Origin of the sequence: Pseudarthrobacter sp. NPDC059871 (assembly GCF_042731175.1) — a bacterium.
Taxonomy (GTDB): Bacteria; Actinomycetota; Actinomycetes; order Actinomycetales; family Micrococcaceae; genus Arthrobacter.
In genome coordinates this window covers 920-45,325 of record NZ_JBHWJV010000016.1, presented here as the reverse complement: position 1 = coordinate 45,325, position 44,406 = coordinate 920, and the positions used below count along the sequence as shown (strand labels likewise).

33 protein-coding genes are annotated in these 44,406 nt (G+C 63.5%); 15 read left to right on the top strand and 18 right to left on the bottom strand.

All coding sequences use genetic code 11. From position 1 onward, the window contains the following. The 4 genes from ACFV4R_RS19055 to ACFV4R_RS19040 form a co-directional block, all read right to left on the bottom strand. Window positions 1–2,841: S8 family peptidase (locus ACFV4R_RS19055; RefSeq protein WP_377203944.1), on the bottom strand; the 2,841-nt coding region annotated here is incomplete at its 3' end. 537 nt (window positions 2,842–3,378) lie between these two features. Further along, complete coding sequence (locus ACFV4R_RS19050) at window positions 3,379–4,857, bottom strand: dihydrolipoamide acetyltransferase family protein (protein WP_377203945.1); 1,479 nt, start codon at window positions 4,855–4,857, stop codon at window positions 3,379–3,381. A gap of 5 nt (window positions 4,858–4,862) precedes the next feature. Next, a complete protein-coding gene (locus ACFV4R_RS19045) occupies window positions 4,863–5,984 on the bottom strand; it encodes an alpha-ketoacid dehydrogenase subunit beta (RefSeq protein WP_377203946.1) in 1,122 nt (373 codons plus the stop codon). Then, entirely contained in the window at window positions 5,981–7,204 is a 1,224-nt protein-coding gene (locus ACFV4R_RS19040; RefSeq protein ID WP_377203947.1) for a thiamine pyrophosphate-dependent dehydrogenase E1 component subunit alpha, read from the bottom strand. The genes ACFV4R_RS19045 and ACFV4R_RS19040 overlap by 4 nt, the downstream gene beginning before the upstream one ends. 389 nt (window positions 7,205–7,593) lie before the next feature. On the opposite strand from ACFV4R_RS19040, the gene ACFV4R_RS19035 reads away from it, so the two are divergent. Next, window positions 7,594–7,800 (top strand): DUF4177 domain-containing protein, encoded by a 207-nt coding sequence (locus ACFV4R_RS19035; protein ID WP_377203948.1) that lies wholly within the window; start codon window positions 7,594–7,596, stop codon window positions 7,798–7,800. 25 nt (window positions 7,801–7,825) lie between these two features. On the opposite strand, the gene ACFV4R_RS19030 is transcribed toward ACFV4R_RS19035, so the two are convergent. Then, complete coding sequence (locus ACFV4R_RS19030; RefSeq protein WP_377203949.1) at window positions 7,826–8,647, bottom strand: response regulator transcription factor; 822 nt, start codon at window positions 8,645–8,647, stop codon at window positions 7,826–7,828. Between the two features lie 172 nt (window positions 8,648–8,819). After that, window positions 8,820–9,710: a UTP--glucose-1-phosphate uridylyltransferase GalU gene (gene galU, locus ACFV4R_RS19025; protein ID WP_377203950.1), complete on the bottom strand. Its 891-nt coding sequence runs from the start codon at window positions 9,708–9,710 to the stop codon at window positions 8,820–8,822. A gap of 829 nt (window positions 9,711–10,539) precedes the next feature. On the opposite strand from galU, the gene ACFV4R_RS19020 reads away from it, so the two are divergent. The 4 genes from ACFV4R_RS19020 (at window position 10,540) to galE (ending at window position 15,843) form a co-directional block, all read left to right on the top strand. Then, window positions 10,540–11,955, top strand: coding sequence for a hypothetical protein (locus ACFV4R_RS19020; RefSeq protein ID WP_377203951.1), 1,416 nt, complete (start codon window positions 10,540–10,542; stop codon window positions 11,953–11,955). A gap of 78 nt (window positions 11,956–12,033) precedes the next feature. Next, window positions 12,034–13,740, top strand: coding sequence for a GT4 family glycosyltransferase PelF (gene pelF / locus ACFV4R_RS19015; protein ID WP_377203952.1), 1,707 nt, complete (start codon window positions 12,034–12,036; stop codon window positions 13,738–13,740). Continuing rightward, the gene (locus tag ACFV4R_RS19010) at window positions 13,737–14,819 is read left to right on the top strand and encodes a putative glycoside hydrolase (RefSeq protein WP_377203953.1); all 1,083 of its coding nucleotides are present in this window, start codon (window positions 13,737–13,739) and stop codon (window positions 14,817–14,819) included. The genes pelF and ACFV4R_RS19010 overlap by 4 nt, the downstream gene beginning before the upstream one ends. Continuing rightward, on the top strand, window positions 14,815–15,843 hold the full coding sequence (galE, locus tag ACFV4R_RS19005; RefSeq protein WP_377203975.1) for a UDP-glucose 4-epimerase GalE: 1,029 nt from the start codon (window positions 14,815–14,817) through the stop codon (window positions 15,841–15,843). Before ACFV4R_RS19010 ends, galE begins: the two co-directional genes overlap by 5 nt. Window positions 15,844–15,882: 39 nt before the next feature. On the opposite strand, the gene ACFV4R_RS19000 is transcribed toward galE, so the two are convergent. Further along, a complete protein-coding gene (locus tag ACFV4R_RS19000; RefSeq protein WP_377203954.1) occupies window positions 15,883–17,103 on the bottom strand; it encodes a DUF4832 domain-containing protein in 1,221 nt (406 codons plus the stop codon). Between the two features lie 451 nt (window positions 17,104–17,554). Here ACFV4R_RS19000 and ACFV4R_RS18995 point away from each other — a divergent pair, with 451 nt between their 5' ends. Further along, window positions 17,555–18,022, top strand: coding sequence for an Hpt domain-containing protein (locus tag ACFV4R_RS18995; protein ID WP_377203955.1), 468 nt, complete (start codon window positions 17,555–17,557; stop codon window positions 18,020–18,022). 161 nt (window positions 18,023–18,183) lie between these two features. Continuing rightward, entirely contained in the window at window positions 18,184–18,648 is a 465-nt protein-coding gene (locus ACFV4R_RS18990) for an Lrp/AsnC family transcriptional regulator (protein WP_056075922.1), read from the top strand. Between the two features lie 117 nt (window positions 18,649–18,765). Here ACFV4R_RS18990 and ACFV4R_RS18985 read toward each other — a convergent pair whose 3' ends face one another. Together ACFV4R_RS18985 and ACFV4R_RS18980 are read right to left on the bottom strand one after the other, a co-directional pair. Continuing rightward, on the bottom strand, window positions 18,766–21,246 hold the full coding sequence (locus ACFV4R_RS18985; RefSeq protein ID WP_377203956.1) for a PT domain-containing protein: 2,481 nt from the start codon (window positions 21,244–21,246) through the stop codon (window positions 18,766–18,768). Window positions 21,247–21,252: 6 nt separating this feature from the next. After that, on the bottom strand, window positions 21,253–21,960 hold the full coding sequence (locus ACFV4R_RS18980) for a peptidoglycan-binding protein (RefSeq protein ID WP_377203957.1): 708 nt from the start codon (window positions 21,958–21,960) through the stop codon (window positions 21,253–21,255). Between the two features lie 422 nt (window positions 21,961–22,382). Here ACFV4R_RS18980 and ACFV4R_RS18975 point away from each other — a divergent pair, with 422 nt between their 5' ends. The 3 genes from ACFV4R_RS18975 to ACFV4R_RS18965 all read left to right on the top strand — a co-directional run bounded on the left by ACFV4R_RS18975 (window position 22,383) and on the right by ACFV4R_RS18965 (window position 24,151). Continuing rightward, window positions 22,383–23,003 carry a TasA family protein gene (locus ACFV4R_RS18975; protein WP_377203958.1) on the top strand — a complete coding sequence of 207 codons (621 nt, stop codon included), beginning with the start codon at window positions 22,383–22,385 and terminating at the stop codon, window positions 23,001–23,003. 99 nt (window positions 23,004–23,102) lie between these two features. Further along, a complete protein-coding gene (locus ACFV4R_RS18970) occupies window positions 23,103–23,759 on the top strand; it encodes a signal peptidase I (protein WP_377203959.1) in 657 nt (218 codons plus the stop codon). Continuing rightward, the gene (locus ACFV4R_RS18965; RefSeq protein ID WP_377203960.1) at window positions 23,756–24,151 is read left to right on the top strand and encodes an Hpt domain-containing protein; all 396 of its coding nucleotides are present in this window, start codon (window positions 23,756–23,758) and stop codon (window positions 24,149–24,151) included. Before ACFV4R_RS18970 ends, ACFV4R_RS18965 begins: the two co-directional genes overlap by 4 nt. 73 nt (window positions 24,152–24,224) lie before the next feature. On the opposite strand, the gene ACFV4R_RS18960 is transcribed toward ACFV4R_RS18965, so the two are convergent. Next, window positions 24,225–25,031 carry a response regulator transcription factor gene (locus ACFV4R_RS18960; protein WP_377203961.1) on the bottom strand — a complete coding sequence of 269 codons (807 nt, stop codon included), beginning with the start codon at window positions 25,029–25,031 and terminating at the stop codon, window positions 24,225–24,227. A 157-nt stretch (window positions 25,032–25,188) separates the two neighbouring features. On the opposite strand from ACFV4R_RS18960, the gene ACFV4R_RS18955 reads away from it, so the two are divergent. Then, window positions 25,189–25,623: a hypothetical protein gene (locus ACFV4R_RS18955; RefSeq protein WP_377203962.1), complete on the top strand. Its 435-nt coding sequence runs from the start codon at window positions 25,189–25,191 to the stop codon at window positions 25,621–25,623. Between the two features lie 43 nt (window positions 25,624–25,666). Here ACFV4R_RS18955 and ACFV4R_RS18950 read toward each other — a convergent pair whose 3' ends face one another. From ACFV4R_RS18950 to ACFV4R_RS18920, 7 genes are all read right to left on the bottom strand, one after another. After that, window positions 25,667–25,819 carry a hypothetical protein gene (locus ACFV4R_RS18950; protein ID WP_377227127.1) on the bottom strand — a complete coding sequence of 51 codons (153 nt, stop codon included), beginning with the start codon at window positions 25,817–25,819 and terminating at the stop codon, window positions 25,667–25,669. Between the two features lie 1,144 nt (window positions 25,820–26,963). After that, window positions 26,964–28,265 carry a hypothetical protein gene (locus ACFV4R_RS18945; RefSeq protein WP_377203963.1) on the bottom strand — a complete coding sequence of 434 codons (1,302 nt, stop codon included), beginning with the start codon at window positions 28,263–28,265 and terminating at the stop codon, window positions 26,964–26,966. A 249-nt stretch (window positions 28,266–28,514) separates the two neighbouring features. Next, window positions 28,515–28,652, bottom strand: coding sequence for a hypothetical protein (locus ACFV4R_RS18940; RefSeq protein WP_377203964.1), 138 nt, complete (start codon window positions 28,650–28,652; stop codon window positions 28,515–28,517). Window positions 28,653–29,197: 545 nt separating this feature from the next. Next, entirely contained in the window at window positions 29,198–30,442 is a 1,245-nt protein-coding gene (locus ACFV4R_RS18935) for a MinD/ParA family protein (protein WP_377203965.1), read from the bottom strand. 634 nt (window positions 30,443–31,076) lie between these two features. Then, a complete protein-coding gene (locus tag ACFV4R_RS18930) occupies window positions 31,077–33,077 on the bottom strand; it encodes a glycosyltransferase (protein WP_377203966.1) in 2,001 nt (666 codons plus the stop codon). Next, window positions 33,077–34,774, bottom strand: coding sequence for a glycosyltransferase family 39 protein (locus tag ACFV4R_RS18925; RefSeq protein ID WP_377203967.1), 1,698 nt, complete (start codon window positions 34,772–34,774; stop codon window positions 33,077–33,079). Before ACFV4R_RS18925 ends, ACFV4R_RS18930 begins: the two co-directional genes overlap by 1 nt. Continuing rightward, window positions 34,764–36,791 (bottom strand): hypothetical protein, encoded by a 2,028-nt coding sequence (locus ACFV4R_RS18920; RefSeq protein ID WP_377203968.1) that lies wholly within the window; start codon window positions 36,789–36,791, stop codon window positions 34,764–34,766. The genes ACFV4R_RS18925 and ACFV4R_RS18920 overlap by 11 nt, the downstream gene beginning before the upstream one ends. A 613-nt stretch (window positions 36,792–37,404) precedes the next feature. On the opposite strand from ACFV4R_RS18920, the gene ACFV4R_RS18915 reads away from it, so the two are divergent. The 3 genes from ACFV4R_RS18915 to ACFV4R_RS18905 all read left to right on the top strand — a co-directional run bounded on the left by ACFV4R_RS18915 (window position 37,405) and on the right by ACFV4R_RS18905 (window position 40,592). Continuing rightward, complete coding sequence (locus tag ACFV4R_RS18915; RefSeq protein ID WP_377203969.1) at window positions 37,405–38,352, top strand: hypothetical protein; 948 nt, start codon at window positions 37,405–37,407, stop codon at window positions 38,350–38,352. A 426-nt stretch (window positions 38,353–38,778) separates the two neighbouring features. Further along, window positions 38,779–39,732, top strand: coding sequence for a helix-turn-helix domain-containing protein (locus tag ACFV4R_RS18910; protein ID WP_377227126.1), 954 nt, complete (start codon window positions 38,779–38,781; stop codon window positions 39,730–39,732). A 347-nt stretch (window positions 39,733–40,079) separates the two neighbouring features. Next, complete coding sequence (locus tag ACFV4R_RS18905; protein ID WP_377203970.1) at window positions 40,080–40,592, top strand: hypothetical protein; 513 nt, start codon at window positions 40,080–40,082, stop codon at window positions 40,590–40,592. A 474-nt stretch (window positions 40,593–41,066) separates the two neighbouring features. Here ACFV4R_RS18905 and ACFV4R_RS18900 read toward each other — a convergent pair whose 3' ends face one another. Then, window positions 41,067–41,189, bottom strand: coding sequence for a transposase (locus tag ACFV4R_RS18900; protein ID WP_377227125.1), 123 nt, complete (start codon window positions 41,187–41,189; stop codon window positions 41,067–41,069). A 1,367-nt stretch (window positions 41,190–42,556) separates the two neighbouring features. Here ACFV4R_RS18900 and ACFV4R_RS18895 point away from each other — a divergent pair. Beyond that, window positions 42,557–43,939: a right-handed parallel beta-helix repeat-containing protein gene (locus tag ACFV4R_RS18895; RefSeq protein WP_377203972.1), complete on the top strand. Its 1,383-nt coding sequence runs from the start codon at window positions 42,557–42,559 to the stop codon at window positions 43,937–43,939. Window positions 43,940–44,406 lie beyond the last annotated feature (467 nt).

Genomic DNA, 44,406 nt, shown 5'->3' with positions numbered 1-44,406 from the left:
CTCCGCAAGCGCCCCATCGGCCAGCACGTAGTCTGCCGCAGCCCGCGCCTTCACAGTCACAGTCCCGGAGCCCGGGTAGGTTCCCGCCGCCTTCACAGCATCCCCCACCAGGTACTCAACACCCTCTGTGACTGGGACGGTGAAAGTGTCTTTCGCTGTGCCGTCCTCATCAACAAACGTCACCGCAGCCGGCGTCACATGATACGGGGTTGCCTTGAACACATGCGACCACTCCGCAAGCGCCCCATCGGCCAGCACGTAGTCTGCCGCAGCCCGCGCCTTCACAGTCACAGTCCCGGAGCCCGGGTAGGTTCCCGCCGCCTTCACGGTTTCCCCTACCAGGTACTCAACACCAACCGTCGAGGGAATGGTGAACGAATCCTTCGCTGTGCCATCCTCGTCAACGAACGCCACCGCGGCCGGAGTCACTTCATACGGCGTCGCTTTGAACTCATGCGACCACTCCGCAGTTGCTCCGGGAGCGAGGACATAGTCCGTCATCGCCCGAGCCTTTACGGTTACAGCCCCGGAACCCGGATAAGTACCGGCCGCTTTCACGGCATCGCCGACGAGGTACTCAACACCTTCCGTTGCAGGAATGGTGAATGCGTCTTTTGAGGTGCCGTCCTCATCGTTGAATTTGGCCGCAGCAGGCGAGACTTCGCCGGGTGCAACATCGAAGGTAGCGGACCACTCAGTAACTGACTCCGGTTTGAACACGTAGTCTTCCAACGCTGCCGCAGTCACACTTACAGTTCCGGAGCCGGGGTAGCTTCCCGGAGCAAGTGCCTTGCCATCCCGTGCGTACTGGACTCCGTCGACCTTCGGAATTGTGAACGAATCCCGGCCAGTTCCGGGAAGGTCGCTAAATTCGACCGATGCAGGAGTGATGTGAAAGGGGGAAGCCTTGAAGTTTGCAGACCAAGAGGTTGTGGTTCCCCAATACAAGGTGAAGCCCGGCTGCGTACGCGCAGTCACCCGGACTTCGCCCGTGCCGGGGTGCGTCCCGGCTTCGATAACTTTGTCGGCCACCAGGTAGTCCACGCCCTGAGTGCCGGGAATCGTGTATGTATCGTCGTCTGTTCCGTCAAGGTCCGAAAAAGTTACGGCTGCCGGAATGACTTTCTTACCCTGCCAATCAAATGTTACAGGGCCAACTCTCTCCGAAGTCCTTGTCTCGGTTACGAAGCCAGCTTTCGTTCCGGTCACGCTAACGCTGATGTAGCTGCCGATTTCCCAGAAAGACAGGTTGTAAGAGGAGCCCCTCGCGCCGTCGATCGGCCTGCCATCATCCAGCCATTGGTATGTGAAGGTAATGCCATCAGGACCCCAATCGCCGGTAGCAGCAGTGACCTGGTGATATTCGCTGAGAACACCTGATACGGATGGCGTGGCCGACGTAAATGGTTGCGGATCAGGGACTCCCAAGGCCTTGGCAGCATTCACAAGTCCCGCGCCGCATCCCTCGTAGCAGGACAGAATCGGCCGCGCAGTCCTTTTGAGCCGATCCTCAACCATTGCCGGGGAAAGGCCTTCTGCGCTGGAGAACATCAATGCAGCCAATCCAGCAACGTGGGGCGCTGCCATCGAGGTTCCTTGGGAATACACGTAATTTTCGGCGACAGGACCATAGGCGCCGTTGTTCAAGGTGGATGCAATACCGTTCTGAACGCTCTGGGACATGTCGCCGCCAGGGGCTGACACGTCAACGGTAGTTCCATAGTTGGAGTAGGGAGCCCTGTCTCCAAAACGTGTTGAGGCGGCTACTGCAATCACGTTGTTGCAATTTGCAGGTGCGGTATCCGCCGCTGGTCGGCTGGAATTGCCTGCGGCGACAACTACCGCCGCTCCCGCGTTGACGGCAAAGTCGATTGCGTCCTGATATGTGGAGGAGCAAAGATTGCTACCGCCGAGGCTCAGATTGATGACACGCGCGGGGTTTTTGTTGGCCGGAACGCCGGGAACTTCACCGCCGGCAGACCAAATGATGGAATCTGCAATGTCTGAGGTGTATCCGCCGCAGACCCCAAGTGCCCGGACAGGAAGGATCTTTGCTTGTGGCGCGACGCCAGAGACGCCCTGGCCGTTGTCCGCAATCGCCGCAACAGTGCCTGCAACATGCGTGCCGTGCCATGAAGAATAACCGCCAGCCAGACCGGAGCCGCACATCCCATCTGAAGTCCAGTCGCCTTCGTCCTGCGGATTTGAATCGCGCCCGTCTGCATCGCGAGCACGATATGCGTTTGAAATCATGTCATAGCCAGGCAAGACATTAGCGTTCAAGTCGCTATGGCTTGTAATTCCGGTGTCAATCACAGCAACGGTGACTCCAGCACCCTTGCTGACGCTCCAAGCTTCCGGCATGTGCATGCCGCCGGTTTCTTCCCACATGTCCCACTGAAGAGGGTAAAAGGGATCATTCGGCTCAGCCAAGGGTTGCATCAGACTGTCAGGCTCGGCGAAATCAACGTCCGGGTTGGAACGTAATTCGTTCAATACCTGCCATGAGCGGTCCGAAGCGATTTTTCCGTCAAGCCGTACTACATTTCCCCCTGTAGCTAGGTCCCGGACATCAGCGACCGTGGAGCCAGCCTTCGCTGCTGCCCGCTCTAGGGCTTTGCCCTCCTCAACCGAACTTATAGTCGCCGTTTCCTTGAATTTCACGATGAACTGATCAGTGGGAACGTCGATGCCCGCAGATTGACCTGTTTTTGGGCCAGCTGGGAGTAACAGCCCGTCATCAGCTATGGATGGTGTTGCCACCAAAGAAGACCCGACAAGGGCCAAAAGACCGGCGGCCACAAGGCGTTTGGTCAAGTAAGCGCGCAGCGCATTAGACATACGAGTTTCCTAAGCAGAACGCGTCGTCCCCCAAGAGACGGAACGCAGAAATTGAGACCGCAAAAGCGCGCGTCGAGCTTGATTGTAGCAACAACCATGTGGACGCTTGCGGGCATCCATCAATGAACTTCGACCACGTCTAGTGCGATGGAGGCATAATGCTCCATCGCCGTAATTTTGATTTTGGATTTCAGAGCGCTCGTTATAACGATGAGGGTTGGTGGTGGAGACAGAAATTAGCTCGGTTACCACAGGATGCGACGAAGCAAGTTGCCGAGGTGACCCGCCGTGAGGTGTCAAAGCGATGGCGCTACCCGGATAGGGGTAGCGCCATCGAAGGTGCGGGTTGGCAGCTGATTAGCGCGTCGGGAGTACCTCCACAGGTGAGCACGCGTTCCCAGGAAGACCACCACAAGTGAGCGCGCGTCGGTGAGAAGGCCACCACAAGTGAGCGCGCGTCGGTGGGAAGACCACCACAAGTGAGCGGGCGTTCCCGGGAAGACCACCACAAGTGAGCGCGCGTCGGTGGGTGTTGGGTTAGATGTCCGCGAGGAGGGTGGTGGGGTTTTCGATGGCGTCGGCCACGAAGCGGAGGAAGCCTGCTGCCGTGCCGCCGTCGCAGACCCGGTGGTCGAAGGTCAGCGTCAGCTCGGTGACCTTGCGGACCGCCAGCTCGCCGTTGATCACCCACGGCTTGTCGATGATCCGGCCCACGCCCAGGATCGCAACCTCGGGGTGGTTGATGATCGCCGCAGACCCGTCCACGCCGAACACGCCGTAGTTGTTCAGCGTGAAAGTCCCACTGCCCAGCTCGGTGGGGGTCGCCTTGCCTTCGCGTGCGACGTCGGTCAGCCGGCGGATCTCCGCGTCCAGCTCCCGGGCACTCAGCTTCTCCGCCGAGCGCACCGACGGGACAACCAATCCCCGGTCGGTCTGGGCGGCGATACCCAGGTTGACGCCGTCGAACCCGACGATCTCCTGCGACCCGTCGCCGGCAGACTCGATCCGCGTGTTCAGCTCCGGGTACTTTTTTAGCCCGGCTGTGACAAAACGCGCGATGAACGCGAGCAGCCCCGGAACTGCGGCGCCGGAGGCTTTCATGCCTTCGCGGAGCTCCAGCAGCCCGGTGGCATCCACGTCCACCCACACCGTGGCTTCGGGAATCTCCGACCGGCTGCGGGTCATGGTAGCGGCCACGGCCTTGCGGACTCCCCGCACCGGCGTGCGGGTGGAAATCGCGAGACCCGTGCGCGCATCGCGCCCTTGGGTTTCTTTGGTTTCGCTCCCCACCCGCTCAACCACCGGGGCGGGCTTGGCCTCGACAGGCTCAGCCACCGGTGCACTAATGGCCTTCTCCACATCGCGACGCATGATCAGGCCGCTCTCCCCCGAACCGTGCAGCTCCCCCAGGTCCACGCCGTGCTCGCGTGCCATCCGCCGGACCAGCGGGGAAATGACAGCCCCCAACTTGCCGGGCACGCGGGTGCGCAGGAGCGTGAGGTCGTCAGCAGCCTTGTCCGCAGGCCGGGTTTCAGACGGCTCCAGGACGGAGACGGAAGCCTTTGGCAGCCGCGTCCGCTTTGCAGCCGCGTGCCCGCCCGGGGTTCCATAGCCGATCAGGACATTCCCGGATCCCGCCTTCTCCTCCTCGCGGTATGCCTCGGCCTCCGCGTTGGCGGGTTTTGGTTCGGCAAGCTCAGTTTCCGCGGGTACGACGACGGGCTGCGCCGGCTCGGCAGCCACGGCATCATCCGCGGCGGGAACCGAGGCACCCAGAGGCGTCACCGAAATCAGCGGCTTCCCCACGTCCAGGGTCTCCCCCGGCTTCCCGTGCAGCTCGGCCACGATCCCGGCGTACGGAGACGGCACCTCAACGGCTGACTTGGCTGTCTCCACCTCGGCGATGGGCTGGTCCACCTCAATCGAATCGCCAACAGCAACATGCCAGGACACCAGTTCGGCCTCGGTCAGCCCTTCGCCCAGGTCCGGCAGCAGGAACACACGCGTCTCGCTCATATAAATCAGTCCTCCCACTGCAGGTCGTCAACGGCGTCGAGGATACGGTCCACGCCGGGCAGGTAGTACTTCTCAAGTTTCGGCGCCGGGTACGGTACGTCGAACCCGGTCACACGGCGGATGGGCGCGGCCAGGTGGTGGAAGCAGCGCTCCTGCACCCGCGCCACGATCTCGGACGCCACGGACGCGAACCCGTGCGCCTCGGCGATCACCACGGCCCGGCCAGTCTTCCGCACCGACTCACAAACAGTCGCATCGTCGAACGGCACGATGGTCCGCACGTCGATCACTTCCAGCGAGCGCCCCTCCAGCGCAGCAGCCTCGGCTGCGGCCAGGGCGGTGGGCACGGACGGGCCGTACGCAATCAGCGTCGCGTCGGTGCCGGGACGCGCGACGGCGGCCCGCCCCTCCGAGCCAAGTCCCGCCGTCGTGCCTTCCCCGCGAAGTTCGTGCTGGCGGCGCAGCTCGCCGAGGTCCACGGAGTCCTTGGTCCAGTACATCTTCTTGGGCTCCATGAAGACCACGGGATCGTCCGAGTCGATGGCCTCGCGGAGCATCCGGTAGCCGTCGGCCACCGTGGCGGGGGTGTAGACCTTCAGGCCGGCGGTGTGCGCGTAGTAGGCCTCGGAGGAATCGCAGTGGTGCTCAACTCCGCCGATGCCGCCGCCGTACGGGATGCGGATCACCAGGGGCAGTTTCACGGTGCCGCGGGTGCGGTTGTGCATCTTGGCCACGTGGCTGACGATCTGCTCGAACGCCGGATAAGCGAACGCGTCGAACTGCATCTCGATCACCGGGCGCATGCCGTTGATGGCCATGCCCACGGCCATGCCCACAATGCCGGATTCGGCCAGCGGGGTGTCGAAGCAGCGCTGCTCGCCGAACGTGGCGGTGAGGCCGTCGGTGATGCGGAAGACGCCGCCCAGGAGCCCTACGTCCTCGCCGAACATCAGGACGGAGGAATCGGCGTGCATGGCGTCGGCCAGGGCGGTGTTCAGTGCCTTGGCCATGGTGACCGGCTGCGGGCCTGTGGCTTCGGCGGTTGCCGCGGCGGAGGCGGCAGCCCGGGCGGTGGCGGCGGAAACGTTGCCGTTGGCCTCGGACGAGGTGGTGACGGTGGGGCTCACTTGCCGGCCTCCTTCGAATCAGTAGCGGCGTCGCGGGCGAGTTCGTCGGCCAAGAACGCCGACTGTTCCTTCAGCTGCGGGGTCTGCTGGGCGAACACGTGGCGGAAAAGCTCCTGCGGGTCCACGGGCACGTCCTCGCTGAGGCCCTCGCGCAGCTGCGCGGCAACCGCTTCAGCCGTCGCGCGGATCCGGGCCTCGCCGTCGTCGTCCAAAATCCCCTGGCCCGTGAGGTACGTCCGCATCCGGTTCACGGGGTCCTTGGCCCGCCACTCGGCAACCTCGGCGCTTTCCCGGTAGCGGGTGTCGTCGTCGGCGTTGGTGTGGGCCTGCATGCGGTAGGTGTTGGCTTCCACCAGCAGCGGGCCGGAGCCGTCGCGGCAGAGGGCGACGGCGCGGTCCAGGACGGCGAGGAGCGCCACCACGTCGTTGCCGTCCACGCGTTCGCCGGCCATGCCGTAGCCCACGGCTTTGTGCGCGAGCGACGGCGCCACGGACTGGTGCGCCAGCGGCACCGAGATGGCGTACTTGTTGTTCTGGACAAAGAAGATGACGGGCAGGTGGAAGACGGCGGCGAAGTTGAGGGCCTCGTGGAAGTCGCCTTCGCTGGTGGCGCCGTCGCCGCACATGGCGAGCACCACAGTGTCCTCGCCGCGGAGCTTGGCGGCGTGCGCAACGCCGACTGCGTGCAGCAGCTGGGTGGTCAGCGGGGTGGATTGGATGCCCACCTTGTACTGGAGCGGATCGTAGCCGCCGTGCCAGTCGCCGCGAAAAATTGTCATCACCTGTACGGGGTCCACGCCGCGGGTCATCACGGCCACGGCGTCGCGGTACGTGGGGAACATCCAGTCGCCGTCCGCGAGGCACAGGGCGGCGGCCACCTGGCACGCCTCCTGGCCGTGGCTGGACGGGTAGACGGCCATGCGGCCCTGCCGGACCAGGGCGGAATTCTGGTCGTTGACGCGGCGGCCGACGACGAGCTTTTCGTACGCTGCCAGCAGTTCCGTATCACCGGGGACAGGGTATTCGTGGCCGGGTTCGGCGCCCTGCTCACCCTTGTCCTTGAGACGGCCTTCCGGGTCCACCATCTGGATCTGGTGCCGGGCGGGCAGCATGTAGTCCTCGGCGGTGATGCCGAACTTCTTGACCGCCTCGGTGAGGGCGTTGTCCGGCCCGGTGCTGCGGGCGGTATCCGGGGCCGTGTGGTTCGCGGAGATCGTCATTGGTCCGTCCTTCTGTTGCCACTATTCCTTCCAAGTATTGACCCCGGGCCGGTTTCGTATCCAGCAGCTACAGGAATCGTGGAGAAGTTGCTTACCAGTGCCCCTGCTGGGAGACGATTTGTAAATGTGAGCTGGGTTACGGCAGGGGTTGTGGACGAAATGGCGGCGCCGCGGGCGGGCAGCGCTCGGCCGCGAGGTCGCCAGGACTCCTGGGGCTGGGCTTCCGAAGAACCAGCCACCCCTCGTCGCAAGCCAGCATCCGTGATTCGGGGTGAGCTGACGGCACGTCAGCGGGTCCCGTTCGGTTCCGTCCTTTACGCTTCGAAGGACCACGCTGAGGTATCGAGAAGCTTTGGCGAGAACTGAGTGGGACCGAAAGGGCGCAAGTTATGCACTACGTCGTACTGCAGGTAATCCTCAAGGAAAAGCTTTGGGGAACCGGATCTGGCAATCTGACTTCTCTCGAGAAGACCATCAACGACCAGGCAGCGAAGGGCTATCGCCTGCACACCATAACCACCTCCAGCAGTGGAAGTAAGGGACTCGGTGGTGGCGACCGCATCCAGGCAACCATGGTGTTCGAGAGCCTGGGATAGGCGTCCGCCCACATTTCTCTTGGGGCTACGGAGTCATTCGGTAACCCACGCCGTGCACGGTCTCAATCCAACGCGGCCTCCGCGGCGTCTCGCCGAGGCGCTTGCGGAGGTTGCTGACCTGGACCTCCACGGCGCGCTCTTCCTTGGCGCTGACGAAGCCCCCGGTGTTGTACGGCTCGTTGCGGAGCCGGTGGACCAGGTCCGCCTTCGTCTGGATGGTTCGCCCGTTTTCCATGAGGGCCAGGAGGATGTCGAATTGGCTCCGCGTCAGGATCACGGACCGTCCATCGACGGCGGCCTGCCGGGTTCCTTCATGCAGGGTGAGCCCTCGATGCGAAAAATCGATTTGCCTCTGCTCGGCAGCGTGCGCCGATGGTTTTAATGAATGGCCGACGGCGGGAGGCAGGTAGGTTGCATCGTCCGGGCCAGCGTGGGAGGTTCTGCTGTTTTGATGGGCTGCGGCTGGACCCTCAAGGGTCCGGGGCCGTCGGAACATCGCCCTGACGCGGGCCATAAGCTCCCGGGTGCGGAAGGGTTTGATCAGGTAGTCATCCGCTCCCGCCTCAAACCCCATGAGAGCATCCGCCTCATCCGCCCGCCGGCTGATGATGATCACGTAGGCGTCACTGAAGGTCCTGATGCGCCGTGAAACCTCTATCCCGTCAAAGTCGGGCAGGCCAATATCAACGGTGACAATGTCTGGTTTGTGCTCCAGCACCCTTGCCAGGCCCTCGGACCCCGATGAGGTTGGATGCACGGAAAAACCGGACTGCCTCAGAACCTCAGTCAACGATGCCCGGATAGCGCCATCATCCTCGATGACGACAGCAACGCCGCGCTCCCCCAAAATTCCCCCTTACGTCATGGAGCCCCTGGCTAGGGTCTGATCAAACGCGTCCTTCCCTGCTGCCTTCGGCTGCCGCCTCAACATCCAGGCAGGCAGGGGCTGAGCCCGCTGCCGGCCTTTCCATTCGCATTCGGCGCCGCGCTTCCTGCGGATGGTTACAACTTTGGATGTCTCAGTTGATGAAATCCTTCATCCAGGTCTTCAGGTCCTCACCGAACTCCACCCGCTCGGAAGCCAGGGTGATCACTGCCTTCAGGTAGCTGAGCTTGTCGCCGGTATCGAAGCGGCGGCCCTTGAAAACCACACCGTAAACGCCAGCCCCGTCACATTCGCCGGCAGCCAGCGTCTGCAGCGCATCCGTCAGCTGGATTTCGTTGCCACGCCCCGGCGCGGTGTTCTCCAGCACCCCGAACACTGACGGGTGAAGGACATAGCGGCCAATGACGGCCAAGTTGGAGGGCGCATCGGCAACAGCCGGCTTCTCCACCAGGCTGTTCACCCGGACATAGTCTTCGCCCTCAACAGCAGAGATGTCCGCGCAGCCGTAGGCACTGATCTGCGACGGATCCACTTCGATCAGGGCGATCACCGAACCGCCGGTTTTTTGCTGCACCTCTATCATCTGGGTCAGCAGCGATTCAGCCTCATCAATGAGGTCGTCACCGAGCAGCACGGCAAACGGCTCGTTCCCCACGTGCTGCTTGGCGCACAGCACCGCATGCCCGAGGCCCTTGGCTTCACCCTGGCGGACATAGTGGATGGGACCGAGTTCGGACGCAGCCTGGATGGACTGCAGCCGGTCCTTATCGCCTTTCTGTTCCAGCAGGCGCTCCAGGCCGGGTGCGCGGTCGAAGTGATCTTCGAGGGCGCGCTTGCTGCGGCCCGTAATCATCAGGACATCGTCCAGTCCGGACTTGATGGCCTCTTCCACCACGTACTGGATGGCCGGGCGGTCAACCACCGGCAACATCTCCTTCGGCATTGCCTTGGTGGCGGGCAGGAAGCGAGTTCCCAGTCCGGCAGCAGGAATGACGGCTTTGGTCACAGCTCTTCCGTTAGTCATGGGAGAACCCTATAAACGCATCCGGCAGGACGGCAAAGTCAAACAATGGCCTGAAAATGAACTACTTCACATTCAATCCCACTACTACTTCTGACCGGCTACTAAAGTCGATAGATTTTTCCTTGTCAGAGGGCTTATTCGGCCGCGGAGACACCTAACGCGCACCGTCGGATCGCACATTAAGAGATGTTAATCACGCCGGATAATTTGGACACGAATGCGACCAAATTGAAGCCATGCCGTATATTCCGCGCGCAGCCGCGACCCGCACCGGAGCGAATCATATCGGCCTGACCTGCGGAGATACCGCACTCAGTGCCTTTTCGTCAGCTTGCTGAGGAGATCCTGAGAAGTAGGCCACACATTTATCAATTCTTGAGCCGCTTGCGAGAAGAAGCTGAGAAGTCACTGGTTTGCTGGGTATTCAGGGAACCAAGTAGTGCCAATTCGAAAATCGAGTACCCACTACCCGTGCGAATTCATTGCGTTCGCCTGTGTAATTGGGATTGTTCATTTTCCGGCCTCCTCAGCAGTGGCCGGGCTCCAGCTGGAGTCGACGGCGGAAGCCAGCTCCCTGAGACCGGGTTGGCCCCCCAGTCCGTCGTCGACTCCGTCACCTGTCCTACCTGCAGGTGACCATCAGTTGAATCGTCAAGCGCCTGCCTGGCCTGTCATCGAAGACAGACGGGCGGGCATTTTTATGCCCTGAACCAACAAGGCTGCAGCACCGCTGCGGTCCGCCGCCGCGGCCCCAGGCCGTCATAGCCAGACCTAGAGGAAAGAACCACATCTTTTGAAGTCCTTGCTGCAAGATACGTATGCCCGTCAAATGTCCATGATCATTCTCGCGGGACTGGTGTTGTCGGCTTGCGTACCCTTCGCCGTCCAGTTCTTTTCCACCGGTTCCCAGCTGCCCGTCTTCGTGGCAGCCGTCCTCCCGGCACTCCTGGCCCTGGCCCTGATCCTCAGGCCGGGCGTCGCCGGGCGGGACCGCTACGGCAGTCAGCGCGCCACAGAGCGCCTGGGCGCCCAGTTGCTCCTGTACTTGTCCCCCGTTCTGCTGCTGAACATCGTCTACCCGCTGGTCAGCCCCACCATGGCTGCGGTGGATGTGGACGGGGTGCCACTGACCCTGGTGGTGCTCGCGTCCTCCATCACCGTCCCGTGGATGGCGCAGGCAGCATGCCTCCCCATCTACCGGGTCCTGGGTGACCTCATGGCTGCGCGGGACCTGGCCGCCATTACCCAGCGGTTCTGCCAGTACTGGCCCACCATTTTCCTGCAAACGCTGCCCCTGATTGCCGCCTTCGCCATTCCCATGTGGTTGGCCACCGGGTGGTCCGCAACAGTCATGCTGGACTACGTCATCCTGTGCGTCCTCCACCTGCTCTTCGTCCAGTCGCTCGTCCTGGCCAACGTGGCCAACCGCCGGGGCCTGTGGGCCATCGCCTGGTCCGGCTACGCTGCTGCCCTCTTCATTTCCCCCACCACCTGGTGGCTCCCGCCGCTGGTAGGCACCGTCACCCAGATCATCGCCATGCGCAGCGGACTCCGCCACGTTGGCTTCGTCCAGCGCCTCAGCATGCGCGCGGTGGGCCAGGATCTGGTCCGCGGCATGTTCATGGGCGCCGTCTTGTGGGCTGACAAGTTCGCCCTGTTCGCCGTGACCAAAGGCGACTTCAACGTCGTCGCCGTGTTCGCCGCGATGCTGCCCGCAGTGGTGGCCTACAACTACTACTTCGTCCAGCTGGCTCCCACCGTGGACAAGGCCTTGGGCCGGCTCCACAAAGACATCGCCGAAGCTCCCATCAGCTCCCTCAAAGGCAGTTCCGGCCGGCTCACCCGTGTGGTTGACAGGTCCGTGTTGCTCACGGGCGCCATCGCCGCGCTGCTGACGCTGACCGTCTCACTGGTGATGGCCGGCGTTGATCCGGCGCAGACGGTGCTTGCGGTGGCGGCTTCGGCTGCGTCCTGGGGCTTCATGGTCCTCACCCTCCTGAGCTACGAACTCGACTTCATCGGCGAGAAGGTAACACCGCAGCTGCTTGGGGCCGTTCACCTGGCCGTATGTGTCCTCGCCTTCGCGGCAGGCGGACTCTTCGGTCCCCTGACGGGAGCGGCAGGAAGCTACCTGCTGCTCGGCGCCGTGGACTTCATCTTGATTGCCATTGCCTGGATGTTCTACAGGCAGCACTGGAGCCAGCCGGAGTACACGCTGTTCTGGCGCCACGCCACCACCTGGTAACCGCCGCAGCGGTCACCGCTCACCACCAAACACCAGCACCAGCCACCCAGCAGCACCACCAAACGCCTGATTACCAGAATGCATAAGGGGAACATTTTGTACTCGACACTGAAAAGCCCGAAAACACTGCCCAAGGACATCCTGCCGCTGCGGGCCTCCGGACCGGCGCCGGCAGCAAAGCCTGAGTACGAAGACGTTGACGTAGCCATCGTCATGGAGTCCACCTACCCGTTCCTCAAGGGCGGGGTGTCCGCAGTGGTCCACGACATCGTGACCCACAACCCTGACCTGAGCTACGGCATCATCCACATCACCTGGGACTCGAATTCGCCGCTGACGGACCTCTACGGCATGCCCGCCAACGTCCGCTGGGTCCGCACGGTCTTCCTCAGCATGGAAGAGCACCGGAAGGACTTCCTGGCGGTGTCTGCCAAGGACCTGGGCATGACCCCCCAGCAGCGTGAGCAGCTCTCCCACCGGCTCTTCGACTCCATCTATGCGCTCTCCGAATACGGCGAGGTTGACGGACTGTGGGAGCTGATCGATGAAGGCCTGAACGAACGCACCCGGCAGTACCCTATTTGGGCGCTCCTGGGTTCCCGGGAGTTCATGCAGGCACTGCAGGACCGGATGCCCCAGCTGAACCTCTCCCTGGCCAACTCGTTCTGGACACTGCGCAACTTCTTCTCCCTGGCCTATGCCGTACTCGGGGAAACCATGCCCCGGGCCAGCGTCTACCACGCCCACACCACCGGCTATGCGTCACTGCTCGGGGCGGCCGCCGCCCGAGACCATGACACCTCGTTCCTGCTGACCGAGCACAACCTCTACGTCCGCGACACGGTCAACACCCTGCTGGACCGCAACATGGCCCTGTCCATCACCGAGGACGATTACCGGACCTTCGACGTCACCGCAGAGCAGCGCGCCTGGATGGCCTGGTGGACCGAAATGGGCCGGTTCTGCTACCCCAGCGCCCGGCTGATCACCTACCTGTACCCCAGCGCCATCACCGAGGCTGCCCGCCTGGGCGCGGACATTGATAAGTCAGTGGTGGTGCCCAACGGCATGGTCATCGAGGAGTTCGATGACAAGTACCGTGCCCGGCGGCAGGCGCTGGCGACGATGGAAAAGGAAGGCTCGGACTACGTCTGGCACCTGGTCTACATCGCCCGCGTAGTGCCCATCAAGGGTCTCCTTGACCTGCTCTCGAGCCTGGAAATCCTGAGGGACCGCGGGTACCCCAACATCCATCTGGACGTCCTGGGCCCCACCGAGCACGTGCCCGAATACTACGAGGCGTGCCTCGCAAAGATCGAAGCCCTGGGCCTGACGGACCACGTCACCATCCACGGCACGGTCCACGTGCGGGACATGCTGGACCAGTTCGACCTCCTGGTGCTGCCCAGCTACAACGAGGGCCAGCCCATCGTCATCCTCGAAGCCATGGCCGCCGGCATCCCCACCGTGGGTTCGGACGTGGGAGGCGTTGCCCAGCAGATCGCGGACAACCTCATCACCCCGGACGGGCGCACCATCGGCCCCTGCGGCGAAACCGTCACCCCGGGCGATGTCCACCAGATGGCTGACGGGATCCAGGCAGTGATCGGCAACCTGGACGAGTACGCGGCGTATGCAGCCAACGCCCGCGCCCGGGTCCAGGAGCTCTTCCAGATGCACGAGGTCATGTCCTCGTACAACCAGATCTACCGTGCCCTGGGCGATCTCCCGGTCGCCGACGAAATGGCTGAGCTCATCGACGAAAAGGTCCCGGCAGAGCTGTGAGCGGCGTCGGCGCCTGGATCAGATACGGCGATCCCATCACCCCGGACCAGCTCGCCTTCGCGGCCGAACACTACCGCGCGGCCATTCTGCAGCCCTGGGAGACGGACGCGGCAGCGGAGCTGAAACGGCTCCGCCCGGATATGACAGTGCTGTGCTACAAATGCCTGTCCTCCACCCGCGATTACGAGCCCGGCCCGGTGTACAGCTCCGGTGTCAGCCACCAGGAAGCCGAGGACCATGGCGGGGACTGGTTCGCCACCCGGCTGGACGGTTCCCGTATCCAGTGGAACGGCTACGGCGGGCATTGGCAGATGAATGTCCTGGACGCTGGGTACCGCGAGCGCTGGGTCCGGAACGTCACAGCGGAGCTTGCGGATTCGCCCTTCGACGGGGTGATGGCTGATAACGACGTCTTTGAGGACTACTACCAGCTGAACCTTCCCATCCGGGAAGCCGCGTCCATGGCCGAGCTCCGGGACGGGCTGGACCTGCTGGTGCACGCCGCCGGCCGGTCCCTGAACGGCGTCGGCAAAATCCTCGTCCCCAACATTGCGGAATCACGACGGCGGCCCGGGCGTTGGGCCGCGCACGCCGCCTATGGCGGGGGTTTCGAAGAAGTATGGCTGGGTTATGGACCGAAGGACCTCTTTGATCCCCGGACCGCTGAGGCCCAGCTGCCGCAGGTGGAAGGTCCCGGCCTGTCCATCCTGCGCGTTCCCACCGACGGGGACGACAACCACCCCAACTTCACATACGGGCTGGCGGCATTCTGGATCTTCGGCGGCGGCCGCGGATCCTATTCGGCCACGGCCCACGACGACTACAGCCGCACCCAGCACATCCCGGAACTGGACTGGTCCCTGGGCAGTCCAGCGGAAGATCCCAAGGGCCGCAACCACGTCTGGTCCCGGGAATTCAGCAACGGCTGGGCAGCTGTGAACTTCAACCAGGACGGCCGGCGCCGGAAGCGGATCAGTGTTCCTTCCGGCCTGGCAGACGCTGCCGGAAACCCGGCTCCGTCATCCGTGGTCCTGCCGGCACAGCGGGGCGTCATCTATCAGCGAGGGCAGAACAATTAGGATTCTCATCACCGGCGGGTGCGGGTACATCGGATCGCACACCATCCTTCGCCTGTTGGAAGCCGGACACGACATCACGGTCATCGACAACCTCAGCAACTCCCTGTCGGAGTCACTGCTGCGCGTGGAGAAACTGACCGGACGGGAGATCGCCTTCGTTGAAGGGGACATCGCGGACAGGTCCTGCCTTGAGCGGATCTTCGACCGGGACGATATTGAGGCGGTCATCCATTTCGCCGGGTACAAGGCCGTGGGCGAGTCCGTGGACCAGCCGCTGCGCTACTACGGCAACAACGTCAGCGGAACACTGACCCTCCTGGAGACCATGGACGCCTACGGCATCCGGAACCTGGTGTTCAGTTCATCCGCCACCGTGTACGGCGCGAACCCCCAGATGCCGCTGAAAGAGGACTTCCCGCTGCGGGCCACCAATCCGTACGGCCGGACCAAGCAGCACATTGAAGAGATCCTGGTGGACCTGCAGGCGGCGGACAGCCGGTGGCGGATAGCCCTGCTGCGGTACTTCAACCCGGTCGGTGCCCACCCATCGGGCCTCATCGGGGAGGACCCGCAGGGCCCGCCCAACAACCTGTTCCCCTTCGTCACCCAGGTGGCGGTGGGCCGCAGGGACAAGGTCAGTGTCTTCGGCCATGACTACCCCACCCCTGACGGAACCGGGGTCCGCGACTACATCCATGTCATGGATCTGGCAGCCGGCCACGCTGCAGCGCTGGACTACCTGGCCGAACACCAGGGGCTGCACACGTGGAACCTCGGGACGGGCCAGGGGTACTCCGTGCTGGAAATCATCCACGCGTTCGAGGCTGCCTCCGGCTCCTCCGTACCCTACGAGCTCGTGGAACGGCGCCCGGGCGATGCACCCGTCAGCCTGGCCGATCCGTCCAGCGCCCTCCGCGATCTGGGCTGGACGGCGTCGGAGACGTTGGAGACCATGTGCGCGGACGCGTGGCGCTGGCAGGAGCACAACCCGGACGGGTACCGGGCGAAGGCCCTGCCTGCATGACGCGCCCGACGGCGTAACTTGCCTGCCGCCGTCGGGCGTTCAGGGAGCAGGGAGGTACTTCCGGCCCAGGGTCAGCCAGCCGGCCTTGGTCTGGTCCTGCGAGGCGTTGGCAAAGCGCAGGGGCACCCCGTTGGCGAGGGGGTTTACGGCGCGCACCAGGAGGGTGTAGTTGCCGGGGGCCAGCCCGCTGACGCTGACAGGCGACTTCCACTGGACCGTCATTCCGGGCTTCACGGCGGTGAGTTTCCACGATGTTCCCCACGTCCTGGCTATGTTTCCAGCGCTGTCCACGGCTGCGATCTGCACCGGCCAGTCGTAATAGAAAGGTGCCACCCCCACGTTGCTGACCATCACACTGACGTCGCTTTGGCCGGTCACGGTTCCGCGAGTGACGGCGAAGGAGGTCGCGTGGAACCGGTAGCCCAGGGACTGGGCCGCGGCGGTGGCGTTGCTGAGCGCCTGTCCCGAGTAACCGGGGCTGAAGGCGTGCTGGTTGAGGAGCCAGGAGGCGTGGGTGGCTTGCACGCTGTCCGTGAATTTGTTGTCGGCACCGCTTTCCACAACGGGGCAGAGCATGGGAGCGTCGAAAATGCAGTGCTGGATTTCGGGCCGGAGTTCTCCGCCCACCGGCTGGGTGAGCCATTTCTGGGTGGCGCCGGCCTGCGCCATTTTGTCCATGAAATGCCACCCGGTCCCCGGCAATGTGCTCACGGCGAAGGAGTCGTCGTGGTAGCCCACGTTCAGGCTGCTGTTGGCGGCGTCCGGGTACCTGACCTGGAGCTTGGTTTTGGTGAAGGCCTTCGTATAGGCCTGCAACACGCGCTGCTGGGAGGCCGGCGATGCGAGCCAGTTCTCGGCGGACGCCCACCCGTCATGAGGGTAGGTGTGCCATTCGCCCCAGAAGCCCAGGAGGCCCATCTGGATGAACCCGATCCGCGGATCGCCGTTGTAGCGGGACCCCAGCGCGGCGATGAAACCATCCATGGCGTCCAGAAGGCGGGGGTCGTCGTAGTTCGGGGAGACGCTGATCCCGCCATTGCCGTGGTCCCAGTAGGCATGGGTGGCGAGGCCGGAATTCAGGAGGTACGCGGGGACGCCGGAGGGCTTTCCCGGATAGTCCAGGTAGAACCTGAACACCGCTTGGTGGCCCCTCGCGGCAATGGCGTTCAGCTGCGATTCAAAACCTGACCAGTTGTACGTGCCCGGGCCGGTCACCACCGAACTGACCGGCACGTAGAACCACTCCATGGAATGGGGCACCCCGGTGTAACTGCCGGCGTACGGAACGAACCCTGCAAGGGGACTGCTCGCCGGGACAGGTCCGGCGGCCAGGGAAGCCCACTCACCCGCCGGATCCGCTGCTTCGGCCGGAGAAACCGCTGATCTGGAAGGAACGACTAATAGCACCGCAGCCACCAGGCATGACACAACAACAGCAAGCACAAGCCGCCAGTGCCGTGCTAATCCGCGCGAACGAAACCCCAAAGTATTCAATTGCATTCCCCCTGAGACCCGGTGCAAGCACCAAATGAGACCAAGCAGTGAAAAACATCGATGAGACCAGGAACTTCTGACGCCACTCCCAATGGCGCTTCAAACTGAGTACTTCGGACTGATCCTAAGGCCAAAAGCACCAGTCACCTCAGGGAATTCTGTAACTCTTTTCGAAACTTTTGTGCTGAATATCAGCCCCTAACCCAAGGCAGTACGCATGACCCCCATGACATCCCCGTCCCAAACATTTAGAACTTCGCCGGGAAGGACGCTTCCGGACCCCACTGCTCAGGCCGAGCGTCCGGTGGTGGACCATTTGGTGCTCGAACGGCTGAGGGAGGAGCTGGAGGATGACCGCGGCTATACCGGCATCTTCGTCGCCGACTTCGTCCGCTGCCTCCCCGGAAGAATAGAGCGGCTGCGCCACGCCCTCACCACCGGGGACTGGGAGGGCTCGTTCGACGCAGCGCTGAGCTTGAAGACCTCCAGCCAAATGGTGGGTGCGGAGCAGTTGGCTTCCCTGGCCACGGACCTCGAAGCCGAATTGCGCAGCGACGCCACCGCGGCGAACCTTCCGGTTGCCCTGCCGCAGCTCGCAGCTGCGTTTCTCGCACCAATCCTCCACTGCAGCACAAGGACCATGGACAGCCTCACGTCCCGGTATCCGAGCCCTTCACGCCGCTAAACCCGCCGCGGAACTCCGGTTCACTATTCTTACGGGCGATCGTCTTACAGAGGGTTTTGTATGGCCCGCCCCGGAGCACGGCACAGAAGCTGTTTCCCAGTGCCTACACTGGAAGACGATTTGTAAATGTGAGCTGGCTTACGGCAGGGGTTGTGGAGGGCATGGCGGCGAAGGACGGCCGGGCTGAACCGGCGGAGCTGGATGACATTGACCGGAGCATCATCGCGGAGCTCACCCGGGACGGCCGGATGTCCGTGACGCAGGTGGCGGAGAACGTCCACATCTCCCGGGCGCACGCGTACACCCGCATCAACCGGCTCACCTCTGAGGGCGTGCTGTCCCGGTTCACGGCGTTGGTGGACCCCATCAAGGCCGGGCTGAAGTCCTCCGCGTACGTGACACTGAAGCTCAAGCAGGACTCCTGGCGGGAACTGCGCGACCAGCTCGGCGCCATCCCCGAGGTGCACCACATTGCCCTGGTGGGCGGCGACTTCGACGTCATCCTCCTGGTCCGCGCCGTGGACAACATCGACCTCCGCCGGGTCATCTTCGATCAGCTGCAGTCCATGCCCGGAGTGCTGGACACCCAGACGTTCCTGGTGTTCGAGGACGTGGATACCCGCTAGCCCGGGCTGGTGCGCCGGGACCGTCACCACTTTCGACGCGCATATTCGATGTCGCGGCCCAGATAGGGGGTGCGTCAACGAACTTGCGCAGCGAAAACGGCGCAGCCAGCCGGAGGGTCAGCCGGCGCCGGACGTCGGGGCTGGCGCTACCGTCTCCCCCGTACCCGAACCCGCAGTGGGTGCCGGCGTGGGGTTGTTCACGGACGACGTCGGCTGGCCGCCTCCGGCAGGCTGGCTCGCCGGGGCGGTGGGTACGGGAGTCGCGGCCGGGGCGGGGGCGAAGGTTTCGGCAGGTGCACCGGCCGGAGCCGTGGCCCCGCCTTGAACAGGTGAAGACGTCGGAACCGAAGTGGGGCCGCCACTGGGCCCCGCGGCCGGTTGAGTGGTCGGCGGAGTGGTGGCAACAGATGTGCCGCCCCCGGCAGGAGAGCCCTTCACGATAGCCGTGATCTGCTCCTTGAACCCGTTGAGGGTGGCCTGGATTTCGGAGAGCGGGACGTCGCGGATGTTCCGGCCATACTCGGCAATCTGCGCCCACAGCGCCTCAAGCTGCTGCTTGCTGGCACCGTCCAGCGGCCTGTCGAGCGTCAGGACCAGCTGGCTGGCCAGGGCGTACGTGAGGCAGTCCAGGCAGTTGTAGTTGGCCGCCGCCGAAAGGTTCTCCGGCACGATCACATCAGTCTGTCCCACGATCAGGACCACCTGGAACCCCACGGCCACCGCCGCGCAGCCGGAGCAGTTGGCGAACGCGTAGGCCTCGTTGGCAGTGGTGACGGGAGCTCCGTCCTCCGCCCACACCAGCGCGAACGCCACGCTGTAGGCAACGGAACCGTCAGTGGTGTTAACGGCGAGCGCCTGGTTCCCGTCGGCCTCGGGGGCGGCGGGCCGGTCGAACGGGAACACCCAGGACGGCGCCGCAGTGCTGGAACCCGCCGGACCGCCAGAAGGAGCGCCGCCAGAAGCACCACCGGCGCCAGCAACCACCGGCACCAGCACCATGCTCAGCTGCGGGTTGTCCCGCGTGGGCTTCGTGGCGCCGGCCGGCCACAACGCCACCGTCTGCCCGGTGCCGCCCTGCCGCAGTTCCCCACGCTCACGGGCGGGCAGGATGGCACGCGTCGCGTCCCCCAGCGTCCCGCGTTCGTACGCCTGCACCGGACGGTACGTCCCGCCGTCGGGCCACCATGCCCAGGCGAGGTCGCCCAGCAAAACCGCGACGACGGTCATGGCCGCGGTGCGCTGCAGCGCCTTGCCGCGGGTCTTCTTCCACAAACCGGTGACCAGCTGCCGCAGCAGCCGCACCACGATATACAGCAGGCCCAGTACCGGGATGGCCACAATGACAATGGCCACTCCGCGCACCGCTGCGCCTAAAACGTCCCCGCCGTCAAGTGACGCCGCCAGCATCTCCTGCTGCCTGCCCACACTCGCCCAGCCCGTGGCCAGCAGCCTGGGCAAGGACAGCACCATCATCACCATGCTGAACAGCAGCACGGGGACGGTTACCAGCACCCACACGGTGACCACGGCCCGCGCCCACGGCTTGAGCACCTTGCTTTCGGGGTTCCCCCACCGCCAGGGCAGGATCCCCAGGAGGGTGGGCTTGATGCGCTGGAAGAGGTCCGGGACGCCGGTGGCGTCGGCCAGGATGTGGTAGCCGTCGTACTTCACCAGCGGGATCAGCTGGCGGACCATCTGCAGGATCTGCGTGACCACCACCAGCAGCAGCGCGTCGAAGCCGGTGGCCCACCAGAGTCCCATCATGGCCACGGCCACGATGGCGTTGAAGTACAGCCCGCCCAGGTCCGTGCGGATCCTGCCGCCGCGGCCCAGCCGGTAGGAATCGGTGACGTCGGTGAAGAACGCCGGCCACAGCAGGTACAGCCCGGCGCCCATGGCCCCCGGTGTTGCTCCGCCCTTGCGGGTGGCAGCGGCGTGGCCGAATTCGTGGAATCCCGCGGACAGGATGGTGACGGCCAGGATCAGCAGCAGGAGGGCGGGCTGTTCGAACGCCTCATGGGTGGCCGAGCCGAGGCCCTTGACCATGAGCACCCACCAGCACGCGGCCAGGAACGCCGCCGTCACGGCCACCACCAGCAGCGGGTGGAACAGCACGGCAAACGGGGCGGTGATCCTGCGCGTGTGCTCGGGATCGGACACGATGTAGCGGAACCGCAGGCCCAGCAAAGGGTTCGACTTCCTGACCTCCGGCTGGCTGCCGTCCGCGAGCCGGAGCACGCCCATCGGCAGCAGCTGCGAGTCCATCAGGGTCCGCACGTTGTCCGCGCTGACCAGCCGCCCGGAGCCTTCGCTGACGTGCCGGGCAATGCCCTCGAGGTCCCGCGTCCCGTCGGCGGCCTCCAGCACCAGGTACAGGAGCCTGGTCAGCTGCAGGGTCTGGCCGTCGGCGCGGCGCACCAGGGCGGGCGGTTCGCGGTAACCGGACCCCTCTGCGGTGCCAAGCAGCTGGACGCCGTCAGCGCGGGCGGGAAGGTGGGCTCCCGCCGTCGTTATTTGGCCCGGCGGTTCCTGGGCAACGGTAACGCGCGACGGCGGCCGGCCCGCCCCGGGAGGCGGCCCGCCGTGGGTCTGGGTCATGTTGGTTTACTGCTGCAGGTCGGACGTCTGGCCGGCGGTCGCGTCTGCGGAGCCGTCAATGTGCTGCGAGATGGTGGCGCTCTGGTCCGAGATGGCGTACGCCTGGCTGTCGATGGAGCCGATGTTTGCGGCCACGGCGGCGTCGATGGGTGCAGCCACGTTGGCGTTTGCTGCCACGGCACCGTTGATGGGGGCGGCGATGGCAGCGTCCGCGTCCAGATTCACATCCACGTTCAGCAGGTTGCCGTTGAGGGCGCCGGCTGCATCGGTTACGGGGTCGGTCACGGCATCGGTGCCGGGCAATGCGGAGACGGCTTCCGCCGCTCCACCGGTGGCGCCGGCGTCCGTGGTGCCTGCAGCGGCCGGGTCTGTAGCTCCCGCGTCCGATGCGCCGTCGCCCTGCCCGATCACGCTGTCCTGCTGGGACTCGGCGTTAGCGTCGGCGGTGATGCCCTGGTCAATCGCGGCGTCCTGGGTGGACAGGGCCTGCGCGTCCGAACCGTAGGAAAGGATGTTGGCCGAGGCCGCGGCGTCAATGGGTGCGGCCACGTTGGCGTTCGCGGCGACTGCCAGGTCAATGGGTGCGGCGGCGTTGATGCCCAGATCCAGGTCCGCGTTCAGGTCCAGGACCGATGCCACTTCCTTGTCCGGCAGGGCGGTGGCCTGCTCCTGCAGCAGTTCTTCGTCAGTGAGGGGACGCATCTGGTTGTCCATGCTTGAAAAACCTCCGGTGCAGCGCGGGTGCTCTGCCCCCAGCGGGCAGCCCGCGCTCCATAATACTAAGCATGATTAGCAGTTTTGCGAATGGACCGTAACCACTTTCGACGCGCACCTTCGATATCGCTGCCGTAAATCACTTTCGACGCGCACATCCGATGGCGCGGCCCAAATAGCCCCTGCGTCAGCGGACATGCGCAGCGAAAACGAGCCTGCGCAGCGAAATCAGGGGCAGGCGTGAGCCCCAGTTGAGGGCAACCTGAGGGACCGTGCGAACTTGAACAAGTCTTGAACTTTTCTTGTCGGTGGTGCCCGGTTGACCTTGAAACTGGGGCGGCAAAGTTGTTGTTGTCAGCCGATGGGGCTGGCAAACAGTCCGCAGGCCGCACCGGCCGGCCATCACGAAACGGATCACCATCATGGGTCTCAACCTCAAGTCCACCACCGGCAAGGTCCTCGCTTCCACCGCCCTGGTTGCCGCCGCAGCTTCCGTTGCAGGCCTGGGTACCTACGGTGCCTTCACCTCCACCACCAGCGCCAGCGAAACGGTCGCTTCGGGCACGGTCAACGTGGCCCTCGGCGCCACCGGCACCGCAGCGAACCGCCTGTCCGTCGCAGCAAGCGGCCTGGTTGCCGGCGACACCGTCCAGCGCGCCGTGACCCTGTCCAACACGGGCAACCAGAACCTCTCCGCCATCACCCTGACCACGGTGGCCTCGCCCACCTCCAAGCTGGACACGGACGCGGTCAACGGCCTCCAGCTCACCGTCGATGCCTGCTCCGTCCCGTGGACCGAAGCCGGCACCTCCCCCGCCTTCACCTACACCTGCACCGGCACCGTCACCCAGGTCCTCGCTCCCCGCGCCGCCGTGGGTGCCAACATGGCGCTGGCAGGCCTGAACTCCGTAACCTCCGCCGCTGCTGACAACCTCCGCGTCACCGTCACGCTGCCGGCCTCCGCTGACAACACCTTCCAGGGCCTGTCCAGCACCGTCGGCTTCAGCTTCACCGGCACCCAGCGCACCGCCACCAGCAAGTAACCAGTTCCGCCACCAGCCGTTCCGCACGGCGGCGCGGATGCCCAGGCATCCGCGCCGCGGAATCAACCCACACACCGCCAGACCTGAACCGAGGGCATCATGACCACGCACACCCAGTCCTACCCCGGACGGCGACGCGCCGCCGCCACGCCCTCGTACCCCAGCACCGCCGCAGCAACCCGGGCCGCGAAGACCGCAGCGAAACTGGCCGGCAAAGTCCTGATGGTGGGCATCATGGTGGTGGCAACAGCAGCCTTCCTCTTCCTGGCCGTGGGCCCCCGGGTGTTCGGCTACCAGACCTCCACCATGCTCACCGGCTCCATGTCGCCGCTGATCAACCCGGGAGACGTGGTGGTCAGCGTCCCCACCCCCGTCACGGACCTCAAGGTGGGCGACATCGCCACCTACCACATCCCCGTGGAGGACCAGCGGATCGAGACCCACCGCATCACCGACGTGACCCACGCCGGGGCCTCCACCACCATCCAGACCAAGGGCGATGCCAACAACGGCGCCGATCCCTGGACCGCCACCATGGCCGAGGACCACGCGTTCACCACCGTGGCCGTCATCCCGCACCTGGGCGATGCCATCCGCGCTCTCCGCTCCCCGGTGGTGGGGAAAGTACTCCTCTACGGCGCGCTGGCCGTTCTGGTCCTGCTCCTGCTGACCAGCATCTGGTCCAAGCCTAAGGAACCCGAGGAGCCCACCGCTTCCGCCCACGGCACGGCAATTCCCGCTACCATCCCCTCATGAGCACAGTCGCTGCGGATGGCCCGGACCGCACCGGGCAGGACCATGGCGCCGTGCTGGACAGGTCCTGCCTCACCGACCTGGCCGACCAGCTCGCCTCCCCCGAAGCGGCAGCCCAGTTCGCCGCGGTGTTCATGGAGATGCTCCCGGAACGGGTGCTGGCCATCGAAGAGCCCCTCGCGGACACCCGAGTGCAGGCAGCCCGCACCGCGGCACTGTCCCTCGGATCCTCGGCGGCCATGATCGGCGCCCAGCAGCTGGTCCGCGATGCCGGCCTCATCAACCAGCACCTCAAAACGGGATCGCTGGAAGCAGCCCGGGAGGTCGCCGCCCGGCTCAGCGCGGACGCCTCCGCCGTGGCCGCAGCCATCGAGGACCTGCTCGCCGGCCAGTAACCGCGCACCCGGGCACAGCCAGGACTTAGGCAGTCAGGGCAGGGCCCGACGGCGGCGGGTCAGGACACGAGCGTCAGGACAGGGACGACGGCGGCACCAGGCCGTACCCCACCCCGCGCACAGTGCGGATGATCTGCGTGTCGGAGCCGCCGGAGCGGATCTTCCGCCGCAGGTTCCCGATGTGCACCTCCACCAGGTGCTCGTCCGTGGCCCACTCATCCCCCCACACGCGGCGCAGCAGGGACTCCTTGGTCCACACCCGGCGGGGCGCCCCAATAAACGCGGCCAGCAGGTCGAACTCGGTCCGGGTCAGCACAATCTCGTTGCCGGCCACGTGGACGGTACGGGACTCAGTATCCACACGAACCGGCCCGTGGACGCTCGCCCCGGCACCGGAATCAACCTCGGCCGGCGCCTCGGGCACAGCGGACTGCTCCGGCCCGGCAGAAGCAGAGGCGGCGGACCCGGCACCCGCTGCCGTGCCGTCGTCGCGGATCCCCGGCCGGGGACGCCGGAACATGGCCGTGATGCGCGCACCCAGGGAGCGGGGGCTGAACGGCTTGGTCACAAAGTCGTCGGCACCGATCTGCAGGCCCAGGAGCTCATCGATCTCCTCCACGCGGGCGGTAATCATCACCACGTAGGCGTTGGAAAATTCGCGCAGCCGCCGGCACACTTCGGTCCCGTCCAGGTCCGGAAGGTTCAGGTCCAAGGTGATCAGTTCCGGCTGGTGTTCCCGGATCCTGGCCAGCCCGTCCATACCGTTTCCCGCCACCACCACGTCAAAGCCCTGCATGCTGAGCGTCCTGGACAGCAGCAGCTGGATGTCCTTGTCGTCTTCAACAACTACGGCCCTGCGGTTGGTGGATTCAGTCTGCATGAGCCTTAGCATTCCAGACAGCGCGGCCCTGTTCACCCCACGAAGGCAGGGAGTCGCGAAGATTCTTGAGGAAAGCTTGAACTGCCACCCTGCAGTTGTTGAAGCCCGGGGCCCAGAATTGAAACAAGGCAAGAACTACGGAAGGCAGCAGCGGGACATGGGCAGGTCAAGGCACTCAGGCGCAGCACGGCATGTGGGCCGTCTGCTTGCCGGTTTTGTCCTGGCCCTCTTCCTGGCAGCCACCCCCGCCATTGCCCAGGCCGCCTTCAGGGCCACCACCACCGGATCGTTCACCGCGTCCACCTACGTGATTCCGGCGCCCGCCACCATCGCCGGCACCTACTCCTGCGATACCACCCGGCCCTTCGGCTCCACCATCAACGTCACCAGCTACGGCAAGGTACCGCGTGCCACGGCCTACCAGCTCACGGTCATCGCACCCGACGGCACCTCGCTGTCCCAGACGTTCACGGCCAACACCATCACCATGACCAAGCCGTCGTCACTGAAGAACGGCACGTACACCTACGAACTCAGCGCCATGGTGGGCACGTGGACCGGCACTCCGTACCGGGGCACCTACACCTGCTGACCGGGTGGCCGTGAAGCGCCCCTCACCTGCCCGACGCTCACCGTTACCGCCTGTGGGCTGACGCGTCGCCCCAGTACTGGTAACTGTCGTAGCAGTCGCGGGAGCAGAACACCGCGGACGGTGTCGGCAGCAAGGCCAGCCCGCAGTACCGGCATTTCGGCTTGGTTCGCAGGATCTGCTTCACGATTCTCAGCATGGATGCAGGCTAAGCGTTCAATCCGCGCCTGTGACCAGTAGATCGATACCCCACTTTTCCGCGCCGCTATACCTGCTCTGCAGCCTTCAGCGGCAGCACCAGAGGCGGCAGCAGCGAAGAAGTTGCCCTTTCATAACCAAGTAGAGGAGCTTGCCGGTTCGCCTTGCGCTGGGCCTTAGTCTGATCGGTAGTTGTCGCTCGCTCCAAAGGAGTTGGGTGCCAGCCTGGGGGGGTAGAACGAGTAGCGGTACTGGATCCGGCCCGTTTACGCCCAGGATTTGCAGCACAGGATGAGCAGAAGGTTAAGGAGCGATGGCTGGCATCAAAGGCGCTCCGGGACCGCGGAGGTACCCGGTTCCGGGCTTGAAGTCTAACTACGGCATCGGCTCCGATTCGCTGCCAGCAAGGATGATGCCCGCCGGGGGAATGGCGGACGCGTCCTTCATTCATACGGGATCGGTCGGAAAACACGGATACACTTCCTACGCCAGCCCGGGCATGGTCGCGGCCCGGCCCCTGAAATCGCCGGTCATATCGTGAAGCATCTGGACCTGACGGGGATGCCGTCGCAGAAGCGCAACGGGAATCCACCTGGACCGGGGCACGCTCGGTGCGCGCGGCGTCAACATTCATAAACTTTGCGCCCTCGTTAGGCTCGGTCGCCCCTGCGGTCCGGATGTCGTCGACAAATGGCTTTTACAACTTCACGCGGGGACCGGGGGAAGTTCACACCCGTTCTGGCCGCGGGAAATGCGAGCCTGCGGCGGTTCGTCCGCGCACCGCTCTAGATGAAAGAGCGGCACGGAGGCGGCGACGGTGGAGTGCCAATGATCGACAGATCAGCAGTCAGCACAAGGCTCAGCATCAGCAGATCAATAGTTTCATGGCCCACAGTAGGCGGGATAGATCTTCGCGAGACACCATCGCCTCAATTTGCGCTCACTGCCTGAGCTGCGGGTACGTAATTGCATCAAGCCGCTGTGTAGAGAAAGATGAGACGCCCCGCCACGGCGGGGTTCAGAACTCGGTGTCCGCTGTTCTATAGGACTTGGCCACGCACCCAAGTGCGTTTAGCAGTCAAGCAGCACGCCAGACGGGTTATCCGAGTTAGTCACCGAAGTTTCCGCTCAAGGCTTGGCATGGCTCAAACTCCAACTCCCGGACTCAAAGAAATCCGAGGTTCTCGACGCAAAGCCAGTCTCCCCGTCCCAGACTCGAAGGAGGTGCCCAGGACCGTGCCACAAAGAACCCAGAACATCGGTGTGGATGCTATCGAAGAAGCCGACTCCGACGATGCGACCGCAAGCATGAAAGCCACGGCGGCCCATACCTCAAGGCTGCGATGTCTCGCCAAGCCGCGGAGTCTCCGGAACATTGCGATTCCGAAGACCGCAGCGGCGGCTATCATCGGCCAGCCTAGCCAGGCGAAGTAGAGTCCCAGCAAGCTCTCCGCCCCTACACCCATGGATCCGATCTCAAGGGCTGCTTGGTACCCGGTAGTTCCGAAACCAAGTCCAAGTGGGCTGGTCAGGCCTGTGAGGAACCCCGTCTGCAGCCCTTCGGAATGGCTGGCTGTGTTCCCCTGGTCAAGGAAGGTCACAATCATGAACACGCCGAGACCGGCGGCGACAAATACGCCGGCCAATCGTCCAACCTTTAGCCAAATGAAGTAGATGATGGTGACTACAGCGAAGATAAGCAACCCTGCGCGAGCATAGGAGACGTACAACGCCGCCACCGTGGCAGCAAGGTAAACAATGCGGGTGACACCACGAAGTCTTGCAACTGCGGCATATGCGCTGAGTCCCAAAATGAAGCCCATGACTGGAGCGTTCATGTATGGACCACCCGGCCTGAAAATAGTCTCTCCGCCGATACCATCCGCAAAGTACGCAGGAGGCAGACCTTCACGGAGGCTCAGGCTTTTAGCGTTGATACCTTCGATGTAATACCACACGGGGTCAAGTAGCGGGCGTTGCAGCACCTCTTCGCATCCAATCCAGAGGATTGTCAAAAACCCAAAGAAGATGATCGTCTTCTGAACAGACCTCCACCGGATAGCATCTCTCAGGGCGAATCCAGCAAACATCAAACCCAAAGGTAGAAGTACCTGCCGTGCCTGAGCCAAGCCGATCCCTGCGTCCGGAGAACGGATAAACCCGAAGCCGACGACAGCTACGAGTACAAGGACCAACCCTAGGGCTTTGAAGTTCCTCCTGTCCCCACTCTGAACCGCGTAAAAAATTGCACCTACGATTAGGGCTATTGTGGGGATGTCATCCACGTACTGTGCGTCGAGCGAATGCGTGATACTCAGCAATGACGATTGGGACCATCCTGCCGCCACAATCGTCCAGATCAGAAGCGAATAGGACCTGCCGAGCAGGAATAGGACGCTCAGCGCTGCTATTGCTATCAGCGCTAGTTGCATCGCAATTTCAGGCATAAGTCCCCCACAGAGTGATTTCAGTTTGAAGTGACGCGGTCAGCCCCGTAGACATTTTACGGCACGCCACTCCTAAGTAACCGCACAGGGGTAGCTCTACGAGCTAGTGAACAAGTTGAGCAAATGGTGTTCACTGTTCGGGACTAAAGACCCGCAACGTGACCTGAGAAACAGTGCATCGCTCGTCGACACTTACGCAGCGGGCTCCGGGCCTAACTTCGGTTCAACAAAACAAAGACATCGGACTGTTCAGGGCCAGTGTCCAAGCCAGTCCAGGTCCGTCGCCGGAATGAGCCGGAGGCTGCCCGCGAATGCTCTCGGCTTGATCCGCAGGGTCATGTCCGCTGCCGTCTCCCAGGTGGAGCCGATCTGAATATTCACAGTCATCTATCGGACTTTGCCCCCGCAGACGCGCACACGTACTCACGCAAGCCGAACCGATGGGTGCCGCGTATTATACACGGCATCAGACTTGCAAGGTCTGGGTAGGCATACTGGTGCTGCTGAAAGCACGCTGATGGGTCCAGAGGATCTAGTAAGGAGAACCTGGCTCTAACGCAGCCGGTACGTCTACTCATTGAAAACTCACGGGAAGGAACTGGAAACCAGTATGTAGCAGGCCTTCGTCTGCTTAATTAATCAGGTAATGCTCCTCTCGTCTCCGATTTGCTTCCGACCTTCGCACCGGAGGAATGCCAGTCGTTGCCAACACCTTCACCCCTATGAGGGGAAGCAGAACTACCGCTGCAGCGAAGGACAGCGCTGTGAGGGCGGCCCGTTCCAGGTCCAGAGGAGTTTGCTCTGATCGACGCCTGCGGCGGTGCCCACCGTCTATGAGTTCCATCATGGTGAGAGGCTACGAGACGGCACGTGGGAATTCACCGGTACCGACTACCTGTCTTTGCAACCATCAATACTGGTAGTTCAACGGGCTATCGGTACCCGTCCACGATCGCGGCAGCGATCTCTTTGTATGCCCGCCTGGTTTCCGGCTTCAGCACATCTAGGGTGACCAGATCCCCGTCGGCAACGCCGCGGTCGTGCGGCACGGCGATGAGCTCACGGCAGATCCCCGCCAGGTGCTCTTCAATCGCGTCTTTGTCCACACGGGAAGAAACCTCGTCCTTGTCGGTAATGACAACAATGGCATTCCGGGCCAGATCTTCGTAGCCGTGGCCAGCTAACCACTGGAGCGTGCTCCGCGCGCGCTTTGCACCTGACACCGCGTACCCGGCGGCAATGACCAAGTTGTCGGCAGACTGAAGAATCCCGCTCATCGCATTGTGCGTCACGCCCGTGCCGCAGTCCGTCAGTGCCACGGAGTAGTAGCCCGAGATAAGTTTGCGAATCCGCAGGTACTCCTCCGCGGTGAGCGAATCCGAGACTTCCGGGTCCTGCTCCCCCGCGATTAGGTGTAACCGGCCGGCATGGTGCATGTACCGCGCCAGCGCCGTCAGAGAGTCGATGGACTCGATGTTCTCCAACAGGTCCGTGATGGTCCGGGGACTGGCCTGCTGGTAGATGCCCTCGCCTAGGGCCCGCTCCACCAAGTCTCCCGAGTCCGGATTGGCATCAATGGCACATGGTGCATCACCGCGGAATTCGGCAAGGGTAAGGCCAACACCAACGGTGGTGGAGGTCTTGCCGATACCGCCTTTAAGGCTCAGGATGGCGGTGTTATAGCTGCCCTGGAGCTGGCGAGAGATCCGGCGGGCCAGTTCGTCCTCCTGCCGCTGCTTCGCCCCGGGGCCCATGTTCCAAGAACCGCCGGTCAGTTTGTACATGGCACCACGGAAACCGCCGACGGGGCGCGGCTTCTGTTCCTTGACGAACAGTCCGGGCGAGCTGATGAAGTCCGGGGCAGGGCTGCCTGCGATGGCATCAGCCACGGTGGGCCGGCTTCTCCGGAAGGATGGCGTCTCAGGTGCAACGTCCGATGGCGGCGCGGAGACTTCCGGAGCGGCTTCAGGAGCAGTGGCGTCACTTGGTACGGCGGAGCTGGGAGCTGCCGGGGCGGCAGTCTTCGCGGATACCGGTGCCCGGGTCGGGGCTGCCGGTCCCGGGGCGACTGGTTTGGCTGCGTCGGCCGCGGCCGCTGCTTCTGCCCAGGATGAGCGGCGCGTCACCGTGCCTCCGGCGTCGTTCTTGCGAGGCGTGTTGGGGGTTACGGCTGGCATGGTTCCTGTCCAGGCATCCTCAAGCGAGCCATCGGCACGACGAATGTCGCGGCGTCGGCGCAGCTGCGGCTGCCCTGCATCTTCTGCTGGGGCGCCTGCATTCTGATCCGCCGGTTGTGGCATGTCTGTCCCCCCGGACGCTCGGCAAACTGTTATGCAGTCTTCGTTCAGAACGTAAGTCTACGGGCTGTCTCAGGGACGTTCGTTCCGGCCCGCAGGGCCGTTGCTCCCGATCGTCGGTTTGTATTTCCGTGTCACTGGCGCAGCAAACTATCAATGAGGACTGCCCCGGCACGTCGAGTCGTTCCTACGGCGTGCCTCAGAGACTCCAGCATGGCCTCTGCGACAGCCCAATCGCCTTGTCGCACCATTACCTCTACGCTTTCGGTCAGAACAGACAACTGCACGGCCCCCACCATCGCGGAGGTGATCTTCAGACTCAGTACTCTGTCCATGGCCGTATCACCATCGGACGCAGTGACTGCAGAACAGATTCTGGCTAACCGGTCCGGCAACAAGTCAAGATAAGTGCCCAGGAATGCCATCGCTCCGGCGTGGCTTTCCAATTCCTCTCCCAAGTTGGCAATGCAACGCGGGTCGAGGACAGGACCATCAAATCCGGGAGCCTGCCCGTTCACGCGGACCACCGCCCGTCGTCGTGATACTCCTCGTCCAGCCCGTGCGGGGTCTTCTCCCACTTGTGCGGACTGGTAAGCATCTGCCAGGCAGCGCGCCACGCGGCCACCGAGTGCAGCACCCAGTACGCCGGGTTCAGCAGCGCGAAGATGGCGATCCGCCACCCGTGCCGCCGCCAGGTGGCCAACCCGGACACCACGATCATCATTGCGTTGCCGAACAGCATGGACACCACCCCGCCCACCAGCAGCCACTCCGGCAGGACCAGGCCCACGAAGTTGTACCCCACATACGTGACGATGGTGAAGCCCAGCACCAGCGGGTAGGCCAGGAACGCCAGCGGGGTGCCCAGGATCAGGCCCAGGAACCCTACGGCGCCGGCCACCCCCGTGCGCTGGATGTACCGAAGGGTGTTGCGGGTGTTCACGGCCGCGGTGACCATGTAACCCTTGATCCAGCGGGTACGCTGCTTGATCCACGCGGGCACCTGCGAGCAGGCCTCCTCCCACGTGGTGGAGTTGATGACGCCCACGCGGTAACCTTCGACGGCGGCGCGCAGCCCCAGGTCCGCATCCTCGGTGACGTTCCACGGGTCCCAGGCGCCCACCAGCCGCAGCAGCCGGGTATCGAAGTGGTTGGACGTGCCGCCCAGCGGCAGCGGGATGCCGGAGCGGTCCAGGCCCGGGAGCATGGAATCGAACCAGTGGGTGTATTCGATGGTGAACAGCCGGGTGAGGACGTTCTGGTCCGCGTTGAAGTAGTTCAGGGCGGCCTGCACGCAGATCAAGGGCCGGCGGTCCGGGTCCAGGTACTGCCGCTCGAACGCGTCCTGCCGGAAGGCGTCGATGGCGGCGCGGAGCTGGCCGGGATCGGGCCGGTCCTCGGCGTCGTAAATCACCACGTACTCGCCCCGCGCGAACGTGAGCCCGTAGTTGCAGGCCCGCGGTTTGGTCTGCGGTTCGCCGCGCGGCACCACCAGGATCCGCACGTACTCGGGCGGGCGGGAACGCTTGGCGGCTTCGATGGTCTCGGTGTCGTCCTCCTCCAGCAGCACCAGGACGTCCAGCTTGGACCGGGGGTAGTCCAGCTGGCCCAGGTTGGTGAGGAGCTTGTCGATGATGTTGGCCTCGCGGAATACCGGGATGAGGATGGTGTACACGGGCAGGTCCGCGTCCGGGATCCGCTCCGCCTCCTCCGCAGGCAGGCCGCGCCGGCGGAACTCCCGGGCACGGGCCTTCGCCGCGGACCGGTCATGCAGCGCGTCGAACGGCTGCCGCAGGCTGGCCACGGTCTTGAACCCGATGCTCACCAGGAACACCACGTTCACGGCGGTAAGCAGCACGATGGTGGTCAGCAAAGCGTTCAGTGCCAGCCCGGCCAGCAGGGCACTGAGCAGCACAGCGGGCAGCAGGGCCTGCCACCGGGTCAGGGCGGTCCGGGCCGAGCCGTCGGGCAGCTCTTCGGCCAGCCGTTCGGCGGATTCGTAGAGCAGGTGGTTGCGGAAAGCCCGCTGGATGGAGTGGTTGATGTCCCAGTCCGTGGTGGTCCGGAACACCACGTCCGTGGCGCCGGTGGCCCGCATGGCGGCAGCACGGATCGCCGCGCTGGGTTTCACCGCGGTGGCCACCGTGAGCACGCCGTCCTCCAAACGCCACGGCAGCCAGCCGGGCTCGGATACCTCACTGAACCGCAGCCGCTCCAGCAGCGCATCGTCCGACGGGTGGGACACCAGGTCCACCAGCGGCGCGTCCCACTGCTCGGCAAGTACCTGGTAGACGTGCCGGCGGTTCAGCCCGGTTTCGAGGATGATGTGCCGGCCCAGCAGCCCGCCCTCGGTGGCGGCGCGCAGCAGGGCACGGTCCAGCTGGTCGGCGGTGATCAGGCCGGCCTGGAGCAGTGTCTGGCCCAGCGCGAGCGACTGCCGCCCCGGGCCAACATCCAGCGGCCCGGGGACGGGCCCGGCGTCGGGCGGGTCAAGAACCGGTACTGCCTCGGACATCAGTCCACGGTCCTTTCGTAGATCCGGTGGGTGGGGCTGGTGAACGCCACCGCGTAGCGGGAGTTGAAGGTGGGGTCGGCGCTGATGGCCTCATAGACCAGGTCCGTGAAGCCGGAGTCCTGCGGCCCGGCGCCCGCCTCCACGTTCACGAACACCCATTCGGCGTACCGGGCGGGTTCGTCGAGCGCCGGGGCGAAGTGGTCGCCGGAGGCACGGTTGTAGATGTTGCCCAGCGGGATACCCATGGTGGGAAGTACCGCGTTTCCGCGGGCGCTTTCGTCCATGAGGATCCCGCCGCCGCGGTAATGGTCCTTCAGCCAGCGGGCGGCGGCGAACGAATCGGTGTTGGACTCGTGGGACATGCGCCCCTCGGCCAGGATGGCCAGCCGGCCGGCGGGGTCCTGCAGCCACCACGCGTTCTGCAGGGCAACGGCCAGCAGGAGTGCGGCGGCCACCAGGGAGCGCGTACGACGGCGGCGCGTCGCCTCGTGCACGAATGCCGCCGCCAGCACCGCGGCCAGGGGCAGTGCGGTGAGGGCGAAGCGGTTGTTCCACCAGGTGCTGGGGAGGGAGTGATCGTTGTTGATGGCGGTCTGCCCCAGGTACAGGCTCACCAGGGCGAAGGCGTAGGCGCTGCCGGTGACGGCGATCAGGAGGGTGCTGGTGGCTATGCCGCGGCGGAACACCACCACCACCGCACCGCACGCGGCTGCGGCGAGCACCACCACGCCCAGGGTTTCGAACAGGGACCAGTGGAAGGTCCAGAGGGTCAGGCCCAGGTTGCCCTTGGTGGGGAGCAGGCCGCCGTCGGTGATGTTTTTCTGCTGCGCGTAGGCGGAGTACTGGCCGAACATGAATTCCAGCGGGTTGCCGTAGATGGCCCAGTTGTAGGAAAGCCACCAGAGCACGGCGGCGGCGGGAACCATGGCGTAGCCCGACGCCATTGTGAGGGCTTCCCGGACCTGCCCGGAGCGGCGCAGCTCGGTGATGAGGACGAACAGGGTACCGGTGAGCACCAGCGCCCAGCCCTCGTAGCGGGAGAGCACCGCGGCGCCGGACGGGATCCCGGCGAACACGGCGAGCTCGCCGGCGCTCATCCGGCGGCGGCTGGTGGCCCAGTGCGCCAGCCCGGCCATGCCCGCCACCAGGCACATGAGCAGCACCGGTTCGGTGAGGGCGGTGGTGTAGGTGTAGAGGATGGCCGGGTTGGCCAGGACCACCAGCACGGCGGCGAGCCGCCCGGCCCGGCCGTAGCCCAGGCGGGCGGCGATCCGGTAGAGGCCGGAGGCTGTGGCGGCCAGGGCCAGGGTGCCCAGGATGCAGGCGCCCCAGCCGGTGCTGAACATCCAGAGGTTGATGATGAACGGCATCAGGAGCAGGTGCGGCATGGGCAGCCACACGGTGCCCAGCTGTTCGAAGCCGGGGGCTTTGCTGTCGAACACGCGCCGGGCGATGGTGAGGTGGCTTTGCGCGTCCGAGTAGTCCAGGTTGCTGCCGGAGCTGGTGGTGTAGAGGCAGGCGAGGAAACCCACCACTGCCGCAGCCCCGGCGATCACGGCGGTGCCGGGCACGTGGCGGCCGGCCACCCGGGCGCCGAGGGACGCCCAGGTGCGCGCCAGCCACGGGTCCCGCTCCCCCACGCCCCTCGGAGCGGGCGCGGGCGCGCTGGCCGGCGGGGCCTGGAGGCTACTGGCCACTGGCGGTGTCCGCGGCGGCGGCCTGTTCCCGGGCTTCGGCGTAGGCGCCGGCGTGCCGTGTGTGCCGGCGGCGCAGGAGGACGCGGGCAGCGAAGGCGAGCAGCAGCACGGCGGCGGCCGCGGCGATCCAGAGGGCCAGGGGCCGGAACCCGTCCGTGACTTCGGCCTGGGGTGTGATGGCGTTGCTTTCGAGCAGGACGGGGTCGCCGGTGGTCTGGGTGACCAGCAGGTTCCGGGACAGGGCGCTCCAGCCGCCTGGCTGCTGCTGGACGTGGGCTGCCAGGCTGCCCTGCAGGGTGCCGGCGGTGGTGGTGCCGGGGGCGTTGTCGGGGGCCCAGCCGCCCAGGAGCAGGAGGTTGCGGCCGTTCTGTTCGAACCCTTCCAGGACGCCGTAGGGGGCGGTGGTGCCAACGCCGAATTCGATGTCGCGGGCGGCCACGGTGCGGAAGCCGGCCAGGCGCAGCGGCGCCGCCACCTTCTCGGCGGTTTCTGCGGTGGCGCCCACCAGGAGGCCGGAGTCGCTGGAGTCCAGGAGGCCGGCGGCATCGGTGAGGCGGACGTCCAGGAGCCCTGCGGAGTCGCGCTGCAGGGCGAAGGCGAGCGCGGCGGCGCTGATGGTGTTCTCCTGCGCGGTGGCGCCGTCGTCGAACGCTATGGGCAGGGTGCTGCCCAGCACCTGCGGGAAGCGGGCGAAGCCTGGCTTGAGGGAGTGGCCGCGTTCGGCCGTGAATTTGCTGCCGGTGGTGTCCACGGTGAGTTCCATGGGCAGGAGGCCGGCGGGGCCTGAGCAGTCTCCGCCGGCGGGGAGGGCGGTGAGGCGGAGGCGGAGGCCGTTGCGGGACTGGATCTGCCCGGCGGGGACGGCGGCGGTGAGGTCGAAGCTGTCGCCGTCCAGGGTGTGGGAGCTGATCAGGTAGTCGTTCCAGTAGACGGAGAGGGCTGCCTGTCCCCCGGCGGGCACGGCGGTGTGGGTGCCGCTGAGGTGGAGGGTGACGGCGGAGACGGGGCCGCCGAACTGGGACTGGTTGGCGCCCAGGTAGGTTTCCTGGGTGCCGTAGCCGGCCAATTTGATGGTGTTGGCGCCGAGGTCCGCGAGGGTCTGTTCGGGTCCGGCGGCGGCGGGGACGGTGGAGGTCATGCCGGTGACGGTGGTGGAATCTGCCAGCGCGGATTTGGTGTTGGCCAGTGCCTGGGCGGCGCTGCGGAGTTGTTCGCCGTGGCCGGTGAGGGCCAGGGCGGGGCGGCCGGCCTGGGTGGTGAGGGCGGTGCTGACGGCGTCCTGGTCTTCCGGCTTGGCGGCGGCGATGCTGATGATCCGGGAGCCGGCGGGCAGGGCGGCTGCCCGGGCGGCGGCGTCCGTTTCGGGGACGATGCTGAGGGCGGCGTCCGGGTAGCGGTGGGCCATGGCGGCGGAGGCGGCCAGGATGGCCGCGGAGACGTCCGACGGCGGATTGGCCGGCACCGGGATGAGGACGGCGGGCACCGAGGGGGCCAGGAATTCGGCCACGGTGGCGGGTGCGGCTTCGGTGCCGCTGGTGGCGAGGGCCACCTTGCTGAGGGTGGCGGCGGACTGGGCTGCGGTGCAGACGTTCTGGACGGCGGGGAGGTAGTCCAGGTTCAGGACCAGTTCGTGGTCCGTGAGGTCCGCTGCTGTGACTGGCGCGTCCAGGGTGAGGGCAGCGCCGGCGGGGGCTTCGAGGAGGGGGCGGCCCTTGGCGGTGACGCGGACGGTGCCCTGGACGGCCTGCCCGGCCACGGCGATGGTGCCGGTGACACGGGCGGGGGTGAGGCCGTCGGCCACGTGCAGGGCAAGCTGCTGCCCCGTCTGGCCGGGAAGGGCCGACAAGGAGGCGGTGGACGCCGGCGCCGCCGTGCCGTCGGTGTGCGTGGCGGGGACGCCGGCCGGGGCCGCTGCGGGGGTGGCGGCATTCGCGGCGGGTGCTGCGAGAAGGAAACCGGTGGCAAGCAGGGACGCGCAGGTGAGCACGGTGCCCCCTGCCTTGAAACGTGAAAGCATTCCCCAAGCTTCTGCGGGCCAGTTCAAGGCAAGACGGTGCCAACGCTCAAGAGTTGGTCAAGAAGTGGCGTTGGGGCTGGTCAATCCGATGTCGCAAGTGGCCAACCCCACTGGACGCTGTTCAGACCAAGGCACCTGCAGAGCGAACGCTGCAACCCCATTCTGGTTTGGCCACGGGAGAAGTTGGTTCGGATACAGGGAAGTAGCAACTAACGCTGTCAGTGCCGGCCATCGGGCTCGGCTTGGCATCTGAAAAATTGCAATCTGCAAGTACTACGGGGCTTCAAACCAAGTAGAAGTGACCCCAAAGACGGGTATAGCCCTCGGTGGTCAAGATCGCTCACGAGGGGTTTTCTTTATTCCACGATTTCATCCCGAAAGGATAGTGATGAACAGAAAAAAAGCTTCGCCTAGAATCGACCAAGCCCTTGGAAAAGCATCCCAGCAAACCGTTAAACGTCGAGGCCTCCTGCGCCTGGGTACAGTTGTGGGAGCCTTGACGGGGGGTACTGCAATGTCGGCAATATGTGCGACCACCGCCAATGCAACGCCGTCATCTACGGTGTTATCAGGCGCATACATCCCTGTAGTTGAAAAGGGTACACCGTCAGGCGTGGCAACCCTCGACACGGCGTCCAAGATACCCATGAGTCAGGTGCCAGACCTGTCTTCAACCTACGTCAGCAAATCCGTAGCGGAAGTCGTAAGCCTCAATGTTGGTTTAGGGAATACCAACGCACGCATACCGTTCCGCACTCAAGTACAAGCCGACGCCGCAGCACCGGGGACTGGTGACTACGTGGCGCATCTACTGCGAACTGATGTGGTCGGAGACTTCACTGGCATCAAGTCGACCAACTCAGGCTGGGTTTGGGGAGCCAATTTATATACTAAAACCGGAACTGGAGCGACCGACGGAAAAGGATTGACTTATTTAACGGGCGCACTCGTTGAGGCCTCGATCGGTGGTGCAGCTTTTACCGGGACGGCATTCGGATTGATGGTCGAAGCAGCATTCATTGGCCCATTTGCTGGAGGAGAAGTCGGAAATATGACGTCACTCAAGGTCGGTGCCCCGAAAAGAAAAGACGGGGCATCAGCAGGGACTGCTCGAAATGTATTCGGGGTATGGGTGGATGCTGTGCGCGATGGCGCTTTAGGGTCCCTTCCCGGTACTGCCTACTCCTTGTTTGTAGAAGGAGGCCGGACACATCTCGGTGGCGACGTGATGGTAGGTGGCAGCTTCACAGTTGGACAAAACAGCGCTGCCTATATCGGAGGCCACAAGCTCTACAACAAGAGCGGAAGATTGGGAACTGATAGCGGCATCGAAGCGGCCAATCTAGTAGTCTCAGGCGGCATTAGCGCCGCATCGGTTCTAGCCGACAACCTAATGAGCCGGATCGACTCCAGTCGAAAAATCTTCTGGGGCGCAGGATCGCCCGAAGGCCGTCGCTCAGCATCGACGGGATCTCTGTTTCTTCGGACTGACGGAGGGGCTCGAACGACCCTATACGTCAAAGAAAATGGCACCGGATCCTACGGGTGGGCGGCGAAGTAATGGAGGGAATCGTTTATCTCCACAACTTAGCCGGACAGGCGCTTGCCCAGGCAAATGCGGAGATCGAACAGCTTCGCCGCAGAGTGGCAGAGCTCGAGATACTCCAAGAATCGAAGGCTACTCCCGAGCCTCCTCGGCAAGTACGTCCGGAATCGTCAGCCGGCACCTGAACGCGGCAAATTCCCCCTCTGTGGTCCAGACCGCTTCAAGTAGACGTAAGAGGCCTCTAGGAGAATGCGCTCCGCGGATAGACCTGTCGACCGCATTCGGTGGGCAACAGCGTTCTATATGACTAACAGAGTATCGTCACAACTCGTATCCCGCAGACGCACGGTCTTTCAAAAGAGAATTATTCTGCATAATATGATCAGACCGGGGAGGGCTGGCTGCAAGAGTGCCACCTCCTAAACTGCTGGGGGGCATATTATGGGGGCCAGACGACTCAACCTACGGCTTGTGGGCCTTCATAGGCAGGAAGCGTGCGCCACACCTGAGAAGGGGTTCCCAATTGCCCTTCTAGCGGGGCTGCGGCAGACGGTGCAATTAGACACCGTCGAATTGGGAACAACAACGCTAGTTCAAGTTGGCGCCTCGCCCGGAGAAACTTGGTTCAAATTCCCGAAGATATCATCGGACCATGCGGTCTGCATATTCGTGGGTGAGACGGCTGTCCAAATTGACTGTGGGCTAGAGGGGAATGTGTACAGCCAACCGGCTGCATGCTGGTTCGCGTTCGGGTGTCCAGACTTGCGCGTAGCCTGGGCTGCTGACGGACACATCACCCTTGTGTCTTTTCCTCGGCAAGTGCTTGAGGACTTTGGCATCGACGCCGCGTCTGCTCTCTGGGCTCTTAGCACCCACAGCTCTCTCCTGAGCCCTGTGGCTCAATTTCTGCAAGCAGTATGCCGCGAAGCCGGCCCTACTTCAACCGTTGCAGCGTACTTTTTGGAGAAGCTAGTTCACGAAATGCTGGGCGGCTTAGCCCTGGACAGTTTGGGAGCGTTCCCCGGGCATCACAGACTGTCGCTTTACTCAAAGGCCATGGCCTACGTGGCAGCTTCAGCGGGGGATGTTGGCCTTACTCCCTCTCTCCTAGCGGAAAAATTCAACGTCTCTCTTCGTCATTTGCAGAGGGAGTTCAGCAAAAAGGGCGAGACGATTGCCGACACCATTCGACAAGCCCGTATTGACCTAGCCCTGCGGCTACTAACAGACGACTCTTACATGATGCTCGACTTGGACCAGGTCTCCACGCATGCTGGATTTGCTTCTCTTGGGCACTTACGCAGAACCCTCCGAAAAGCAGGGTTTGGCTCTCCTCGAGACATCCGCAGGCTAGGCATACCGTCCGTAGACGATGACGACGGCGCTCGTCGCTAGGCGACAAAGGCTGCGCGAGGGGCGAAGTTGGTCGCTCAGTGTCTTGGGCCCGGCCGGTTCGTGGCACAGTCTGCCTAGCAACGTAGCTCACCGCTGTATCTGTCGACCGATACACCGCCGGCACATGGGGTCGAACAGATTTAGTTTGTCTCAAACCGACCTTCGCGCATCTGACCTTGCGCAGGCCCAATGAACATGACATGACACGCCAATGTATGGATTAACGACGTCTTACTGCACGATTCGCGACGCGTATTCACAACCGGCGGAATTCCTGGTGAAGCAAAAGGTGGGATAGGTGTGGGCATCCATTGGGGGCGCCTGTCCAGTCAAAACAAGGGGCAGAAATGTCAGAATCTGAAATCACCAGCAAGTCAGTCAACACAATCAACCGGCGTCGAGTTGTCGTCGGGGCGGCTTGGTCGGTTCCTGTTATCGCGGCTGCTGTGGCCTCTCCCGCCGCCGCAGCCTCTGTAATCGAAGCAGGCGCATTCGCCCTGCGCGGAAGCTGTGGGACGCTGGGCGTTCTCGGTCCAGGCTTCACACTTACCGCGGGACCCACGGCCGCGCTGCCGGTCGGGACCACAGTCACGATAATTGGTTCCGGCGTCGCGAACATCGGCGTGTTCAGTGTCTCGGGTGGAACCGCAAATGTCGCAGTACTAGCAGGTAATTCGCGTCTGGTGACTCTTACCTCTGCCCTTCCCGCAGGTGCAACAATCGCCTTCCGAACCACTCTTTCGATAAGCGTTGCCTTTACTCTCAACGCGGCAGCAACCTTGCCGGCTGACTACCAGGGTACTGGCGCAAAAACTGCAGCCAACGTGTCTTCCACGCTTGTTCTCTGCAGCGCCGGCTAACCTATTTCAACAACTAACTCCAATAGCTCCTCAGGTCGGCATGGCATCCCTGGCTATGTCGGCCTGAGGCCGTAATGCTTGCAGGGTGCCAGGCCAACTTAGCAATGGCGCCTCGAACGGCTTCCTAAAGTGGAATCGAATCTCTAGCAAGGCGCAGTGGCCTCACTGCTCACGGGCCAACCACCGTCACGGCCCAGAAATAGGTCCAAGGGCGGCGCCGAAGACTGCAAGTTCATCAGCACGATCATTGAAGACCAGCGCCTAAAAGATCCGCGGCCCGCCCTTCCTGTCGATCTCTAGCTTCCTGCCTGCTCCCAGCCTGACGCTTAAGGCCGCCTCATTGTTGCCAAACGAGACGGCGTTTTCGCCCCGAGCAGCGTTAGCTCCGCTAGAGCTAACCAATCCGGCTCTTCGCGGTTCGTGGGGAAACGGATCCCTGGCTTGAGCGTCATGGCGCTGTCCGGACGGCACATCTCAAGAGAGTAGTCGATTTGTAGGTGCTGCGTTGCGGTAACCGCAGGCCGTTCGCTTGATGTTTTTGATCGCGGTGTTGTTGCCTTCGACTTTCCCTTTTGTGGCAATGGTAATTATCAGCATCTCGTCTTTCCACCGTCTGCGGGCGGTGCGGTAGAACCTGCGGGTTTCCCGCCCTGCGACTGCACCAGTTACTTGAGTACATTCTTGCCCGCGGCGCCCCTTGACCTGTCGGGAGCGGTGCTTCCGGGTCTTGGTTATGGCCCTGTTGACCAGCCAGACCAAGTGGAAATGATCAACCGCGACAGCGGTCCGCGGAAGCCACATTCCCCAACGCCTTGCGGAACGCCGCCGACGGATCGATCGCGACGACCTGCACCGCCGGGCGCGACTCCAGAACCCGGGCGAACGCCAGTCCCGACCTCCTTGCCGTCCTGCCCGTCGACGACACCAAGGACCTGTCCGGTGTCCGGGGCACAGATGGTTGTCATACACGGTTCGAACCCGGACCACGCTTTCGTTGACGGGTCCTGGACATAGCACACGGATCGGAATCGGGTTCATCCATGCCGAGCATCCGAGAGCTGAGCTTGTCCACGTCCGGCAACTGCAACAGGCACGCCTCTGTCACCGCGCCGAACCATCCAGCACGATACGGCGAAGCCGGCCGCTGTTTCCGACACCGCGCGGACGGAGCGGATGACCGCGTCCACGAGATGGTCCCGCAGTCGACTCGTCGAGCGGGCGCGGCCCGGGACTTGGAGCGTGGATTCAAAGAATAGGAGCCGGTCACACGCTGGCTCTTCGCGGTACCAGCGGAACTTGGACCAGAGCACTTCCATCGTGCCAGCGACAGGGATATCGCGGAGCCGCTGGACGCGGTGTAACTTCCGGCGGAAGTCAATGACACCAGTGCTCGGGCACCCCGGTGGGCGGTCTGTTTAGACAATGACCCGCCAGCGGCCGGCAGTGATGATACTGCAATTGACGCGGTGGTCCGGAAGGTTGAAAGGATGGTGGCAGCATCGACCAAGACCGCGGTAGGCTCACGGCTCGTGGTCCTGTTCCAGGTTGGCTGCTAGACCCTCTTGTCCCAGAGGGGCCTCGGGCCCCTTGTCTTCAAGGACATAAAACTCAATTCCACAAACCAAGAAGAGAGCGCCACCAATCCGGCCCGAGCGAGATTCTCTTCATACAGCCCGGAGCCCTTCCAACTACGTCCCAGTAGCGGGGCGCGGAATACATGGAAAGAGGCCGAGATTTGCTGCACCTCGACCCACTACCCCTGGCAATGGCAGCGAAGCCAGCCCACGACGCGATCATGACAAAGGCCGTATCCAATGAATGAACGCAGTAACCGGACAACCGATACCCCTCGACAAATCCTGCCAAAGGTGGACAGACTAGATGTCTAACCGCATATACATCTAAAGGGACCCACTAGGACTGTGCTGGGCAATCCGGTACCAAATAATGATGTAGGAGTAGCGATGGATACTGCACCGAAGACGATCAAGCAATTTCCACGACGGCACCTTCTAACAACTGCCGCCGCCGGATTGGCCTCCTACAGCGTCGGATTAGGAATCTCACCAGCTTCTAGTGCAGCTGAGGCGAAGACTTTCTATGTGAGTAACGCGGGCAACGACGATGCCTACGGGGAATCACCTGAGACAGCGTGGGCGACCCTCGCTAGAGTAAAGAGGGCTGTCGGAGCGCGGCGAATCAACCGCGGCGACCGCATACTTTTTCGCGCTGGTGACGAGTGGTTCGGCGACATCACCTGGGTTGTCCCCTCTAGTGGCACTGACCCGCATCTGACATTTTCATCCTACGGATCTGGTCCAAAGCCGAAAATATCGAGATACAAAATTTGCAACAATCCATCTTCTTGGGTAAAACACGCAACAAACATTTGGAAGATTGATCTGACGTCCGGATCTGGTGCCTTCACCGGTAACATCGAGTCCAACAGCACAAATGTTGGATTCATCCGCGTCGGAGGAACTATATATGGTTGCAAGAGATGGACTTTGAGTCTCATGCAGTACCGCTGGGACTTTTTCAGTGATGAGCGTTTTCTTTATGTCTATTCCGTGTCTAATCCGGCTACCGTCGCAGATTTCAGGGCCGCTGTAGCGGGCAACATTATAAATGCAGCCAGCTCGATGACCGTGAGAGGACTTGAACTCGTGGGGACTGGAGGTCACGGCTTCTGGGTGAGCAACGGGTGCGGCAACATCAGGCTGGAAGATACAATTATTCGTGAGATTGGCGGATCCGCGCTTCCTGGCTCCTATCAGACCCGTTACGGCAACGGCGTTGAACTCTGGATCGGAAGCTGGGATGTCACGGTAACCAATAACCAAATAAGTGATGTTTACGACGTTGCAGTTACAATGCAAGGCAAGCAGTCCTCAACACTCCTCGGCTGGCGAAACTGCACAGTCTCGGGAAACAGAATTGACCGATGTACACAGGCTTTCGAAGTTTGGAGCGAAGGGATCATATCCGGATCAGGTTCTGGCCACATCAACTGCTTGTTTCAAAACAACACATGCACACGCTCCGGCTACTCGTGGGGCATGCTCTTTCGGCCAGCAAAAAACGGCCAAGGTACCCATATTCTCTTTTACACCACACAACTCAACTGCGACATTCAGATCTCGGGCAATACTTTTGACGACGCGTTCATGAACTACTGCTACTTCTTGTACACGCCTCCAAAGGATCTAGTTATGAATCGAAACACCATCCGACTAAAAGCGGGCATCCCTGTTCAACATCAAATCCAGAAGTACACAGTTGAACGACACCTTGAGTGGAGCCAGTTCACAGGACTCGAGCTCGAAAGCAGTTTTCAGGTCATTTAGGTCTCCAAAAACCCAGCGTGGAACAACGTCTGCAGCGCGGGGTGGGCATCCCCACCGCGTCTGATTCTCAATCGATAGATTGCAGGCTCCGACTCTAATCTACTTGGCAGCAGGCTTTAGGGGCTCTTCAAGGTTCGTGGGGAATTGATTTCGTGTCGTAGATAAACAGAGGGCCCGTGGCCCTGCTGGGATGAGTGTGTCTAGCATTCAACCAGGAACAGGACCACGAGCCTTGACTGAGCCTATCGTTGTGGCGTCCGACGCTGCCACCAGCATCTTCAACCTGCCCGACTACCGCGTCATCTCCGCCAGTGTGCTGGCCGATGGGCGCCGCCAGATCGTCGTCGAAACTGATCAGCCACCGGGTTGTCGGCTCTTCAAGGTTCGTGGGGAATTGATTTCGTGTCGTAGATAAACAGAGGGCCCGTGGCCCTGCTGGGATGAGTGTGTCTAGCATTCAACCAGGA

Coding starts and splice junctions, on each gene's coding strand:
- ACFV4R_RS19050 (WP_377203945.1), bottom strand. CDS start 4,857: ATGAGCGAGACGCGTGTGTTCCTGCTGCCGGACCTGGGCGAAGGGCTG.
- ACFV4R_RS19040 (WP_377203947.1), bottom strand. CDS start 7,204: ATGACGATCTCCGCGAACCACACGGCCCCGGATACCGCCCGCAGCACC.
- ACFV4R_RS19035 (WP_377203948.1), top strand. CDS start 7,594: ATGCACTACGTCGTACTGCAGGTAATCCTCAAGGAAAAGCTTTGGGGA.
- galU (WP_377203950.1), bottom strand. CDS start 9,710: ATGACTAACGGAAGAGCTGTGACCAAAGCCGTCATTCCTGCTGCCGGA.
- ACFV4R_RS19020 (WP_377203951.1), top strand. CDS start 10,540: ATGTCCATGATCATTCTCGCGGGACTGGTGTTGTCGGCTTGCGTACCC.
- pelF (WP_377203952.1), top strand. CDS start 12,034: ATGCATAAGGGGAACATTTTGTACTCGACACTGAAAAGCCCGAAAACA.
- ACFV4R_RS18995 (WP_377203955.1), top strand. CDS start 17,555: ATGACCCCCATGACATCCCCGTCCCAAACATTTAGAACTTCGCCGGGA.
- ACFV4R_RS18990 (WP_056075922.1), top strand. CDS start 18,184: ATGGCGGCGAAGGACGGCCGGGCTGAACCGGCGGAGCTGGATGACATT.
- ACFV4R_RS18985 (WP_377203956.1), bottom strand. CDS start 21,246: ATGACCCAGACCCACGGCGGGCCGCCTCCCGGGGCGGGCCGGCCGCCG.
- ACFV4R_RS18980 (WP_377203957.1), bottom strand. CDS start 21,960: ATGGACAACCAGATGCGTCCCCTCACTGACGAAGAACTGCTGCAGGAG.
- ACFV4R_RS18975 (WP_377203958.1), top strand. CDS start 22,383: ATGGGTCTCAACCTCAAGTCCACCACCGGCAAGGTCCTCGCTTCCACC.
- ACFV4R_RS18970 (WP_377203959.1), top strand. CDS start 23,103: ATGACCACGCACACCCAGTCCTACCCCGGACGGCGACGCGCCGCCGCC.
- ACFV4R_RS18965 (WP_377203960.1), top strand. CDS start 23,756: ATGAGCACAGTCGCTGCGGATGGCCCGGACCGCACCGGGCAGGACCAT.
- ACFV4R_RS18960 (WP_377203961.1), bottom strand. CDS start 25,031: ATGCAGACTGAATCCACCAACCGCAGGGCCGTAGTTGTTGAAGACGAC.
- ACFV4R_RS18955 (WP_377203962.1), top strand. CDS start 25,189: ATGGGCAGGTCAAGGCACTCAGGCGCAGCACGGCATGTGGGCCGTCTG.
- ACFV4R_RS18950 (WP_377227127.1), bottom strand. CDS start 25,819: ATGCTGAGAATCGTGAAGCAGATCCTGCGAACCAAGCCGAAATGCCGG.
- ACFV4R_RS18945 (WP_377203963.1), bottom strand. CDS start 28,265: ATGCCTGAAATTGCGATGCAACTAGCGCTGATAGCAATAGCAGCGCTG.
- ACFV4R_RS18940 (WP_377203964.1), bottom strand. CDS start 28,652: ATGACTGTGAATATTCAGATCGGCTCCACCTGGGAGACGGCAGCGGAC.
- ACFV4R_RS18935 (WP_377203965.1), bottom strand. CDS start 30,442: ATGCCAGCCGTAACCCCCAACACGCCTCGCAAGAACGACGCCGGAGGC.
- ACFV4R_RS18930 (WP_377203966.1), bottom strand. CDS start 33,077: ATGTCCGAGGCAGTACCGGTTCTTGACCCGCCCGACGCCGGGCCCGTC.
- ACFV4R_RS18920 (WP_377203968.1), bottom strand. CDS start 36,791: ATGCTTTCACGTTTCAAGGCAGGGGGCACCGTGCTCACCTGCGCGTCC.
- ACFV4R_RS18910 (WP_377227126.1), top strand. CDS start 38,779: ATGGGGGCCAGACGACTCAACCTACGGCTTGTGGGCCTTCATAGGCAG.
- ACFV4R_RS18905 (WP_377203970.1), top strand. CDS start 40,080: ATGTCAGAATCTGAAATCACCAGCAAGTCAGTCAACACAATCAACCGG.
- ACFV4R_RS18900 (WP_377227125.1), bottom strand. CDS start 41,189: ATGCTGATAATTACCATTGCCACAAAAGGGAAAGTCGAAGGCAACAAC.
- ACFV4R_RS18895 (WP_377203972.1), top strand. CDS start 42,557: ATGGATACTGCACCGAAGACGATCAAGCAATTTCCACGACGGCACCTT.